This window comes from Pseudomonas sp. GZD-209, from assembly GCF_049310485.1.
Taxonomy (GTDB): domain Bacteria; phylum Pseudomonadota; class Gammaproteobacteria; order Pseudomonadales; family Pseudomonadaceae; genus Aquipseudomonas; species Aquipseudomonas sichuanensis.
In genome coordinates, this window is record NZ_JBMOWQ010000203.1 from 1 (window position 1) to 44,486 (window position 44,486).

Annotated in this window: 36 protein-coding genes; 5 read left to right on the forward strand and 31 right to left on the reverse strand. The window is 66.0% G+C overall.

Annotated features, from left to right (window positions below; translation table 11 throughout):
* The first annotated feature begins 107 nt into the window (after positions 1 to 107).
* On the forward strand, positions 108 to 455 hold the full coding sequence (locus ACO6VM_RS21325; protein WP_401055638.1) for a NirD/YgiW/YdeI family stress tolerance protein: 348 nt from the start codon (positions 108 to 110) through the stop codon (positions 453 to 455).
* A gap of 54 nt (positions 456 to 509) precedes the next feature.
* Here ACO6VM_RS21325 and ACO6VM_RS21330 read toward each other — a convergent pair whose 3' ends face one another.
* On the reverse strand, positions 510 to 1,751 hold the full coding sequence (locus tag ACO6VM_RS21330) for an MFS transporter (protein ID WP_401055636.1): 1,242 nt from the start codon (positions 1,749 to 1,751) through the stop codon (positions 510 to 512).
* A gap of 111 nt (positions 1,752 to 1,862) precedes the next feature.
* Between ACO6VM_RS21330 and ACO6VM_RS21335 the strand changes: the two genes are divergently transcribed.
* On the forward strand, positions 1,863 to 2,765 hold the full coding sequence (locus ACO6VM_RS21335) for a LysR family transcriptional regulator (RefSeq protein WP_401055634.1): 903 nt from the start codon (positions 1,863 to 1,865) through the stop codon (positions 2,763 to 2,765).
* Here ACO6VM_RS21335 and ACO6VM_RS21340 read toward each other — a convergent pair.
* The 19 genes from ACO6VM_RS21340 to ACO6VM_RS21430 all read right to left on the reverse strand — a co-directional run bounded on the left by ACO6VM_RS21340 (position 2,749) and on the right by ACO6VM_RS21430 (position 18,921).
* Complete coding sequence (locus tag ACO6VM_RS21340) at positions 2,749 to 3,183, reverse strand: hypothetical protein (RefSeq protein WP_401055633.1); 435 nt, start codon at positions 3,181 to 3,183, stop codon at positions 2,749 to 2,751. The genes ACO6VM_RS21335 and ACO6VM_RS21340 overlap by 17 nt on opposite strands.
* Positions 3,184 to 3,208: 25 nt before the next feature.
* Entirely contained in the window at positions 3,209 to 4,435 is a 1,227-nt protein-coding gene (locus tag ACO6VM_RS21345) for a beta-ketoacyl-ACP synthase (RefSeq protein ID WP_401055631.1), read from the reverse strand.
* Positions 4,435 to 5,163 carry a 3-oxoacyl-ACP reductase FabG gene (gene fabG / locus ACO6VM_RS21350; RefSeq protein WP_401055629.1) on the reverse strand — a complete coding sequence of 243 codons (729 nt, stop codon included), beginning with the start codon at positions 5,161 to 5,163 and terminating at the stop codon, positions 4,435 to 4,437. The genes ACO6VM_RS21345 and fabG overlap by 1 nt, the downstream gene beginning before the upstream one ends.
* Positions 5,156 to 5,626 (reverse strand): hotdog family protein, encoded by a 471-nt coding sequence (locus ACO6VM_RS21355; protein ID WP_401055627.1) that lies wholly within the window; start codon positions 5,624 to 5,626, stop codon positions 5,156 to 5,158. Before ACO6VM_RS21355 ends, fabG begins: the two co-directional genes overlap by 8 nt.
* Positions 5,623 to 6,816, reverse strand: coding sequence for a beta-ketoacyl-[acyl-carrier-protein] synthase family protein (locus ACO6VM_RS21360; protein WP_401055626.1), 1,194 nt, complete (start codon positions 6,814 to 6,816; stop codon positions 5,623 to 5,625). Before ACO6VM_RS21360 ends, ACO6VM_RS21355 begins: the two co-directional genes overlap by 4 nt.
* A complete protein-coding gene (locus tag ACO6VM_RS21365; protein ID WP_401055624.1) occupies positions 6,813 to 7,298 on the reverse strand; it encodes a hypothetical protein in 486 nt (161 codons plus the stop codon). Before ACO6VM_RS21365 ends, ACO6VM_RS21360 begins: the two co-directional genes overlap by 4 nt.
* Entirely contained in the window at positions 7,295 to 8,035 is a 741-nt protein-coding gene (locus ACO6VM_RS21370; RefSeq protein ID WP_401055622.1) for a class I SAM-dependent methyltransferase, read from the reverse strand. The genes ACO6VM_RS21365 and ACO6VM_RS21370 overlap by 4 nt, the downstream gene beginning before the upstream one ends.
* Positions 8,032 to 10,353, reverse strand: coding sequence for an MMPL family transporter (locus ACO6VM_RS21375; protein ID WP_401055621.1), 2,322 nt, complete (start codon positions 10,351 to 10,353; stop codon positions 8,032 to 8,034). Before ACO6VM_RS21375 ends, ACO6VM_RS21370 begins: the two co-directional genes overlap by 4 nt.
* Positions 10,343 to 10,999 carry an outer membrane lipoprotein carrier protein LolA gene (locus ACO6VM_RS21380; protein ID WP_422403791.1) on the reverse strand — a complete coding sequence of 219 codons (657 nt, stop codon included), beginning with the start codon at positions 10,997 to 10,999 and terminating at the stop codon, positions 10,343 to 10,345. Before ACO6VM_RS21380 ends, ACO6VM_RS21375 begins: the two co-directional genes overlap by 11 nt.
* Before the next feature lie 89 nt (positions 11,000 to 11,088).
* On the reverse strand, positions 11,089 to 11,514 hold the full coding sequence (locus tag ACO6VM_RS21385) for an acyl-CoA thioesterase (RefSeq protein WP_110995343.1): 426 nt from the start codon (positions 11,512 to 11,514) through the stop codon (positions 11,089 to 11,091).
* Positions 11,507 to 13,051, reverse strand: coding sequence for an HAL/PAL/TAL family ammonia-lyase (locus tag ACO6VM_RS21390; protein WP_401055617.1), 1,545 nt, complete (start codon positions 13,049 to 13,051; stop codon positions 11,507 to 11,509). The genes ACO6VM_RS21385 and ACO6VM_RS21390 overlap by 8 nt, the downstream gene beginning before the upstream one ends.
* Positions 13,032 to 13,964, reverse strand: a complete 933-nt coding sequence (locus ACO6VM_RS21395; protein ID WP_401055615.1) for a glycosyl transferase — start codon at positions 13,962 to 13,964, stop codon at positions 13,032 to 13,034. Before ACO6VM_RS21395 ends, ACO6VM_RS21390 begins: the two co-directional genes overlap by 20 nt.
* A complete protein-coding gene (locus ACO6VM_RS21400; RefSeq protein ID WP_401055613.1) occupies positions 13,961 to 14,695 on the reverse strand; it encodes a glycosyltransferase family 2 protein in 735 nt (244 codons plus the stop codon). The genes ACO6VM_RS21395 and ACO6VM_RS21400 overlap by 4 nt, the downstream gene beginning before the upstream one ends.
* Positions 14,688 to 16,367 carry an AMP-binding protein gene (locus ACO6VM_RS21405; protein WP_401055611.1) on the reverse strand — a complete coding sequence of 560 codons (1,680 nt, stop codon included), beginning with the start codon at positions 16,365 to 16,367 and terminating at the stop codon, positions 14,688 to 14,690. The genes ACO6VM_RS21400 and ACO6VM_RS21405 overlap by 8 nt, the downstream gene beginning before the upstream one ends.
* Positions 16,364 to 16,909, reverse strand: a complete 546-nt coding sequence (locus tag ACO6VM_RS21410) for a hypothetical protein (protein ID WP_390968221.1) — start codon at positions 16,907 to 16,909, stop codon at positions 16,364 to 16,366. Before ACO6VM_RS21410 ends, ACO6VM_RS21405 begins: the two co-directional genes overlap by 4 nt.
* Positions 16,906 to 17,160 carry an acyl carrier protein gene (locus tag ACO6VM_RS21415; protein WP_110995337.1) on the reverse strand — a complete coding sequence of 85 codons (255 nt, stop codon included), beginning with the start codon at positions 17,158 to 17,160 and terminating at the stop codon, positions 16,906 to 16,908. Before ACO6VM_RS21415 ends, ACO6VM_RS21410 begins: the two co-directional genes overlap by 4 nt.
* Positions 17,161 to 17,169: 9 nt before the next feature.
* On the reverse strand, positions 17,170 to 17,442 hold the full coding sequence (locus ACO6VM_RS21420) for a phosphopantetheine-binding protein (RefSeq protein WP_023632703.1): 273 nt from the start codon (positions 17,440 to 17,442) through the stop codon (positions 17,170 to 17,172).
* The gene (locus ACO6VM_RS21425) at positions 17,411 to 18,229 is read right to left on the reverse strand and encodes a lysophospholipid acyltransferase family protein (RefSeq protein WP_401055607.1); all 819 of its coding nucleotides are present in this window, start codon (positions 18,227 to 18,229) and stop codon (positions 17,411 to 17,413) included. The genes ACO6VM_RS21420 and ACO6VM_RS21425 overlap by 32 nt, the downstream gene beginning before the upstream one ends.
* A complete protein-coding gene (locus ACO6VM_RS21430) occupies positions 18,205 to 18,921 on the reverse strand; it encodes a beta-ketoacyl synthase chain length factor (protein ID WP_401055605.1) in 717 nt (238 codons plus the stop codon). Before ACO6VM_RS21430 ends, ACO6VM_RS21425 begins: the two co-directional genes overlap by 25 nt.
* Positions 18,922 to 19,235: 314 nt before the next feature.
* Between ACO6VM_RS21430 and ACO6VM_RS21435 the strand changes: the two genes are divergently transcribed.
* Entirely contained in the window at positions 19,236 to 20,009 is a 774-nt protein-coding gene (locus ACO6VM_RS21435; protein WP_110995334.1) for a ParA family protein, read from the forward strand.
* Between the two features lie 346 nt (positions 20,010 to 20,355).
* On the opposite strand, the gene trxC is transcribed toward ACO6VM_RS21435, so the two are convergent.
* The 7 genes from trxC to betI all read right to left on the reverse strand — a co-directional run bounded on the left by trxC (position 20,356) and on the right by betI (position 31,814).
* Positions 20,356 to 20,790 carry a thioredoxin TrxC gene (gene trxC / locus ACO6VM_RS21440; protein WP_401055604.1) on the reverse strand — a complete coding sequence of 145 codons (435 nt, stop codon included), beginning with the start codon at positions 20,788 to 20,790 and terminating at the stop codon, positions 20,356 to 20,358.
* Positions 20,791 to 20,925: 135 nt separating this feature from the next.
* A complete protein-coding gene (gene selO / locus ACO6VM_RS21445; protein ID WP_401055602.1) occupies positions 20,926 to 22,386 on the reverse strand; it encodes a protein adenylyltransferase SelO in 1,461 nt (486 codons plus the stop codon).
* A 68-nt stretch (positions 22,387 to 22,454) separates the two neighbouring features.
* Complete coding sequence (gene mscK, locus ACO6VM_RS21450; protein WP_401055600.1) at positions 22,455 to 25,763, reverse strand: mechanosensitive channel MscK; 3,309 nt, start codon at positions 25,761 to 25,763, stop codon at positions 22,455 to 22,457.
* Between the two features lie 35 nt (positions 25,764 to 25,798).
* Positions 25,799 to 27,541: a potassium/proton antiporter gene (locus ACO6VM_RS21455; RefSeq protein WP_110995330.1), complete on the reverse strand. Its 1,743-nt coding sequence runs from the start codon at positions 27,539 to 27,541 to the stop codon at positions 25,799 to 25,801.
* A 330-nt stretch (positions 27,542 to 27,871) separates the two neighbouring features.
* Complete coding sequence (betA, locus tag ACO6VM_RS21460) at positions 27,872 to 29,569, reverse strand: choline dehydrogenase (protein ID WP_401055598.1); 1,698 nt, start codon at positions 29,567 to 29,569, stop codon at positions 27,872 to 27,874.
* Positions 29,570 to 29,646: 77 nt separating this feature from the next.
* Complete coding sequence (gene betB, locus ACO6VM_RS21465; RefSeq protein ID WP_125465883.1) at positions 29,647 to 31,119, reverse strand: betaine-aldehyde dehydrogenase; 1,473 nt, start codon at positions 31,117 to 31,119, stop codon at positions 29,647 to 29,649.
* 38 nt (positions 31,120 to 31,157) lie between these two features.
* Positions 31,158 to 31,814 carry a transcriptional regulator BetI gene (betI, locus tag ACO6VM_RS21470; protein ID WP_232882916.1) on the reverse strand — a complete coding sequence of 219 codons (657 nt, stop codon included), beginning with the start codon at positions 31,812 to 31,814 and terminating at the stop codon, positions 31,158 to 31,160.
* A 476-nt stretch (positions 31,815 to 32,290) separates the two neighbouring features.
* Between betI and ACO6VM_RS21475 the strand changes: the two genes are divergently transcribed.
* A complete protein-coding gene (locus ACO6VM_RS21475) occupies positions 32,291 to 34,294 on the forward strand; it encodes a BCCT family transporter (RefSeq protein ID WP_422403792.1) in 2,004 nt (667 codons plus the stop codon).
* Between the two features lie 55 nt (positions 34,295 to 34,349).
* Here ACO6VM_RS21475 and ACO6VM_RS21480 read toward each other — a convergent pair whose 3' ends face one another.
* On the reverse strand, positions 34,350 to 35,828 hold the full coding sequence (locus ACO6VM_RS21480; protein ID WP_401055593.1) for a S1 family peptidase: 1,479 nt from the start codon (positions 35,826 to 35,828) through the stop codon (positions 34,350 to 34,352).
* Between the two features lie 193 nt (positions 35,829 to 36,021).
* Between ACO6VM_RS21480 and ACO6VM_RS21485 the strand changes: the two genes are divergently transcribed.
* Positions 36,022 to 40,770, forward strand: coding sequence for a hypothetical protein (locus tag ACO6VM_RS21485; protein WP_422403793.1), 4,749 nt, complete (start codon positions 36,022 to 36,024; stop codon positions 40,768 to 40,770).
* A gap of 23 nt (positions 40,771 to 40,793) precedes the next feature.
* On the opposite strand, the gene ACO6VM_RS21490 is transcribed toward ACO6VM_RS21485, so the two are convergent.
* The 3 genes from ACO6VM_RS21490 to ACO6VM_RS21500 all read right to left on the reverse strand — a co-directional run bounded on the left by ACO6VM_RS21490 (position 40,794) and on the right by ACO6VM_RS21500 (position 44,288).
* Entirely contained in the window at positions 40,794 to 41,558 is a 765-nt protein-coding gene (locus ACO6VM_RS21490; RefSeq protein ID WP_422403794.1) for a divergent polysaccharide deacetylase family protein, read from the reverse strand.
* Between the two features lie 8 nt (positions 41,559 to 41,566).
* Positions 41,567 to 42,901 carry a S41 family peptidase gene (locus ACO6VM_RS21495; protein WP_347150851.1) on the reverse strand — a complete coding sequence of 445 codons (1,335 nt, stop codon included), beginning with the start codon at positions 42,899 to 42,901 and terminating at the stop codon, positions 41,567 to 41,569.
* Between the two features lie 82 nt (positions 42,902 to 42,983).
* Entirely contained in the window at positions 42,984 to 44,288 is a 1,305-nt protein-coding gene (locus ACO6VM_RS21500; RefSeq protein WP_422403795.1) for a peptidoglycan DD-metalloendopeptidase family protein, read from the reverse strand.
* Positions 44,289 to 44,486: the final 198 nt, after the last annotated feature.

The window sequence follows — 44,486 nt, forward strand, 5'->3', positions numbered from 1 at the left end:
AAGTTGGCGTGGGAGCGGGCTTGCCCCGCGATTTTTTTGCATTAAGTTTCAATTCAGCGATCGTCGGTAATCTGGTCCCATCAAAACGCAAACAGGACCCGATCATCATGAAAGCCCGCTACCTGCCCCTGATCCTCGCCCCACTGTTCAGCACCGCTGCCCTGGCTGCCGGCTACACCGGCCCGGGTGCCCAGTCGGTCACCACCGTTGCCGCCGCCAAAGAAGCCGCCGATGACACCCCGGTAGTGCTGCAGGGCTTCGTGACCAAGAAGATCAACAACGACGACCGCTACGAATTCAAGGACAACACCGGCACCATCACCGTCGAGATCGACGACGAAGACCTGCCGCCGACGCCGTTCAACGACAAGACCAAGGTCAAGCTGACCGGCGAGGTGGAGAAGCACCTGATGAGCCGTGAAGTGGATGTGGATATCGTCGAGATCATCAACTGATCCGAAGCTCCATGCTTCAATTCGTGGGAGCGGGGCAAGCCCGCTCCCACGCTTTCAAGCTGTTTTCGGTGGCAACCGGCTCAAATGCACCGCCACCAGCAGCGCCACCGCCAACAGGCTGCCTATGAACAGCCCGATCCCATTCCAGCCCCACTGGTGCCAGAACACCCCACCCGCCGTCCCCGCCACGCTCGACCCCGCGTAGTAGCAGAACAGGTATAACGAAGACGCCTGCCCCTTGGCCTTCAGCGCCCGCCGGCCGATCCAGCTGCTGGCCACCGAATGCGCGCCGAAGAAACCGAAGGTGAACACCAGCATGCCGACGATGATCAGCGCCAGCGGGCTGGCCAGGGTCAGCAGCAGGCCACCGGCCATCACCAGGATGCTGGCCCAGAACACTTTGCGCCGGCCCAGTTTGTCGGCCAGCGCGCCGACCTGCGCCGAGCTGTAGATCCCCGACAGGTAGACCACCGAGAGCAAGCCGACCAGCGCCTGATTCATGTGATAAGGGCCGGCCAGCAGGCGGTAGCCGATGTAGTTGAACAGGGTGACGAAGGCGCCCATCAGCAGGAAGGCTTCGAGGAACAGCCAGGGCAGCCCGGCGTCCTTGAAATGCATGACGAAGCCGTCCAGCAGGCTGCGCGGGTTCATGGCCTGGGGGCGGAAGTTGCGCGACTCGGGCAGCACCTTCCAGAACACCACCGCCGCCACCAATGCCAGGCCACCGATCACCAGCATCGCCGTGTGCCAGCTGACGAAGTCGATCAGCACCCCGGTGATCAGCCGCCCGCTCATGCCACCAATGGCGTTGCCGCCGATGTACAGGCCCATGGCCAGGCCGATGTGCTGGGGGTGGATCTCCTCGCTCAGGTAGGTCATCGCCACCGCCGCCAGGCCACTTAGCGCCAGGCCCACCAGCGCGCGGCTGGCCAGCACCAGCTCCCAGCTCGGCATCACCGCGCTGGCGAGCGTCGCCAGGGCCGCGCAGAGCAGGGCGCAGACCATCACCGGCTTGCGCCCGATACGGTCGGAAATCGGCCCGGTCACCAGCAGCCCGACGGCCAGCATGGCGGTAGACACCGACAGCACCAGGCTGCTCTGCGCCGCGTTGATGGCGAACTCCTGGGACAGCAGCGGCATCATCGGCTGCACGCAATACAGCAGGGCAAAGGTGGCGAAGCCGCCGCTGAACAGCGCCAGCACGGTTTTCATGAAGGCGGGCGTGCCTTTCTCGATCCAGATGTCGTTGACGGCAGGTTCGGGCTCGACGGGCAGGGGGGCGACGGCGGATCTCACGGAGGGTACCTCGGGGCGTTGCGATGGAAAAATCATATAGCTGGCTAATGATTAGATCCAATATATTGTTCGACCTGTTTAAGACGTTTAACGACCTGTTCGGAGCCGATCATGGAGCTGCGTCACCTGCGTTATTTCATCGCCGTGGCCGAAGAGCTGCACTTCGGCCGCGCCGCCCAGCAACTGGGCATCTCGCAACCGCCGCTGAGCCAGCAGATCCAGGCCCTGGAACAGGAGTTGGGCGCGCGGCTGTTCGAACGCACCAACCGTCGGGTCGAGCTCAGCGAGGCCGGGCGGCTGTTCCTCGACGAAGCCCGCCAGGTGCTGGCCCAGGTGGAAAAGGCCGCCGACGTGGCCCGGCGTGCGCAACTGGGGGAACTGGGGGAGCTGAAGATCGGCTTCACCTCCTCGGCGCCCTTCACCTCGAAGCTGCCCAAGGCGCTGCACGCGTTCCGCCAGCAGTTCCCGGCGGTGCACCTGAACCTCAAGGAAATGAGCAGCCGCGATGTCGCCGAAGCGGTGCTCGACGAGTCCATCGAAGTCGGCCTGATGCGGCCGATGCCCTTGCCCCCGGGGCTGGAGGTCAACGAATTGCTGCGCGAGCCGTTGGTGGCGGTGATCAATGCCTCGCACCCACTCGCCGCAGGCAGCGAGCAGGGCCTGTACATGCAGGCCCTGGCCGACCAGCCGTTCGTGTTCTTCCCGCGCAGCTACGGCAGCGGCCTGCACGCGCAGCTGTTGAGCCTGGCGCGCCAGGCCGGCTTCAGCCCGCACTTCGCCCAGGAAGCGGGCGAGGCGATGACCATCATCGGCCTGGTGTCGGCGGGGTTGGGGGTGTCGGTGTTGCCGGCGTCGTTCCAGCGCATGCGCATCGACGGGGTGGTTTACAGGACCTTGCTGGATGAGGGCGCCGACACCGCCGTGTGGCTGGTGCGGCGTGTCGGCGATGGCTCGGCGATGGCGCGCGCCTTTGCCGAACTGCTGGGCGGGCAGCGGATCACGCCCCCTGGTTGACCATGCCCGGGCCGTGGACCGTCTTGATGGGCGGGTTGTTCGACAGCTCCTTGAGCACGTTGTCGCGCAGCAGGTTGATCCAGCGGTTGTAGTTGCGGTGGATCTGGCCGTCCTTGTAGTCCAGCCCCCAGCTGCTGCGGTAGACGATCTGGAACTCGCTGGGTGTATAGGGGATGTCGACCTCGGCGTGGTGGCGGCCGCGCACGGTGATGGCCGCCTTGACCATGCCCGGGCGCACCGACTGGACGATCCACTGGCGGTCGTTGAGCGCGGTGACGATCGCCCGTTTCATCTGGTCGTCGCTGAAGTTCTGGCTGCTGGCGAAGTCTTCCTTGGCGTTGTACACCGGCTTGCTGGTGCACCCGCTGAAGACCAGGGCCATGGCCAGCAAGGCGAGGGTGCGGTGGATCCGAGTCATTCCTTTCACTCCGTGGTTTTGCGGGTCAGCGCCAGCGGCGGAAGATCAACGAGGTGTTGACGCCGCCGAAGGCGAAGTTGTTGTTCATCACGTATTCGTGGCTCATGGCGCGGAAGGCGCCTTGCAGGTAGTCGAGTTCGCCGCACTGCGGGTCGACATTGTCGAGGTTGAGCGTGGGGGCGTACTGCTCGCGGTTCATCATCTCGATGCTGAACCACGATTCCAGGGCGCCGCAGGCACCCAGGGTGTGGCCCAGGTAGCTCTTCTGCGAGCTGATCGGCATGTGCGGCCCGAACAGGCTGCTGGTGGCCAGGGTCTCGGCGATATCGCCTTGCTCGGTGGCGGTGCCATGGCCATTCACATAACCGATCGCCTCGGGCGCCAGGCCCGCGTCTTCCAGCGCCAGTTCCATGGCCCGGCGCATGGTCACTTGCTCTGGCCGGGTGATGTGCTGGCCGTCGGCATTGCTGCCAAAGCCCACCACTTCGGCGTGGATCCGCGCGCCACGGGCCAAGGCATGTTCCAGCTCTTCGAGCACCAGCATGCCGCCGCCCTCGCCGATCACCAGGCCGTCGCGGTCCAGGTCGTAGGGGCGGGGGCTCAGCTGTGGGGTGTCGTTCTTCAGGCTGGTGGCATAGAGCGCGTCGAACACCATGGCCTCGGTGGGGCACAGCTCTTCGGCACCACCGGCGAGCATCAGCGGCAGGCGCCCGAACTTGATCGCTTCATAGGCGTAGCCGACGCCCTGGCTGCCGCTGGTGCAGGCGCTGGACGTGGGGATCAGGCGCCCGGTCAGGCCGAAGTAGATGCTGATGTTGGCCGCTGTGGTGTGCGGCATCATGCGCACGTAGGAGTTGGCGTTGAGGCCTTCCGAGGTGGAGTTGAGCAGCATGTTGCCGAAGGTCTTGATCTCGTCGGTGCTGCCGGTGGACGAACCGCAGGCTACGCCCATGCGCCCATCACGGATGCTCGGGTCGTCGAGCAGCCCGGCGTCGGCCAGTGCCCGCTCGGCGGCGGCCACCGCCAGGCGCGATACCCGGCCCATGCTGCGCAATTGCTTGCGGGTCCAGTGCGCGGGCACCTGGAAGTCGTCGATGGGCCCAGCCAGGCGGGTGTTGAGTTCGCTGTAGCGGTCCCATTCGTCCATGCGCCGAATGCCGCTGCGCCCGGCGGCGAAATGCGCGGCGATGCTGGCCCAGTCGTTGCCCAGGGCGGTAATGCCGGCCATGCCGGTGACCACGACGCGGCGCATCAGCACAGCCCTCCGTTGACCGCCAGCACCTGGCGGGTGATGTAGGCCGCCTCGGGCGACATCAGGAAATTCACCGCGCCGGCCACTTCTTCCGGGGTGCCCATGCGCCCGGCCGGGATCATCTTCAGCAGTTCATCGACCGGCACGTTTTCGTCGAGCATGGCCGTGTCGATCAGGCCGGGGGCCACGCAGTTGACCGTGATGCGGCGCTTGCCCAGCTCGATCGCCAGGGCCTTCGCGGCACCGATCAGGCCGGCCTTGGAGGCGCTGTAGTTGACCTGGCCACGGTTGCCGATCAGCCCCGATACCGAGGTGATGCAGACGATACGCCCCGGCGCGCGGCGGCGGATCATCGGCATCGTCAGCGGGTGCAGGACGTTGTAAAAACCGTCGAGGTTGGTGCGCATCACCTGGTCCCAGTCGTCGTCGCTCAGCGCCGGGAAGGCGCCGTCGCGGGTCAGCCCGGCATTGCACACCACGCCGTAGTAGGCGCCGTGGGCTTCGACATCGGCTTCCAGCACCGCCTTGCAGCTGGCGCGGTCGGCCACGTCGAACTGCAGCACCCGGGCCTGTTGGCCGAGTGCGTGCACTTCGGCGGCCACGGCGTCGGCCTCGGCACGGCCGCTGCGGCAGTGCAGCACCAGGTCGAAGCCGGCCTGCGCCAGGCGCAGGGCAACGGCCCGACCGATGCCACGGCTGGAGCCGGTAACGAGAATGCTGTCAGTCATGCTGGGGTTCCTCTGGGCCGGCTTCGGCCAGGTAGCGGTCGGGCTGTGGCGGGCGGTACACATTCAGGCGGGCCGTGGCATGGATGCCGGGGCCGCGCAGGTGGCATTCGAACACGCCCATGCCGTTGTCGTCTTCCAGCGAGCGCTGCGCGTGGATCAACAGTTCGGCGCCGACGGGGAAGTGCTCGACGGCGCATTCGAACTTGCGCGTGCCCAGCAGAAACCCCAGCTCCACCGGCAGGCCTTGGCGACGGGCGCGGCAGCCGGCGAAGGCGGCCACGCTCTGGGCCATCAGCTCCAGGCCCAGCCAGGCCGGCAGGCTGCCGTCGGCGCGGTTGAACAGGCCGCCTGGACGCACCGTGGTGCGGGTGTGGATCTGCTCGTCGTCGCAGCTGTCGATCTGCTCGATGAGGATCATGTCACCGGCATGGGGCAGCAGCTCGGCCAGGGGCCAGGGGATCATGGGGCGTCTCCGAGAATCAGGCTGACATTGTTGCCGCCAAAGGCGAACGAGTTGCTCATCAGGTACCGCGGGTGTTGCGCGGTCAGCCGCTGGCTGCCATCGACCAACGCCAGGGCCGGCAATGCCGGGTCCTGCTGGCCATCCCAGGCATGTGGCGGCAGCAGGCCCTGCGGGTTGTGCCCGCTCAGGGCCAGCCAGCAGAACGCCGCTTCCAGCGCGCCGGCGGCGCCCAGGGTGTGGCCGGTCATGGGCTTGCTCGACGAGCAGGGCAGGCCGGCGCCGAACAGGCTGTGCACGGCCAGGGCTTCCATGGCGTCGTTGTGCACGGTGGCGGTGCCGTGCAGGTTCAGGTAGCCGATCTGCGCGGGCGCAAGGCCGGCATTGTCCAAGGCTTTGCCCATGGCCTGCAAGGCGCCTTTGCCGGTGGGCTCCGGCGCCGAGATATGGTGGGCGTCGGAGCTGGCGCCGGCGCCCAGCAGGGCGATGCGCGGGCCTTGTGGGTTGGCCTCGCGGGTCATCAGCAGCAACGCCGCGCCTTCGCCGATGTTGATCCCGGCGCGGTTGCGCGAGAACGGGTTGCAGCGGGCGTCGCTGACCGCCTCCAGGGCACTGAAACCGTTGAGGGTCAGGCCGCACAGGCTGTCGACGCCGCCGCACAGCACGGCGTCGCACAGCCCCAGGTCGAGCAGGCGGCGCGCGCTCATCAGCGCCCGGGCGCTGGAGGTGCAGGCGGTGGAAATCACATAGGCCGGGCCGCTCAGTTGCAGCCAGTCGGCGAGGAAGTTGGCCGGGGCGCTGAGCTCTTGCTGGGCGTACTGGTAGCCCTCGGGAAAGCGCTGCTCACGCAGGTAGTGGGCGATGCCGTCGCTGGCCTCGGCGATCCCCGAGGTGCTGGTGCCCAGCACCACGCCGAGCCGATGGGCGCCGTGACGATCGATCGCTTCACGGATGGCCGGCTCGATCTGCAGCGCGGCGCTGTACAGCAGCTGGTTGTTGCGGCTGTGGTGCTCGGGCAGCGGCAGCTCGGGCAGCGGGGTGGTGACGGCGCCCACCGGCAGGCTGCGCTCGGGCACCCAGCCCGCTTGCGCCAGCATGCCCGAACAGTCGCCGGCAAACAGCCGGCGGGCGATGTCGGCCTGGCCGTGGCCGAGGGCACAGACCAGGCCCAGGGCATTGAGATAGGCGCTCATGGGGTGTTCTCGTCGGGCAAGGGGCTGACGTGATAACGCAGCCCTTGGCCCAGGTTCAAGGTAAAGGTATCGGCGCCCTGGTAGCGCACCTGCCAGCGCTCGCCGAGCCAGCGACGGTCATCCTGCTGGTGGGCCTGGGGGTAAGCCTGTGGCAGTTGCTGCGCCGGGGTCAGGGCGAACAGCACGGCGGCGAACAGTTCGCGCGCCGCCGGGTTCGGCGGCAGCAGCCCGTCGGCCTGCCACTGCTGGCCATCGAGTAACTGGCGGGCCTGGGGGATGCCCAGCAGATCCAGCAGTGACCAGCGCAGGCGGGTGTCTTCGCGCTGGATCACCAGCAGCCAGTCCTGGCGTTGCCCGGCCTGCTCCCGTTCGACGTGCAACTGGCGTGGCAGTTCCAGCGCGGGCGCTTGCTCAGGCAAGGGCGGCCGCGCGGCGCAGGCGCCGAGCAGCAGGCAGCAGAGCATGGCCAGCAAGGCTTTCATGGGGTCTCCAGCGCTTTGCGCGCGACCACGTTGAGCAAGGTCTCTTCGCGTTGCCCGACCGGCGGCGGGTTACGCAGCCCGAAGCGTTCGAGCAGGCCGAAGTCCTTGGCGCGGCTCCACCACAGATACGGGTACGAGACATGCCGTGGCGCAAACTCGAAGCCTTGGGCGCTGAGCATCTGCAGATAGCCCTCGGCGCTCTTCTGCACGTGCATCGGGTGGCGGAACAGCCAGCGGATCACCCAGGTATCGATATACGCCTCGGTGGACTCGGCGAACAGCAGGTAGCCGCCCGGCTTGAGCACCCGATGGAATTGGGCCAAGGCTTTTTCCTGCTCCACCAGGTGGTGGAAGGTCTGGTGGCAGAACAGGATATCGACACTGGCGTCGGCGTAGGGCAGCGCGGCGCAGTCGCTGCCATGCAGTTCCACCGTGATGCCCAGGCGTTCGGCCTCGGCGGCGCTGAGCGCCAGGCTGTGCGGGTCGGCGTCGGTGCCCAGCAGGCGCGAAGGGGCGAACACCTGGTGCAGGTGACGGAACGACTTGCCCTGGCCGCAGCCGACATCCAGCAGCACCGGCGCGGCCGGCGGGTTGCCGTCGAACAGCCGGCGCAGGTCGTTGATCGCCACCCGCAGCACATGGTGCTGCCAGGTGTGGCTGCGCAGGAACCAGAAGCCGAAACGGGTTTCCTCGACATAGGTGTCGCTGAAAAAAGCCTTGGGCGTGCTGCTGTTCATGGCGGTGGATGCGCTCCTTCGCGGGTGGCGGCCCAGGGGGCCAGCAGGAAACTGAAAGCCAGGCCCAGGCTTACCGCCAGGCCGAAGTTGCTGACTGCCGGGGTGCTCGACAACGCCAGCAGGCCGAAGGACAGCCAGGTGGTCACCGCCGCCAGCAGGGTGCCCAGCAGGCTCACGGCGGCGCCGCCGATGCGCTCGTGCATGAGGATGGCGTAGTCGACGCTGATGGCCGTCACCAGCAGCAGGCCGAACAGGCTGAACAGGGTCAGTGGCTGGCCCAGCCAGCCGAGGCTGGCCAGGCTGCACAGCGCCGCCAGCAGCGGCAGGGCGACGATGCGCAGGGCACCGCGCAGGCCGAACGGCAGCACCAGCAGCACCACGATCAGCAGGCACGACAGCAGCTTGAGTTCGGCGGCGCTGAGCTGGGTGGCGGCGAACAGCTGGTTCAGCTCGCCGAGGCGATCGACCAGTTGCACGCCGGGCAGGTCATCGGTCTGCAGGCGCAGCAAGGCGGTGTCGCCCAGGCCTTGCAGGCTGACGATGGCGGCCACGCCGTCGCCGTCCGGGCCCAGCCACAAGGGCCGCCAGGCTTCGCCCAGCGGGCCGGCCAGCACTGCGTCGATGCTTTGCGGCGCCAGCTGTTGCAGGTGCTGCAGCTCGCCTGTCAGCGCGGCCTCGGGCACGCCCAGTGCCAGCAAGGGTTGCCAATGGGCCGGCAACTGGCCGAGGGCCTGTTGCAGCCGGGCCTGTTGCGCAGGGCTGGCGACCAGCTGGCTGAGGCTCATGTAGCCCTTGAGCTTGCCCAGCTCGACCAGTTCGCCCAGCTTGCCGCTCAGCGCCTGCAGGCGTTCGAGCAGTTGCTGCGGGTCGTTGCCGCGCACCAGGTAGAACTGGCTGGTGGGCTGGTAGCCGGTGATGCGCGCCACGGCCTGGGCCTCTTGCAGCAACTGCGGCGGGCTGCCGACCCACTGGCGGATGTCGTTGCGGCTGTCCAGGCGCCACAGGCCGGCGGCGCAGAACAGCAGCACGAGGATCAGCAGCACCCCGCTCGGCACCTTGGCCAGCAGGCGTTCACGCAGCGTGGTCAGGGTTTGCGCGATGCGCAGCGGCCACTGCGCCGGGCGCAACTCGACGCCGGCAAGCAGCGCGGGCAGCAGGCACACTGCGCTGAGGTAGGCGCCCAGCAGCCCGGCGGCGGAAAACGCGGCGATCTGGGTCAGCGCCGGGAACGGCGTGAACGCCAGGGCCAGGTAGCCGATGGCGCTGGTCGCCAGGCTCAGGCTCAGCCCCGGCAGGGTCAGGCGCAGGGCCGGCCAGCTGTGCCAGGGCTTGAGGCTCCAGCTCTTGGACAGGTAGTGCAGCGGGTAGTCCACCGCCACGCCGATCAGGCTCGAACCCAGCACCAGGGTCATCACGTGCATCTGCCCGAACAGCGCCACGCACACCACCGCGCCGAACAGCATGCCCACCAGCACCGGCACGAAGGCCAGCAGCACGCGCCAGCGGCGGAAGGCCAACAGCAACAGCAGCAGGATGCCCAGCGTGGCGCCACCGCCGACCCAGGTGATCTCGCGGCTGGCCTGCTGCTGGCCGGCGGCGGCGTACAGCAGGCCGCTGGCCGCCAGCAGCCGGGCGCCGTGCTGGTCGGCGTCGAGGCGGCTGGCGGCGAGCAGCTCGGCCACCTGCAACGGCAGGTGCATGTCGAAGGCGTTGCCCTGGGTGCGGGCCCGCAGCAGCACCCACTGCTGGCCGTCGGCCTCGGCGATCAGCGCACCGCTGGCGGTGTCCAGGTGCACGTTGACCGGCATCGGCTGGCTGTTCTGGATGCGCCCGGTCAGGCCCAGCCAGTCGTCCTGGCTGGGCACCAGGCTGAAACCGGCGAAGGGGTCGAACAGGCTTTGCACGCGCTGTTCGATGAAGGCCTGCGGCTGGGTGATCAATTGTTCGCGGTCGTTCGCCGAGAGCAGCGCCAGGCGGCCTTGCAGCAGTTGTGCGCGCAACGCCGACAGGTCGGTCTGCAGGCTCCACTGGACCTTTTCGAACAGGCCACTGCCTTGCCAGCGCGTGGCCAGGCGCTCGGCCAGCGCCAGTGCCTGTTCACGCTCGGGGTGGCCGACCAGCACCAGCATTTCGCGGTTGAGCGGCTCCTGCATGCGCTGCTCGGCCCGCAAGACCTGCGGGTCCTGGGTGGCGCCGGGCACCAGGGTCATCAAGTCGGCCGACAGCGGCGCACCGCGGTGCCACTGCCAGCCGGCAATGGCCAGCATCACCAGTAACAGCCCGAGGAACAGGCGCGGCAGCAGGCGTTCAGTCGGCAAAATCGCTGCGCTCCGTGTCGCTCAAGGCCGCTGCCGCCGTGCTGGCCGGCATGCGCAGCACGGTGCTGTCGCCCTGGGTTTCGCTCAGCTCGATGCGCTCCACGTACTGCCCGCCGGCGATGTCGATGCGCGTGAACACCTGCTTGAGCAGTAGCGAACGCGGCGTCAGGCGCAGTTGCCAGTGCCCGGCGTCGCCGGACAGGGCCAGTTCGAAATCACGTTGCAGGCCACTGCTGTCGCCCTGCAGCACGGCGAAGAACAGGCGGTTCTGCTCGGCCCCGGCGCTGCGGCTGGGCAGGGTTTGCCAGCCGTTCGGGTCGCGCCGGGCGATGCCTTGGGCGTCGATGCGGTAATCCTGGCGCAGCGGGGTGTCCAGCAGCCACAGCAGGCCGTGGTCACGGGCGAGGACGAAGCGGCCTTTGCTCAGCAGCGGTTGGGGCAGGGCGCGCAGGTGCTTTTCCTGGATGAACGGGCCCTTGACCACGGCGGGCTGGCTGAGCTGCTTTTGCAGGTCGTCGAGGCTGAAGGCCAGGGTCAGGGGGCTGGCGAGCAGCAATGCAAATGCAGCCAGCACGCGGGCTGTGCTTTTGGGGGAGCGGCTTTGTGCCGCGAAAGGGCCGCAGAGCGGCCCCAGCAATCTGTGCATCACTGCCGAAAACCTGGGGCCGCTGCGCGACCCTTTCGCGGCACAAGGCCGCTCCCACAACAGCCTGCGCAGGCTCAAGAAAGGGCGACTCATGGCAACACCTTGGCAACCGCATCGAGCATCACCTGTGGCGAGGCCAGTTGCATCTCGCCGCTGTCGATATGCACGGCTACCTGCACGGTGCTGGCACGGGTCATGCGCTCGCCGGTTTCGGCATCGCTGATCAGGTAATGGATCTTCAAGCGGTTCTCCCACTCCACCAGGCTGGCACGTACGCTCAGCCGCTGGCCGAAGGTGGCACCGCGGATGTAGCGCAGCTGCAGGTCGATTACCGGCCAGTGGTAACCGGAGGCCTGCATGCCTCGGTAATCGTGCTGCAGGCGCTCGAGCAAGGCGCAGCGGGCGACTTCCAGGTACTTGACGTAATGCCCGTGCCAGACGATGTGCATGCTGTCCACGTCGAAGAACGGCACGACGATTTCGCTGTCGACGTGAAACACCCCGGGGTTACGCATGCAGCCTCCAGTGGCGCTGGCCGATACGGGTCAGGCACAGGCGCAGGTCGTGTTCCAGGGCGCGATCCTCGATGACCGGGGCGAAGTCGGCCAGCAGCAGCTGGTGCATCTGTTCGAGCGCTGGCGGCAACGGCCGGGCGTCGGCCTGACGGGCACGCAGCCAGACGCCCTGGTTGGCCGCCAGCAAGGTGGCGGCGGCGACCTGCTCGGTCAGCTCCAGCACCCGCAGGGCGTCGCGGGCGGCAATGGTGCCCATGCTCACCTTGTCCTGGTTGTGGCATTCGGTGGAGCGCGAGAACACGCTGGCCGGCATGGTCTGCTTGAGGGCTTCGGCGGTCCAGGCGCTGGCGCCGATCTGCACGGCCTTGAAACCGTGGTTGAGCATGGCCCGCTCGGCCTCGGCGCCGGACAGGTTGCTTGGCAGGCCGTGGTTGTAGCGCACGTCCACCAGCAGTGCGAGCTGGCGGTCGAGCAGGTCGGCGACGTTGGCCACCAGGGTTTTCAGGCTGTCCATGGCGAAGGCGATATGCCCGCCGTAGAAGTGCCCGCCGTGCAGCACGCGCTCGGCGTCGCCGTCGATGATCGGGTTGTCGTTGGCGCTGTTCAGCTCGGTTTCGATGAAACCGCGCAGCCAGCCCAGGCTGTCGGCCAGCACGCCGAGCACATGGGGCGCGCAGCGCAGCGAGTAGCGGTCCTGCAGGCGGTGCAGCGACGGCAGCGGCGCGTCGATGGCCAGGTCCTGGCGCAGCCAGGCGGCCACCTGGGTCTGGCCCGGGTGCGGCTTGGCGGCGAACAGGCGTTCGTCGAAGTGCTCCGGGTTGCCCTGCAGGGCGATCACGTTGAGCGCGGTGATGCGCGTGGCCAGTTGCAGCAGGTAGTCGGCGCGGGCGAAGGCCAGGCAGGCCAGGCCGGTCATCACCGCGGTGCCGTTCATCAGTGCCAGCGCTTCCTTGGGTCGCAGCACCAGCGGCTGCCAGCCCAGCTCGCGGTGCACCTCGGCACTGCTGCGGCGCTCGCCCCGGTACAGCACCTCGCGCTCGCCGGAGAGGGTGGCGGCCACGTAGGACAGCGGCGTCAGGTCGCCGCTGGCGCCCACCGAGCCCTCTTCGGGAATCAGCGGCAGGATGTCGTGTTCGAGGAACAGTTGCAGGCGCTCCAGCAGCTCCATGCGCACCCCCGACACGCCGTGGCTCAGCGAGCGCAGGCGCGCCGCCAGCACCGCGCGGGTGCTCGGTGCATCGAGCAGGCGGCCCAGGCCGCAGCCGTGGAAGGTGTACAGGTGACGCGGCAGGCTTTCGACATGCTCCAGCGGCACGGCCACCACGCAGGAGTCGCCGTAACCGGTGGTGACCCCGTAGATCACCCCTTCCTGGTCGAGCAGGGTGTCGAGAAAGCGCGCGCCACGGGCGATGCGTTCGCGGTACTCGGCGTCGTCCTGCAGGCGGCTGGCGGCACGGCGCTCGGCCACTGCCAGCACGTCCTCGATGGCCAGCGGCGCTTCGCCGAAGGTGACAGGCTCATGGGGTTGCATCGTCATCGCTCTTCCAGAAAGGGTAGAAATTGAACCACTGCAGGGGCGCCTGGCGGCAGTAATGGGCCAGGCGCTCGGCGTAGCGGGCCGTCCATTGCTGGATCACCTGGTCACGCTCGGCACGCCGCCATTGCAGCTGTTCGGCGAAAGGTTCCAGGGTGATTTGATAGCGGCCGTCGAGCTTGAGGCAGAACAGCAGGTTGACCGGGCAACCGAGCAGCCCGGCCAGCAGCCACGGGCCTTGCGGGAACGCGGCCGGCTGGCCGAGAAAGTCCACGGTGGCGGTGCGCGCGCCATGCAGCGGCACGCGGTCGCCGGCAATCGCCAGCCACTCGCCGCGCTCCAGGCGTTGCGAGAGCTGCAGCATGATCGCCGGGTCCAGCTCGCTGACCTGGATCAGCCGCAGGTGGGTGGCCCCGGCCTCGCCGAGCAGGCGGTTGAACTGTTCGGCATGGCGGGTGTGCACCAGCACGTTCATGGTCACCTGCTCGCCCAGTTCGGCCAACGCCCGGCATACCTCCAGGTTGCCCAGGTGGGCGCCCACCAGCAGTTGCCCGCGCTTGCCGCGCAGTTGCCCGCGCAATCCGGCCGGGTCGACGATATCGATGTCTTCAAGGCGCAGGCGGCCGTTCCACACGTCGAGCTTGTCCAGCAGGGCGTCGGCGAAGGCCATGAACTGGCGAAACACCTGCCACTGGCTGGGCGCTGGCGTCTGCCCGGCGCTGTACCGGTGCAGGCGCTGCTGGTACTGCCAGGCGCTGCGCCGGGCGCGCCGGCCAAACAGGAAGAAGTAGGCGACGATCACATGGATCAGCGGGCTGAGCAGCCGGCGCCCGAGCAGGCGTGCCAGCAGCGCGGTCAGTTGCATCAGCCGAAAGCTGCCGCGCTCGCGTTGCGCGGCCCAGTGCTGCTCGCTCATCGCCGCCACCGCCGCCAGAGAATCAGTGGGCTGCGCAGGAGCATGCCGAAGAACAGCTTGGCGTGCATTTTCGAGATCAGCGCGTTGTCGTGCACCAGGCGAAAGTGCGACAGGCCGTCCTGCGGGTAGTGCACCCGGGTCGGCAGCCAGCGCATCGGCTGGTTGCGCCAGGCCAGGCGCACCAGGATCTCGGGGTCGAAGTCCATGCGCCGGCCCAGCTTGACGCTGTCGATCAGCGCCAGGGTGGGCGGCAGCGGGTAGACGCGAAAACCGCACATGGAGTCGGGGATGGCCAGTGACAGGCTGTTGATCCACACCCACACGTGGGTGAGGTAGCGGGCATACAGGCGGCCCTTGGGCACGCTGTCGTCGTACTGGGGATAACCGCACACCAGCGCCTGTGGATAAACCTGCGACTGGGCCAGGAAATGGCCGACATCGGCCAGGTCGTGCTGGCCGTCGGCGTCCACCTGCAGGGCGTGGCTGAAGCCCAGCCGCGCGGCCTCGCGCAGGCCGGCCATCACCGCGCCGCCCTTGCCCTGGTTGACCGCCAGTTGCACCAGGTGCACGTCCGCGCGCTTGGCCAGCTGGCGCAGCACCTCGGCGCACGGGGCATGGCTGGCGTCATCCACCAGCACACAGGGCAGGCCGGCGCGCAGCAGGTCGTCGACCACCTTGGGCACGGCCTGTTCGTGGTTGTACACCGGGATCACCGCGCAGGGTTTATGCACTGGCGGCCTCCAGCAGGATGCGGCCGCTGGCGCAGGCTTGGCCGGCGCGGGTGTAGCTGAAGTACAGCTTGCCGCGCTCCGGCTCGAAGCGCAGGTCCAGCTGCAGCGCGTCGCCGGGGCGCACCAGTTGCTGGAACTTGAGCACTTCCATGCCGGCGAAGCGCAGGTTGGCGGCCAGCAGCGGCGCAGCGAGGGCGATGGCCCAGTCGAGCTGGACCACGCCGGGCAATACCGGGGTCTGCGGGAAATGGCCGGTGAAGCAGGGCAAGTCCAGTGGCACGGCCAGGCGCAGTTGCAGCTGGTTGTCTTCACGGGCCTGTGCCAGCACCTCGGGGGCCTGGCTGCGAGCGGCCAGCAGCAACGCCGTGACCTCGGCCTGGGGCAGCTTGCCCTGGGCGTTGCACGGCAGCTGGCGCAGCAGGCGCCAGCGCCGGGGCAGGGCGATGGCCTCGCAGTGTTCGGCCAGGTGCGCACGCAGACCCTCCAGCAGTGCGCGGCGCCCCTGGTTGCGCAGCGCATGCAGGCCTTCGGCGCTTGGCACCAGCAGGGCACCGAGGAAGGCGCGGCCTTCTTCGATCACCCCCAGGCGCGCCTCGGCGACCCAGGCGTGGGCGCACAGGGCCTGTTCGAGCATGGGCAGGGAGATGCGTTTTTCTTCCAGCTTGACGGTGCGGTCGAGGCGGCCGAGCAGGCGGAAGCGCCCGTCGCTGGCGAACTCGGCGGCATCGGCGCTTTGCTCGACGTGGCCGACGGGCAGGTAGGGCGAGGCGATGCGCAGGGCGCCGTCGGCATCCTGGCTGAGTACCACGTCGGCGAACGGCTGCCACAGGGCTTCACCCTGGCGCCAGGCGATGCCGCCGGTTTCGGAGCTGCCGAGGATTTCCGTCGGCCACTGGCCGAGGCGCTGGTGCAGGCGTTCGGCGGCTTCGGCGGGCAGTTCGCCGCCGGAGGAAAATACCCGCCGCACCGCGCTCAGCCCGGGCCAGTCGAGGTTGTCGCCCATGCGCTTGAGCAGCGCCGGGCTGGCCACCCAGGCGAACGCCGGGTGTTCGCGGCTGGCGCGTTGCAGGTCTTCGGGGAACGGCTGGGCACTGCGGGCGAAGCCGCGCCCGGCGCACAGCGGCCACAGCACACGGAACAGCAGGCCGTAGATGTGCTGGGTGGCGACGCTGCCGAGGATGTGCGCATCGCCCAACGATGGGCCCCACAACTGCTCCAGGGCGATGACTTCGTTGCCCAGTTGGCGCAGGCATTTGTCGATGCGCTTGGGCTCGCCGCTGGAGCCCGAGGTGCACAGGCTGATGCGGCACTGGTCGGGGTCGAGGTCGGCGCTGGCCAGTGGTTCGCCCAGCAGGTCTTCGAGCTGTGGGTCGCCCGGCTGGTCGCTGAGCCATAGGTCGACCTGGGCCTGCCAGCGGGCGCGGGTCTGCGCTTGCAGGTCGGCGGTCAGCAGCACCTGCGCCCCGGCGCGCCAGGCGCCGAGCAGGGCGATGGCCAGCGTCGCGGCGTCGTCCACATGCACCGCCAGGCGGCGTACGCCGCGGGCTTGCAGGCCGCCGGCCAGGCGCAGGGCTTGGCGGCACAGCGCGGCATGGTCCAGGGCCGGCGCCTCGGTCACCGGGCGTACAGTGGCCAGCGGGCGCAACAGGTGTTCGAGGTTGATCCAGTTCATGAGCGTCCTCGCACACGTTGACGTATCAGCCATTCCACGGCGAACAGCAGGCCCATCGCGGCGTAGGCGATCAGGCCGTTGTACAGGGTCCACCAGGCCAGCGGCGCCCACAGGGTCAGGCCGGCGGCGATCAGGCCGTTGACCAGGAAGAACAGGCACCAGGCCTGGGTCACTCGCCGTGTGTAGCGCACCGCTGCCGGTGGCAGTTCGGGTTCGCGCAGCCGCGCCAGGCGCTCGGCCATGGGCATGCCCTGCATCAGGCTGGTGCCGAACAGGCCGAGCATGAAGCTGCTGATCAGCACCGGGTACCAGCGCAGCAGTTGCGCGCTGTCGGACAGCGCCAGCAGCGCGCAGAAACCCAGTGCCGCCAGTGCCATCCACAGGCCGCCGGGGCGTTGTGGGGCACTCAGTGCGCGGGCCAGCCACAGGCCGCCGAGCAGCAAGGCGAACTGCCACGGGGCGAAGTGGCCCAGGCCGTAGTGCACGGCAAACGGATACAGCACGCCGGCCAGCAGCAGGCCAAGGCCGACCAGGCGTTTCATGCCGCGCTGTTTACCAGGCGATGAACCGCTTCGACCACATCGTTGACGGTGCGTACCGACTTGAAGTCCTCGGCGCTGATCTTCTTGCCGGTCTTGCGCTTGATGTGGTCGAGCAGGTCGATGGCGTCGATGCTGTCGATTTCCAGGTCCTGGTACAGGTGCGATTGCAGGCTGATGCGTTCGGGCTCGAGCTCGAACAGCTCGACCAGGGCGTCACGGAGGGTGTTGAAGATGTCTTCGCGGGTTTGCATGGTGCGGTCTCAGGCGGCCTGGCGGGCGGTGATGAACGCCGCGAGGGTGGCGACGTTGGTGAAATGGCTGCGGGTGTCCTTGGCATCGGCGTCGATCTTGATGCCGTAGCGCTTCTGGATCGCCAGGCCCAGTTCGAGGGCGTCCACCGAGTCCAGGCCCAGGCCTTCGCCGAACAGTGTCTGCGCGTCGTCGATGTCCTGCACGCTGATGTCTTCCAGGCCCAGGGCGTCGATGATCAGTTGCTTGATGTCACGGTTCAGGTCGTGTTGTGCATCGCTCATCGGTGGCGAGCTCCTTGTTGTAGTACTGGTGCAGGTAATCATTGAGTTTGCGCGACGCCAGGGGCGGTGGGCCAAGGCTGGCGAAGGCCTGGGGGTCGATGTCGGCGCCGACGCGCAGGCTGAAGTGCACGCGCCGCCGGGGGATGCGGTACCAGGGCTCGTGCTTGGTCAGGGTGGTGGGGCTGACCTGGATGATCACCGGTGTGATGATTTTCGCACCGCGCAGGGCGATCGCGGCGGCGCCACGATGGAAGGCCGGGGCCTGGCCGGGCGGGGTGCGGGTGCCTTCGGGGAAGATCACCAGCGGCTGGCCCTGCTGCAGCGAGGCGGCGGCGCTGTCGAGCATGTCCAGGCTGCCGTCGTTGCCGATGTACTGCGCCTCGCGCACCGGCCCACGGGTGAAGGGGTTGCCGAACAGGCTGTGCTTGACCACGCAGTTGGCGTCGCGCACCTGCCCGAGCAGGAACACCACGTCGATCAATGAAGGGTGGTTGGCGATGATCATCTGCCCGCGCCGGCCCAGGCGTTCGGCGCCGCTGATCTCGAAGGTGAGCACACCGAGGCCGCGCATGATCAGGATGAACCGCCAGAACAGCCAGCCGATGGTGCGCCGGGCGCGTTGGCGATGCTGTTCGCCATTGCCCGGCAGGCAGGCCAGCAGCGGGAACACCAGCAGGCGCAGGCACAGCCCGCCCAGGCCGAACAGCAGGAAGCTCAGGGCGGTGGCCGCCAGGCGCCACAGGTAGGCGTCGCGGGGGCGGTTCATGGCTGACGTTGCCAGTTCCATGTGCGACGGCTCCAGGTGTGGGAAAAGGCGTTCTGGCCGTTGAGCGAGGCGCGTAGCCAGGCCAGGGCATGGGGCAGCTCGGCGGCTGGCGCCGTGTGTGCCGGCCCGAGGGACAACTGCCATTGCTGGCCGGGGGTGAGCAGCAGCGCCACGGCGTAGGCGAACGGCACATCGCTGATGCAGGGCGCGTAGGCGGCCGGGGGTTGTTCTTCGGTGACGATCAGCAGCACCGCCGGTGCGCCTTCGGCGAGCAGCGCGGCGGCTTCCACGGCGCCTTGCTCGAAGCCGTCGCCGGCGGCGGCCAGGGCGGTCATCTCGCAGGTTTGCCCGCGCATGATCGACCACAGGCCGATCATCGCGTTGTGCACCGACAGGCTGAACTGGGTCGGCGACAAGGGCTGCTGGCTGGCCAGTTCGCTGAGGATCGAGAAGGTGCGTGGGGTTTCACCATGCCGCGAGACGAACACCAGCGGCAGGTTGGCGTGACCTTCGGCCAGGGGCCAGCCGACGGCAAAGGCCATGCGCGCCATATGGCTCAGGCGGCGGCGCTGCAACGCCGGCAGGAACGCCACGTCCGGCGCCTGCTCGGCACAGGGCTCGGGTTCGGCGCCGTCCGCCCAGGCCTGCCAGTCGGCAGCGCTCTGCAGGCCTGGGGCCCAGGCACGCCATTGGCTGATGTCGAAGGTGATCATGATGAGTGTGACGTTTCCGCCCTGAGGGAGTTCCTGTCCGTGGGAATGACTCGGAGCACGCGCCGTGCGGGCTTGGCGCACGGGAAGGTGGCGCGCATTATCCCGGTGCACGGGACCTGTATCAATCCACATGATGGCTATCGGACAACATCCACACGCATATGCGTCATGTCCTCTTGCATGGCTGCACAGTTTCCGACAGTCGGTTACGCGCTGATTGTCGGGCTGCCTGCCGTCCACTTGAGCGAACAACGCTGGCCAATGGCGCAGTGTCGCCACATACTCGGGCATTCGTTGATACACGGAGGTCTGACATGCGGCGCGTGGTGTTCAATCAGAAAGGTGGCGTGGGCAAATCGAGCATTGCCTGCAATCTCGCGGCCGTGAGTGCCAGCGAAGGCTACCGGACCCTGCTGATCGACCTGGATGCCCAGGCCAACTCGACCCAGTACCTGACCGGCCTGACCGGCGACGACATCCCCATGGGCATCGCCGACTTCTTCAAGCAGTCGTTGTCCAGCGGCCCGTTCGCCAAGAAGAACAAGGTCGATATCTACGAAACACCGTTCGACAACCTGCATGTGGTCACTGCCACGGCAGAGCTGGCCGATCTGCAGCCCAAGCTCGAGGCCAAGCACAAGATCAACAAGCTGCGCAAACTGCTCGAAGAGCTGGACGAAGACTACGAGCGGATCTACATCGATACCCCGCCAGCGCTCAATTTTTACGCGGTTTCCGCGTTGATCGCCGCTGATCGCGTATTGATCCCCTTTGACTGCGACAGCTTCTCGCGCCAGGCCCTGTACGGCCTGCTGGCTGAGATCGACGATTTGAAGGAAGACCACAACGACGAGCTGGTGGTCGAAGGCATCGTGGTCAACCAGTTCCAGTCACGCGCCAGCCTGCCGCAGCAGATGCTCGACGAACTGCTGGCCGAGGGGCTGCCGGTGCTGCCGGTGTATTTGAGCAGCTCGGTGAAGATGCGTGAGTCTCACCATGCCAGCTTGCCGCTGATCCACCTGGAGCCACGGCATAAGCTGACTCAGCAGTTTGTTGAGTTGCATGATCTGTTGGAGCGGAGTGCGTGAAGGCTTTCAGGGGTTCGCCGAAAGCTCTTCAGCGCCTATGAGATCGAGCGCCGCCCGCGCGGCGCATCGCGGGACAAGCCCGCTCCCACATTTGTTTCGGGCCAGTTTTTCCTGTGCCATTACCTGGTCCGCCTTGTTGGTACGACGCGGTTTTGGCGTGGTCGCTGATGCTGCTCCACATGACTCAAGGCATGCACCAAGGCGGCAGCGGTACTTGCACAGGACTCATTGGCCCGAAACAGATGTGGGAGCGGGCTTGTCCCGCGATGCGCCGCGCGGGCGGCGCTCGATCTCAAGAGCGCTGCATATCTATCGGCGAACCCCTGTCAGCCCTGACGCAATCCCCTCAAACCCCCTGCCCGCGCAACCATTCCAGCAACGACTGCAACGGAAACGCCCCCGCCTGGCGCGCCACTTCGCGCCCATTCCTGAACAGAATCAGACTGGGGATCGAGCGAATGCCCAATTGCCCGGCAAGGTTGCGGTTGGCTTCGCTGTCCAGCTTTGCCAGGCGGCAACGGCCAGCCAGCTGGCGGGCGGCCTGTTCGAAGGTAGGGGCGAAGCTCTTGCACGGCCCACACCAGTCGGCCCAGACATCCAGCAGCAGCGGCAGGTCGCCCTTGATCTGGGCGGCGTAATTGCTTTCGCTCAGCTCGAACGGGGTGCTCAACAGCACCTCCTGTTTGCAGCGGCCGCATTTCGGGCTGTCGCCCAGGCGGTCGGCGGGTATGCGGTTGAGGCCGTTGCAGTGGGGGCAGGGGATAACCAGGGGTGCAGTCATGAATAGCTCCAAAGGGGCATTGTGGGAGCGGGCCTGCCCCGCGATGACGTCAGATCAGGCAGTGTTGTTGCAGCGGCTGACGCTATCGCGGGGCAAGCCCGCTCCCACGGGTCATCTTTCAAAATGGGGAGATGTTCAGGAAGAACAGCTGATCTCCAGGTGCTTGCCCCACTCTGGTGGGCGCTCGGCATAAGCCTGCATTCCGGCCTGTTCCTCGAACGGCGTGCTCAACACCTGATGCAGCCGCCGCACCTCACTGTAGTCACCCGCCTCAGCCGCTTCGATGGCCCTCTGCGCCAGGTAATTGCGCAGCACATACAGCGGATTGACCGCATGCATCCGCTCACGCCGCCCCTCGGCGTTACCCGGCTCGCGCTGGCAGCGCGCCAGGTACTCGGCGCCCCAGGCATCGAAACCGGCCAGGTCGATGAAGTCGTCGCGCACCACCTGCAGCGCTTCGGCCACTGGCCGCTCGCCGAGCTTGCGGAAGAACAACGTGTAGTCCACGCCACCGCTCTGCATGCGCTGCAGCAGGCGTTCGACCAGCGCCATGTCGTCATCTTCGGCCGTGGTCAGGCCCAGGCGGCGGCGCATCAGGTCGAGGTAATGGGCCTGGTACAGCGGCAGGAACAGCGCCAGCACTTCCTTGAGCGGCTCGACCTCGATCACCGTGGTCAGGGCCTGGGCCAGGGCGCTGAGGTTCCAGTGGGCAATCGGTACCTGGTTGGCGTAGCTGTAGCGGCCACGGTCGTCGGAGTGGTTGCAGATGAAGTTGGCGTCGAAGTCGTCGAGGAAGGCGTAAGGGCCGAAGTCGAAGGTGATGCCGAGGATCGACATGTTGTCGGTGTTCATCACCCCATGGCAGAAGCCATAGGCCTGCCAGCGGGCGATCAGCTCGGCGTTGCGCTCGACGATGGTGCGGAACATGGCCAGGTAGGGCTGCTCGGCGTCGCGGCATTCGGGGTAGTGCTGCTCCAGTACATGGTCGATCAGCACCCGCTGCTGCTCGGGCTGCTTGGTGTAGTAGAAGTATTCGAAGTGGCCGAAGCGCACGTGGCTCTGGGCCAGGCGCAGGAGCATGGCGGCACTTTCGCGGGTTTCACGCCACACCGGGGTGCTCGAGCCGATCACGCACAGTGCGCGGCTGCTGGGGATGCCCAGGGCGTGCAGGGCTTCGGAAGCGAGGAATTCACGGATCGACGAGCGCAGCACCGCGCGGCCGTCGCCCATGCGCGAGTAGGGGGTCTGGCCGGCGCCCTTGAGGTGCAGGTCCCAGTGCTCGCCGGCGTCGTTGCGTACTTCGCCCAGCAGCAGGCCGCGGCCATCGCCCAGGCGCGGGTTGTACGAGCCGAACTGGTGGCCGGAATAGACCATCGCCCGCGGGTCGGCCTCCTCCCACAGCTTGTGGCCGCCGAACAGCTCGGCGAACACCGGCAGTTCGGCCTGGGCCGGGTCGAGGTCGAGCAGGGCCATGGCCGATGTGCTGGCGACGACCAGGCGCGGCTCGGCAATCGGCTCGGGCAGGACCTGGGTGGAGAAGGCGTCGCCGAGCTGGGCGAAGCGGTTGTCGAAGACGAGTTGATCGAGGGCTTTCACGGGCTTGCCCCGCGATGCGATCATGAATCCTGTGCATCATTTTCAAGGGCGCGGCGCTTGGCGTCCACTCAACTGGGCGCGGTGCCATCCGTCTTTGGATTTTCCATCGGAATCAACTGCTGCTTGCCGCCTTTGGTATCCATCACGAACACCTCCACCTGGCGTACCGAGATCTTGATGTCGTGCGCCTTGAATTCGCGATTGATGTAGCGGTTGAGCTCATCCAGCGTCGGGTTGCGGTCGCCCAGGTCGCGCACATGCATGCGCAGTTCATGGTCCAGCGAACTCTCGCCGAAGTTGAGGAAGTACACGATCGGCTCCGGGTCCTTGAGCACCCGTGGGTTCTCGTGGGCGCCCTTGAGCAGGATATCGCGCACCAGGTCCAGGTCCGAGCCGTAGTCGATGCCCAGTTTCAGTGTCACCCTGGTGACCGTGTCGGTCAGCGACCAGTTGATCAGCTGGCCGGTGATGAAGGTCTTGTTGGGGACGATGATGTCCTTGCGGTCGAAGTCGGTAATGGTGGTGGCGCGGATGCGGATCTTGCTCACCGTGCCGGACAGGTTGCCGATGGTGATGGTGTCGCCGATCCGTACCGGGCGCTCGAAGAGGATCATGATGCCGGAGATGAAGTTGGCGAAGATCTCCTGCATGCCGAAGCCCAGGCCCACCGACAGCGCTGCCACCAGCCATTGCAGCTTGTCCCAGCTGACCCCGAGGGTCGACAGGGTACTGACGATGCCGACCCCGACGATGATATACGACAGCAGCGTGGTGGTGGCGTAGGCGCTGCCCTGGGCCAGGTTCAGCCGCGACAGCACCAGCACTTCGAGCAGGCCCGGCAAGTTGCCGGCCAGGGCGAAGGTGATGCCGACGATCACCAGCGCCCCCAGCAGGTCGCCGAGGCTGATCGGCACCATGCTGGCGGCGGCGCCAGTGCCGCTGGTGTATTCGTAGAGGGTGAAGTTGTTGAGGTAGGAGAACACCGAAATCAGGTCTGCCCACACCCAGTACAAGCCGGCGATGAAACCACCCAGCAGGGCCAGGCGGATCAGGCGCAGGGACTGCTGGTTGACCTGCTCGATGTCCAGGGTCGGCTCTTCGATCGGTACTTCGCCGTCCAGTCCTTCCTTGACCGCCTGGCGTTTGCTCAGGGCGCGCTGGTAGGCCAGGCGCCGCGCCGCCACCGACAGGCCACGCACGAACGCGGCCTCGATCACCAGCCAGAACAGCAGCAGATAGAGGGTGTAGATCAGGCGGTCGGTGAGCTTGAGCGCGGTGTAGTAGTAGCCGAAGCACACCGCCACGAACAGGGCGATGGGCAGGGCGGTGAAGGCCACCCCGACCGCGCGGCGGAACAGCGAGGTGTCGCGGTGCGCCGGGCTGCTCAGCAGCAGGCGGCTGAGCAGCCAGGCCATCAGCGCATAGCAGGCCAGCACCACGCCGATGCCCAGCACGTCGTCGGCCAGTGCCGAGGGCTGGTGCTCGGCCACCGCCACCACGCCCACCAGGGCCAGCACCACGGTGCCCAGGCGGCGCACCCAGCCACGCAGGAATTCGACCTGCGGCTTGTGCCAGCGGAAGTGGATCTCGGCCACGCCGCCCGGGGCGAGGATGCGGTAGGCGGTGTAGAACACCAGCCAGGCCTGGGCCAGTTGCCAGAGTGCGGCGCCGAGGTTGGCGTTCTGCCCGCGGGCGTCGATCTGCAGGGCGTAGCTGCCCAGCGCCAGGGCCAGGGCCACCGGCATGGCCAGGAGGATGTTGATCAGGATCGCCTGGGGCGTGTGCCACTGGCTGTCACGCTTGAAGTGGCCGATGTCCTGGTGAACCTTGCCCAGGCGTTGGTACAGGTACTTGCGTCGCCACAGCAGGGCGCCGATCACCAGCAGCAGCGGCAGGAACAGCAGCGGGCGCTGGCTGAGGCCGTCGGCCAGCTCCTTGATCCCCGAGCCCCAGGGCAGGCTGGCGACCTGCTCGGCCAGGCGCTCCGGCACGAAGCGCAGCCACTCCCAGTCCAGCGGCTTGTTGCTGGGGATCCAGAACATCTGCTCATCCAGGGTGGTGCGCAGGTTCTGGGCGGTGCTGAGCAGTTGCTTCTGGTTCAGTTGCAGGGTGATCGATTCGTTGAGCAGCGCGGAGAGTTCGCGGTTCAGGCGTTCGAGCAGGTCGCCACGGGTGATTGCCACTTCCAGCAGGGCCTTGCGCAACTGCGGTGTGGCGTCCTCCTGCGGCTGGTTGGCCAGCAGCTTGTCCACGTAGCTGGACGGGCTGCTCATCTGCTCGCGTTGCTGGTTGATCTCGAACTGGTACAGGCGGATATCGGCGATCTGGTCGGCCAGGTCGCGGTCGACTTTCAGGTGCGGCAGGGCCTGTTTCTGTTTGTAGAGGATCTTCGACAGCAGCAGGCTGCCCTTGAGCACGTTGATCTGCTCGTCCAGCGCCTGGTCGGCCTGGGTCAGGCTGTCCAGCTGCTGCTTGGTCCTGAGGTTCTGCTGGGTCAGCTCGTTCAGGCGGTCGGTGCTTTTGAGCAGGTAATCCGAGAGTTTGAGGTTGGCGGTGCTCTCGTTGGCCAGCACGGTGCTGCCGCCGGCCTTCTGCGCTTCGATCGACTGCTGGGTGACGGCTTGCTGGGATTGGGCCAGGCGCTTGTCGTTGATCAGCGTCTGCAGGTCCTGGATCTCTTGCTCCAGCCGCGCGGCACGGGCGATCAGCAGGTCGTGACGGGCGTTGCCCAGGTCTTGCAGCTGGCTGTTGGCGGCCAGTTCCTGACGGCGCAGCAGGGTCAGGGCGTTGAGCGAGGCCAACTCGGCGTTGAGCTGGTTGCGCAGGTCGCTGGTCAGCGCCTTGCCGCCGTCCTTGCCGCTCTTGAGGCTGTTGTTGATCTGCTGGGCGCGGGTCTGGTTGCTGCTGATCTCGGCCTGGGCCCGTTCGGGCCGGGTCTGCGAGTTGATAATCAGGCTGTTGGCTTCGGACAGGGCTTTCTGCAGCTCGCCCTGCTGGGTGCTGCGCTCGCTGAGCATCTGTTCGAGCTGCGGCACCGTAAGGTTGGCGTAGCGTTGGGCCACGGGTATGGCGCTGGCGCCCTTGAGCTTGATCAGCTCGCGCTGGCTGTCGCGGGTTTCCTGGGGGGCGGTGGCCAGTTGCTGCTTGAGGGCTTCGAGCTTCTGCTCGCTGTCTTCCTTGCTGGCCAGCAGCGCCAGGGTCTGCTCCAGCACTTGCTGCACGGCTTTCTGTTCGGCTTCGGGCAGCTTGCGCTCGGCGATCTTGTCGAGGCTGTTCTGGATGCCCGAGGTGGTCGGGACTTCCGCCGCGGTGGCCGCGAACGAGAGGGTCAGGCACAGCCCCAGCAGGGCTGCGCGGCAGTAATGGCGCAGGGACATAGGCAGGATTCTTGTGCTACGAGGCAAATCGGAGTTTAGAGGAACAAGCCGGGGCCAGGCCGGGTACCTTCGGGGAATCTGACGCCGACTTTCTGGATCTTGTTCCCGTCCATGACCGCGACGGTCCAGATCGTGCCGTGCCATTCGATCTGGTCGCCTACTACTGGAGCGCCTCCGACCTTCTGTCGGATGAACTGCGCCAGCGGCATTTTCGCGTCCAGGCCGTCGAGTTTCAGGCCATAAAGTGCGGCCACCGCGCCCAGTTCGGCATCGCCTTCGAGGACGAAGTCGCCGAAGAAGCGCAGGTCCAGGCCACGTTGCGGTGCCTGGCTGAACAGCTTGCCCAGCGCCGGGAGGTTGTGTTCGTGGCCGATCACGCAGAGCATGTCGCCAACTTCCAGCACGGTACTGCCCGAGGGGTGCAGCAGTTGTTCGCTGCGAAACAGCGCGGCGATGCGCGTGCCCTCGGGCATCTTCAGCTCGCGCAGGGCGGCGCCGATGCACCATTTCTCGGCACCCAGGCGGTAGACGAACAGCTCCCACTCGCTGGTGATGTGCACTTCCAGCGCCGAGCGCGAAATCGGTGCCGGGTCTGGCGGTACCGTGACCTTGAGCAGCTTGGCCATCCACGGCAGGCTGGTGCCTTGCACCAGCAGCGACACCAGCACGATGAAGAACGCCAGGTTGAAGAACAGCTGCGCGTCCGGCAGGCCGGCCATCAGCGGGAACACCGCGAGGATGATCGGTACCGCGCCGCGCAGGCCGACCCAGCTGATGAAGCCCTTTTCACGGCCATGGAAGGCCTTGAACGGCAGCAGCGCGGCGACCACCGACAGCGGCCTGGCAACCACGATCATCCACAGCGCCAGGCCCAGTGCCGGCAGGGCGATGGGCAGCAGGTCGTGGGGCGTGACCAACAGGCCCAGCACCAGGAACATGCCGATCTGCGCAAGCCAAGCCATGCCGTCGAGCATGTGCAGGATGCCGTGGCGGCTGCGCACCGGCTTGTTGCCCAGCACCAGGCCGCACAGGTAGACGGCGAGGAAGCCGCTGCCGTGCAGGGCGTTGGTCAGCGAGAACACCGCAAGGCCGCCGGCTATCACCAGGATCGGGTACAGGCCGCCGGCCAGGTTGATGCGGTTGACCAGTTGCAGCATCAGCCAGCCGCCGCCCAGGCCCAGCAGCGTACCGATGCCGAATTCGCGCAGCAGGTGGGTGAGCAGGCTCCAGTGCAGGCCGGTCTGGCCGCTGGCGATCATGTCGATCAGGGTGACGGTGAGGAACACCGCCATCGGGTCGTTGCTGCCCGACTCGATTTCCAGGGTGGCCGTGACCCGTTCGTTGAGGCCCTTGCCGCCAAGCAGCGAGAACACTGCCGCGGCATCGGTGGAGCCGACGATGGCGCCGATCAGCAGGCCCTGGATCATGCTCAGGTTGAACAGCCAGGCGGCGACCATGCCGGTCAGCGCGGTGGTGATCATCACGCCCACCGTGGCCAGCGACAGCGCCGGCCACAAGGCCACGCGGAAGCTGGCTACCCGGGTGCGCAGGCCGCCGTCGAGCAGGATCACCGCCAGCGCCAGGTTGCCCACCAGGTAGGCGGTCGGATAGTTGTTGAAGATGATGCCGCCGCCATCCACGCCAGCGACCATGCCGACGGCGAGGATGATGACCAGGATCGGGATGCCCAGGCGCGATGACAGCGAGCTGACCAGGATACTTGCACCCACCAGCAATGCGCCGATCAAGAACAGGCTGTTGATGGTGCTTGCATCCAAAGGCAGGTACTCCGGGACAGCGGGGGAATGAGGGACGTGCAGCCGTGAACTAGCAGGTCGCGTGCCAATCGATTCTAACCTGATGAATTGGCAGGCTGTAAAGCGTTTCCGCATATGAAAAAAGGCACCTCGAGAGGTGCCTTTTCTTGTGTTGCGTGAAGCTGTGGGAGCGGGGGGGGGGGGGGGGGGGGGGGGGGGGGGGGGGGGAGGGGGAAGAAGGGGAGGGGGGGGGGGGGGGGGGAAAGCTTGCCCCGCGATGGCGCCCGTCAGGACAGCGGCGTCGCCAGATCCTACGCTATCGCGGGGCAAGCCCGCTCCCACAAAGGCCAATCAAGCCTGCTTCACTTCACGCATCGGCTTGCCCTTCACCGGTGCATCACCCGCCACGTAGTACTTGGCGGTGCTGCGCGGCAGTGGCTTGCGGCCACGGATCTTGTCGGAGATTTTCTCGGCGATCATGATCGTGGTGGCGTTGAGGTTGCCGGTGATGATCAGCGGCATGATCGACGCGTCGACCACACGCAGGCCCTGCATGCCATGCACGCGGCCTTCGCCATCCACTACCGCCATGTCGTCGGTGCCCATCTTGCACGAGCAGGACGGGTGGAAGGCGGTTTCGGCGTGCTCGCGGATGAACTTGTCCAGCTGCTCGTCGGTTTGCACGTCGGCGCCTGGGCTGATTTCGCGGCCGCGGTACGGGTCCAGCGCCGGCTGGGCCATGATTTCGCGGGTCAGGCGGATGCCGTCGCGGAACTCCTGCCAGTCCTGCTCGGTGGCCATGTAGTTGAACAGGATGCTCGGGTGCTGGCGCGGGTTCTTCGACTTGGCCTGGATGCGACCACGGGCGGGCGAGCGCATGGAGCCCATGTGCGCCTGGAAACCGTGCTCTTTCACGCCGTTCGAGCCGTTGTAGTTAATCGCTACCGGCAGGAAGTGGTACTGGATGTTCGGCCACTTGAACTCAGGGCGAGTACGGATGAAACCACCGGCCTCGAACTGGTTGCTGGCGCCGATGCCGGTGCCGTTGAACATCCACTCGGCGCCAATGGCCGGCTGGTTCCACCACAGCAGCGATGGGTACAGCGACACCGGCTGGGTGCAGGCGTACTGCAGGTACAGCTCCAGGTGGTCCTGCAGGTTCTCGCCGACGCCCGGCAGGTCGTGGACCACCGGGATGTCGAGGCTTTCCAGCAGGGCGCGCGGGCCGACGCCGGAACGCTGCAGCAGCTGCGGCGAGGCGATGGCGCCGGAGCTGACGATGACTTCCTTGCGCGCACGGGCTTCGACGCGCTCTTCGCTGTCGCCGACCAGGTAGGTCACGCCAACGGCGCGCTTGCCGTCGAACAGCACGCGGTCGCTCAGGGCGTGGGTGACGATGGTCAGGTTCGGGCGCTTCTTGGCCTGGTCCAGGTAACCACGGGCGGTGCTGGAGCGACGGCCGTTCTTGGTTACCGAACGGTCCATCGGGCCGAAGCCTTCCTGCTGGTAGCCGTTCAGGTCTTCGGTGCGCGGGTAGCCGGCTTGCACGCCGGCTTCGACCATGGCGTGGAACAGCGGGTTGTTGCCGGCTTTAGGCGTGGCAACGCTGACCGGGCCTTCGCCGCCGTGGTAGTCGTTGGGGCCGATGTCGCGGGTTTCCGCCTTGCGGAAGTACGGCAGGCAGTCCAGGTAGGTCCAGTCTTCCAGGCCTGGCAGTTCAGCCCAGCCGTCGAAGTCCATGGCGTTGCCGCGGATGTAGCACATGCCGTTGATCAGCGAAGAACCACCCAGGCCCTTGCCACGGCCACATTCCATGCGGCGGCCGTCCATGTGCGGCTCTGGGTCGGTCTCGTAGGCCCAGTTGTAGCGGCGGCCCTGCAGCGGGAAGGCCAGGGCGGCCGGCATCTGGGTGCGGAAGTCGAAGCGGTAGTCGGGGCCGCCGGCTTCCAGCAGCAGGACGGTGACGCTGGCGTCTTCGGTCAGGCGGGTGGCCAGGGTGTTACCGGCCGAGCCGGCACCGACGATGATGTAATCGAATTCATGGGACATGAAAGTACCCTCGTTTGGCGGTGATCAGGGAGCGGAAACGCCCGTGCGCAAGGGCACGGGCGTGGCTGGACAGGGCCTTAGAAGACCGAGTTGTAGCCGCCCAGCTCGACCTGGACCGACTTGATGCGGGTGTATTGAGCCAGCGAGCTGACGCCGTTCTCACGGCCGACGCCCGACTGCTTGTAGCCGCCAACCGGCATCTCTGCCGGCGACTCGCCCCAGGCGTTGATCCAGCAGATGCCGGCTTCCAGCTGGTGGATGATGCGGTGGGCGCGGCTGATGTCGTTGGTGCACACGCCGGCGGCCAGGCCGTACTCGGTATCGTTGGCACGGCGGATGACTTCTTCCTCGGTCTCGTAGCTGAGGATGCTCATCACTGGGCCGAAGATCTCTTCCTTGACGATGGTCATGTCGTCGGTGCAGTCGGTGAACACGGTCGGGGCAACGAACGCGCCCTTGGCGAAATCACCCTCGGTCAGACGCTCGCCGCCGCACAGCACGCGGGCACCTTCTTCTTTGCCCTTGGCGATGTAGCCCAGCACGCTTTCCATGTGGGCGAAGCTGACCAGTGGGCCGAAGTTGGTGTTCTCGTCTTCCGGGTTGCCGACACGGATGCGGGCAACGCGCTCGGCGATCTTGGCTTCGAAGGCCGCTTTCATCGAGGCAGGGATGAACACGCGGGTGCCGTTGGTGCAGACCTGACCGGAGCTGTAGAAGTTGGCCATCATGGCGATGTCGGCGGCCTTGTCCAGGTCGGCGTCGGCGCAGATGATCAGCGGCGACTTGCCGCCCAGTTCCATGGTGACTTCCTTGAGCGTCGAGCTCGAGGCGCTGGCCATGACTTTCTTGCCGGTGGTGGTGCCGCCGGTGAACGAGACTTTCTCGATGCGCGGGTGCTCGGTCAGCCAGGTGCCGACTTCACGGCCGCTGCCGGTCAGGACGTTGAACACGCCGTTCGGCAGGCCGGCTTCGGTGTAGATCTCGGCCAGTTTCAGGGTGGTCAGCGAGGTGACTTCCGATGGCTTGAAGATCATCGCGTTGCCGGCGGCCAGGGCCGGGGCGGATTTCCACAGGGCGATCTGGATCGGGTAGTTCCACGCGCCGATACCGGCGGTCACGCCCAGCGGCTCGCGGCGGGTGTAGACGAAGGACGATTCGCGCAGCGGGATCTGCTCGCCTTCGATGGCCGGTACCAGGCCTGCGTAGTACTCCAGCACGTCGGCGCCGGTGACGATGTCGACGTAGCGGGTTTCGGAGTACGACTTGCCGGTGTCCAGGGTTTCCAGCTGGGCCAGCTCGTCGTTGCGCTCGCGCAGGATGTCGACGGCGCGGCGCAGGATGCGCGAACGCTGCATGGCAGTCATGGCTGCCCAGACTTTCTGGCCGCGTTCGGCGCTTTCGACGGCCTTCTCGACGTCCGCCTGGGTGGCGCGCTGCACGTGGGCGAGGACTTCGCCGGTGGCCGGGTTGATGGCCTCGAAGGTGGCATCGCTGCCAGCGTCGACGTAAGCGCCATCAATGTAGAGTTTTTGCGTTCCGAAACGGGCCATAGTGTCCTCGCAAGTGCAGTGTGTGGTTGGCTGCCGCGTCACGCTCCTGCCGGTTGGCCAGTGGCTGTGCGCGGTGGTTCAGCGGCCTGGTCGTTAGTGCCCAGGGTGTGCTGTTTAGCCAGTTGTAGATCCATGTATTCGTAAGCAATCCGTATCGCCTGGTCGGTGTCGAATGCGTCACCCGACAAGGCGCCACGCAACCAGAGACCGTCGATCAGGGCCGCCAGCCCGCGGGCAGCCTTGCGCGCATGGTAGAGCGGCAGGGCGCGGCGGAACTGGCAGCACAGGTTGGAATACAGGCGGTGATCGTTGATCCGCTGCAACCTGTGCAAAGACGGCTGGTGCATGCTGGAGGCCCAGAAGGCCAGCCAGGTTTTCATTGCCGGGCCGTTCACCTGGCTCGCATCGAAGTTGCCTTCGATGATCACCTTCAGGTGAGCGCGCGGGCTGTCGTCCGTCAGGGCCTGGCGACGTGCGGCCACGCCCTCGTTGAGCATGCTCATGATGTAGCCCATCGTCGCTGCGATCAGGCCGTTCTTGTCCTGAAAGTAGTGACTGATGATGCCGTTCGACACGCCGGCCAAACGGGCAATCAGCGCAATGCTGGCGTCCCCCAGTCCGACCTGATCGACCGCCTGCAGGGTGGCTTCGATCAACTGCTGGCGGCGGATGGGTTGCATACCGACCTTGGGCATCTTGCTATCTCCTCAGGCCTGCGAGCAGACGACGGGCGGCTGACTCGGCGAAGGCCAGTCTATTTTGTTTTGATTGAACGTTCAATCAATAAAGAATAAGCTCTGCGACAATTTGTGCCATTGACAGTTTTCAAGCGGTCAACGGGACACGGATTGACACCCCAGGAAATCGCGTAACCCCCGGAATACAAGGCGTTGACGGGCATGAGCGATGCAAAGACAGATTCTGCCGAGCGGTCACAGGCTGCGCGGTCGGCCCTTGGAGCGGGCCTGGTGGCTGTGGCGAATGCGCACACTCCTCAAAGGAGATGCGGATCGGCGACAGGTCACCCGTCTGTTTTCTTGCAACGTTTCTAATCGGGATCACGGTTTCCAGGGTGCCTTTTATAACACCTGACGCTGTAGGGCTATTGCACCAATTGCGTCGGACATAACTGTTTAGCCTCCACTGCCGCACTGCCCGGAGCATTCGAGCAATGAGTTCTGCTTCCCTAACCAACCCCCCTGCCGAGCGGGTACGGGTCAACCGCGTGGTGTTCTACACCTCGGCGCTGCTGATCCTCGTTCTGACGGCCTTGCTGATCGCTGTACCCGAAACTGCCGGCCAGGTGCTCGGTGTCGCCCAGAAATGGCTGACCCGTACCTTCGGTTGGTACTACATGCTGGTAATCTGCGGTTACCTGCTGTTCGTCGTTTACCTGGCCTTCTCCGACTACGGCAAGCTCAAGCTGGGCGGCAAGGACGACACCCCCGATTTCAGCTACGGCGCCTGGGCCGGCATGCTGTTCTCCTCCGGTATCGGTATCTCGCTGCTGTACTTCGGCGCGTCCGAGCCGCTGGACCACTACTTCAACCCACCGGAAGGCACGCCTGCCAGCCTCGAGGCCGCGCGCCAGGGCCTGCAACTGACCTTCCTGCACTGGGGCCTGCACGGCTGGGCGATCTACGCCCTGGTGGGCCTGGCCGTGGGTTACTTCGCCTACCGCCACAACCAGCCGCTGGCGCTGCGCTCGGCACTGTACCCGCTGGTCGGTGAGCGTTGGGTCAAGGGCGGCGCGGGCCATGCCGTGGACATCTTCGGCATGTTCGTCACCCTGCTGGGCCTGGTGACCAACTTAGGGATTGGTTCGATGCAGGTGGCCTCGGGCCTCGAGTACCTGTTCGGCATGGACCACAGCAAGACCAACCTGCTGGCGGTGATCCTGACCATGGCCGGCGTGGCCACCATCGCTGCGGTGTCGGGCGTGGAAAATGGCATTCGCCGTTTGTCCAACCTGAACATCCTGCTGTTCAGCGGCCTGCTGATCTTCGTGCTGCTGGCCGGCAACACCCTGTACCTGTTCAACGGCTTCGTGCAGAACATCGGCGACTACCTCAACGGTATCGTGCTGAAGACCTTCGACCTTTATGTGTACGAAGGCGCGGGTGACAAGTCCGAGCGCTGGCTGGGCCTGTGGACCGTGTTCTACTGGGCCTGGTGGATCTCCTGGGGCCCGTTCGTCGGCATGTTCATCGCCCGTATTTCCAAGGGCCGTACCGTGCGCCAGCTGGTCAGCGGCGTGCTGCTGATCCCGCTGGGCTTCACCCTGGCCTGGCTGTCGATCTTCGGCAACACCGCGCTGGACCTGGTGATCAACCAGGGCGCCGTGGAGCTCGGCAAGACCGCGCTCGAACAGCCGTCAATGTCGATCTACCAGTTACTCGAATACTTCCCAGCGTCGAAAATCGTCATCGGTGTGGCGGTGTTCGTCGGCTTCGTGCTGTTCCTCACCCCGGCCGACTCGGGCGCGGTGATGATGGCCAACCTGTCGTGCAAAGGCGGCAAGGTGGACGAAGACGCCCCGCACTGGATGGTGGTGTTCTGGTCGGTGGTGATCACCCTGGTGACCATCGGCCTGCTGTTCGCCGGTAACTTCGAAGCCATGCAGACCATGGTGGTGTTGGCTGGCCTGCCGTTCTCGGTGGTGCTGGTGCTGTTCATGTTCGGCCTGATGAAGGCGATGAAGCAGGACGTCGCCGTCGAGAACGAGCGCGCAGAACTGGCCGCCCGTGGCCGTCGCGGCTTCAGTGAGCGCCTGAGCCAGCTGGACCTGCAGCCGACCCAGGCCGTGGTGCAGCGCTTCATGGACAAGCAGGTCAGCCCGGCGCTCAAGGAAGCCGCCGAACAGCTGCGCACCCTGGGCTTCGAGGTCGAGACCCGTGTTGGCCAGTCGCGCAACATGATGGGCCTGCGGGTGATGATGGAAGAGGGCAACCCCTTCGTCTATGAAGCCAGCCTGGACGGTTACCTGGCCGCGCCGAGCGAGGCGCCGGTCGAAGGCGAGCCAGAGGTGCAGCAGCGCTTCTACCGCGCCGAGGTGTACCTGCACAGTGGCAGCCAGGAATACGACCTGATGGGCTTCACCCGCGAGCAGATCGTGCGTGACGTGCTGGATCAGTTCGAAAGCCACCGCCAGTTGCTGGGGCGTGTGTACAGCTGAGTCTGAGCTGATCTGAAGCAGAGGCCCGGTTCGCGAGAACCGGGCCTTTTGCGTTTCAGGATGGCTTGGGCAGGAGCAGGTCGGTGCGTGGCGGTGAGCCTTGCTTCAGCAGGTCGAAGGCCATGGTGCAGACGGTCATCGGCAACTGCGCGGCAGGTATGCGATGGTCGAGCCTGGGCAGCGCGCGAAAGCCCGCGGGGTCGTTGCAGTCGATCTTGTCGGGGGCACCCCGTTTGACCCGGTACCGGGTCAGGTTCGGCAGGTCGAGGTGCCAGGTGATATCGATGTCGCCGTCGGCCGTATAGCGGGTGGTCAGTGAAGGCTCCGGCAGACCCGCCGGCAGCAGCAGGGTGGCGATGCTCAGGCTGTTGGCCATCAGCGCGGACGAAGGCCGGTGCTCAGGCGAATCGACGCCGATCAGGCACAGGTAATGCCAGCCGGGTTCAGGGCCGATCGGGTCATCGATGCGGTTTTCGCTGGCGGCGATGGTGCCGCTGTAGCCCAGTGGGTCCTCGCAGGCAAGCGCATCGCGGGTGGCCTTGTAGCGATAGCGCGGGGTGTCGAGGGTGAAGGCCAGGCCCCAGGAGGGCAAGCTTTCCAGGCCGTCGGCTGCGCTGGCGATCTTGGTCACGGCGGGGGGGCTGGTCTGTTGTTCGAGCCTGAAACCCGGTGTCAGGTGACAGTCTGGCTGCGCCAGGTCCACGCGCCCCTCGCGCCAGCACCCGAGCAGGCGTTGCACCGGCATGCTGAAGTTGCGCGGGGCCTGTGCTGCGGGCGCCGTTTCATCCGCCCGGCAAGGGTTGTCCGCCGAGCAGTGCGCGGCGCCGATACTGTTGACCACACCAACCAGCTTGCCGCTGGCAGGTTCGATCACCGGGCTGCCCGATGCGCCTTCGGCCAGCCCCAGGCAGTCGTTGCCCCTGGCATGGCGCCAGACCCACGGCCGCCTCATGACCACGCCAGCGCTCTGCTCGGTGCAGGTGAGCAGACGCAGGCCGAGGTCGGGCCTGCTGGGTTCGCCCAGCACCGTTACCTGGCTGCCCGAGGCGAGTGCTGGCCCGATGGGCAACGGCACGATGCCTTGCGCCCTGGCCTGCTCCAGGGTGACGTCAAGCTCCAGCAATGCCAGGTCGATGCCTTGCATGCTGCTCCAGACAATCCGTTTGACCGATAGCTGCTTGCGTTCATCGGGGGTGTCGACGAAGTAGTTGAAGCTGACACTGGCGCTCAGTGGCTGGTCCTGGACGATCACGCCATGGCGCTGGGCGACGCAGTGGCCGCTGGTGACGACATAGGCTGGGGCGTCGGCGGCATGCGGGCCCTCGCCAGGTTCGAGCAGGGTAGCGATGCACTGCTTGTTGCCGGGTAGGGAAAGGCGGCCGACGCCGGTCCATTGCTGGCTTTGCGCCGAGGCGTTGGTCAGTGTCAGGGCAGGCTGCGGCCCCTGTTGGTTGGCCTGCTGGGCGACGGTCGGTGTGCTGCAGGCAAGGCTGCACAGTATGGCCGCGTGGATGCTGCGGTTGATGGTCGTCATGGTGAAACCTCCGGTGGATATCAAGCGGACACTGTCGCGTCGCAGGCTGGAGGTGGTGTGTTAGATAGTGCTCGCACCGACAGGTTGACCAGGTGGGCGTCACGGGGATGTGCCCGGCCCCGAGCTTTATGTAGTGCCGTGCCGACCAGCCGTGCTCGCATCCTGTGGGCTTCTATGGAACAGGAGCCAACCTATGCCGACCTCATCCACCCCGGTCTATAACCTCAGGCAAGCGTGTGCGAGGCAGTTCGCCGAGCGACCTACGCTGCGCCAGGTGGCGAGCCAGCAGATCCTCAAGCTGCTGCTGGCCGAGCTGCCCTGGCTCGCTGCGGTGCAGCCGGCACTTGCCGATGCGGATCCTTTAACGCTCGACAGCCCAGATCCCGACACGGCGTATTGGACCACCGCACCCTTGGTTGACGTGGTGCTGCAGGCGCTGGTGCATGGCACGCAGTTGAACCTCGAGCCGCTCGGTGCGCGCACTTACAACCTGGGGCTGAACAGCCCCTATCGCTTCGCAGGTTCAAGCAGCGAGTTCGACACGCGAAGCCTGAATGCCGTAAGCGACGCCTTCAACGAGCTGCTACAGGCGCTGCCCGCGCACTTCTGCCAGGCGCAGGTCGACTACTGGAACGCGGTCCCGTGCATCGCCCCTGGTGACTGCGGCGTCAGCCGTCATCGTTGGATGCAGCAAGCCCTGCGCAGCGCATTGCTCAGTGGCATCCAGTCCCAGTCACTGGCTGGCGACGCCAGTGAATGTCTCCATGAACTGCTGGCCGGCCGCACGGCGGCGATGCAGGTCAATGCCATCGAGCTGACCCTGCAGGGGGGCGGGGTCGAGCGCAGGGTGATGCTGGCGGACCTGTTGGTAATGCTGGAGCGCGACGAGCGCCGTCTGCTGCTGTGGTGCCCGCCGTCGGGCATGCCGCTTGCGTTCACTTCCCTCGAAGAGTTCTCCCTTGCACTGCGAGACCGCGAAGCGGCGCGTCACGGCTTCGACAAGTTGTCCTGGAGCCTCTACGAGCTGCAGGGCAACCCATTCCTGCAGCAGTCCGCTTTACTGCTCGACTGGATGCTCGAGCGCCTGCAGCACCTGCCCTGGCAGTCGATCGATTCGGTCGCGAAGCTGGAAGCCTGGTACGCAGGGTTGAGCGATCCGTGCTCGATGTTTCTCGATGGCGCTGGCTTCGCTACGCAGGAGGAGACCCCGGCGCTGCCTGACTGGCTGGAGCAGGCCAGCAGCCAGGATCGCTTCGAATACCAGGTGGCGACGCTTGACCTGGCCGTCGAGCAGGCGCTTTCGCAAGGCAAAGGTTCGCTCGACGGCGTTCTCGATCTGCTCAGCTATACAAGGCAGGGTCTGCGTAAACAATTACTGGCCGACCACCCGCAAGACGCCAACTATTTTCCAGATGATCTGATGCTGACGGTAAAGACGGCACAGGGGGTGCCTGGTGGGGCGGCCACGGGCACCGGGGACGGTGTGGTGAGCTGGCGTGTGATGACACTGACCGAGTTCGCCATCGGTAATCTGAGTGCCCTGGGGCATGGCATCATCGATTCGATCAGCCACCGTGAAAAACAGTTGATCATGGACTGGATGGACGCCAGCTACCTCAAGGCACTGGTTGAGAAGGTGGATATTGGCGGGCACTACCCTGTTTATGTTGCAACCACCTTGAACGACCCGGCTACCCGTGATGAGCGGGTCAGGTGTTTTGCCAGGGAGTGGCGCAGCCAGCTCCTGTTCGATGCACTGAAACTCAAGATCGATGGCGGCCTGGATCTCGCCGTCTGGGAAGGGCTGGCCGAATTCTGTCGCAGTGGCCTGGATCTGAAGCTCAACGTCGATATCGCCCCCTTGGCATTCCGAGCCCCGGATTACAGGGCCGGGGACACTGTCACCTGCATGTACGTCATGCGCCTGTATCGACCGCAAGCGTGGCTGCTCTACCGTCCGCTTCACCGCGACGCGCCCTTGCTTTGCTACGCAGATCGCCATGCCTTGATGGCGGCGATTCGGCAAGACGACGAGTTGCAGCAAAGTGTATTGGAATGGCTGGCTGACGAGCCAAGAGAGGTCTACCAGGACGGTGGCTTCGAGCAGCCTCACAGGCTCACCGGATGGGCGGGGCAGGCCACCGAGCAGTTGGTGCCGGCCAGCAGCCTTGCGAGCGGCGCCATTGCCCAGCCCGCGGAGCTTGCGTTCAAACCCTGGCTGGCCGATGTCGATGCCCATCTGTTCGCTGGCAAGCTGCGGGCCTTGACCGAACTGGCCGACCGGCAAACGGTATCCAGCGCCGAGAGCCGATGGAGTCGGATGATGGAGGCCAGCTGGTTGCTGTTCAACGTGGTGGCACCCGTGCTGCGTGGGCCAGTCGCCCTGGTGGCCTGGCTGGTGTCCTCGATCAACGCGCTGGAGAGTGATGTGCAGGCGCTGAGCGAGGAGGATGACGCCGAGAAATCCCTGGCCATCATGGACATCCTCAGCAACCTTTCGATGGTGATCGCCCATTCCCGTATGCCCCAGGCTAGCGCTGTCGCCGAGGTTTCGACAGGGGCTGTCGGCAACGAAGCGTTGAGGATGCCCACGCCGGCGTTGGCACCGGTCGAAATGGGCAAGGCCCATCTACCTGGTGCGTTGCAGACGCTGGACAGCGGATCGGTGACCCTCGCGACCGGTTGGGGCCCGGAGCCTGCCGCCCAGCTCAAGGCGCTGCTGGGGCTGGTGAGCACTGTGGATCTCGAAGGGGTTGTGGAGGCGGACGGTTTTTATCAGCAGGCGGGTGAACGCTACGTCGAGCTGTATGGCGAGCATTTCAAGGTCGAGCAGTTCGGTGCCGATGTGCGCGTCGTGAGCCCGGAGGGGCAGCTCGGCCCGTGGCTGTGGCGTGGCGAACAGTGGAAGGTGCGCACGGGGTTCTTTGGCGGCATGCCCCCGACCAAGGGCGTTCTTCCCAGGCGGCAGGCACAGTTCGACAAGATCGACCGGGAAATGACGGCGACGATGGGGGATGCGGCGAAACTGCGCCAGCTGATCAATGAAGAGTCGATGTCGGTCATCAACCTGGATGAGGAGCTGACGTCGCATGAAGCGCGTCTGGAGCAACTGACCCAGGGTGTTGTGACCGGGTTGACGCAGGAGCAGATCGATGAGAACGCGGAGGATGCCCGCAAGAAAATCGCTCAGCAGGCCCCGGAACTCAGGCGGTTGCGCGAAGGCGTCATCAACAACCTGTTGGCCGTCATTGGCTATGACAAGGTCATTCTGCGATCGATGTCCCAGCTCCTGGAACTGCAGCGCTTTGGTACCCGCAGAGGGTACGTCGTCGAGGAAGCCAACCGCTTGATAACGAGGACCCGCAATACCCTGGTGCTCAGCAGTTGGAACGTCTTCGACGAGTTGAGGCGCATGGCTGACTATCCCGAGCTGCAGCGCCTGTCGGGCATTCTGGATGGCCGCCTGATCGCCGAGGTTCGCCCTGAATACCATGCACTCAAGACACAATTGCGCAGCGTCGTGCGAAGCCAGGCGCAGATGATCCAGGCCAGTATCGACCTGGACACCTATCTGCCAGAGATCGTGCCGAAGACGGTGTTGAATCCCCCCCTCGAGCTGCCGTCGAGTGCGTTGGGTACGGCGTCGCAGGCAGATCCGCAAGCTCCTGACCAGCCGCTGTTCATACCAGTCACCGCGAAAATGGTGGTGTCGTTCCGCCCGATGACCACCGTCCAGCTACGGTTTCACCAGGCGATGAACTACACCGACCTTGCCCTGGATCTGAGCCGCCGGGGGCAGGCACGCAAGCAGTCACGCTACCGGCATCAACTGGCCAGCGATGCGTTGAAAAGTGCTGCCAGTGCCCACTCGGCATTGAGCACCAGCGTTCTCTCGCCGGCCGACCGGATCGAGATTCTGCAAAATGCCTGGGACGAGTACTCCGCAGCGATCATCAACAGTTTCGATATTGTTCGCGAGGGTGGCACCCTGGTTGAGGTCGACATGCTCGTGCGCTACGTGGACGAGTTGAAGGCGCTCAAAGCAATGATTGGCGTGCAGCTGGAGGAGGCGATTGCCGAGCAGGACGGGGTCGTGCTGCCCAAGCGTCATCCGGCCTACAGGATTGATCAGTCGAAGCAGCAGCTGGTTCGTACGCGCAAGGGTGAGTTGCTGGTGGGCCGCCCCGTGCGCGCAGACGGTGCCGACAGGCTGGAAGTGCGTGATCCCTTCACCAATGAGCTGCTGCACCGCTTTGAGTCGAATGGCCTGGGCGGCTGGGTGGAAGCCGACGAGTCAGAAGCGCCACAGGTGTCCAAGGACGGCAGTGACATGATGGCGCTGGAGCAGTTTGCCGAACTGCTGCTCAAGGAGGGCGCGCAGGTAGAGCGCAAGGTGCAGGAGTACATCGAGGCTGAGGTGCGTGGCCACCAGCTGACGGACTTGATCGATGGCCATGTGCAGGAATTGCGCAACACCGTGCAACGCATGGCAGGTAGCGCCGGCACCGCGGCCCTGGCGGCCCGCCTCGAAGCGCAGGTCGAGCACTGGACGAAGCGCCGGAACGACTCGCTCATCAAGCTCTATGAAAATACCCATTATCCCGATGCCGACGCGCTGGCCTACATGCACGCCCAGGGGCTGATAGAGGTCGTGTATCAGGGCTCGCGGCAGCAACTGGCTGACGGCACTGCGATGGATGAGTACTTGATCAAGCGTCGTGTCCCCGGCGGCAAGAAGAAGATGTCGACCCTGTGGGTGGCACATTTCCACTTCGCGCAGTTGGCGGATGATCCCACCCAGTTCGTCCGCGGACACCTGAAAACATGGCAGCAGCGCTTCTACGGTACCAACGATGCACGCCAGCTGGCGTTGATGGGGCAGCGTATCCACCGAGGACCACTAACCTACGACCAGGTAAAGAACATCATGCCTTTCCACTGAGTTCGCCCGTCGGCCGAGCAGGCTCAACGGTTCTGGTAGCGCCCGGCCTTGCCATGGCCGGGCATGGCCTGGTTACCACGCTCGGCGATCATCTGACGCAATGAAATCAGTTCGATACCCTGGCTCTTGAGCCGGGGTATCTCACGTTCCAGTACTTGCAGGGTTTGCGGGTAGGGGTGGCCGATCAGTACGGCGGAGCCCTGCTTGTGGGCCAGTCTCACGCCTTGCTGCAACTGCGCCGTGATCGCCTCGGGCGTGCGCACGTCGTCCAGGAACACATCCCGCGAGACATGCGCCAAGCCGATGCGTTGGGCCTCGGCGGCGGCCACCGTGGCGGCGCTGGTGCGGCTGTCGACGAAGAACAGGTGACGGCCCTGCAGCTCGCCCATCAGCCAGGCCATCGGCTCACGCTGGGCCGTCATGCGGCTGCCCATGTGATTGTTGATGCCGGCGGCATACGGCACTTTCGTCAGTGCGGCGTTCAGCCGTGCGGCCAGCTCCGGCAGCGGCGTGCCGGGGTGCCAGGCGTAAGGGCCGGTGGCAGGATCCATGGGCATGTGCAGGATCACCGTGCGCCCGGCCTTGTGGGCCTGGCGGGCGAACTCGGTGGCGTGGGGGGTGTCGGGCATGATCGCCATCGTGACCGGGCCGGGCAGGGCCAGGGTGCGGCTGTCGCGCTCGGCGCTCTGGCCGAGGTCATCGATGATGATGCTCATGTAGGCCATGGCCGGCGCCGCTTGGGCGACGCCGGCCATGAGGCAGAACAGCAGGAACAGCAGACAACGCATGGGGACGGTCATTCACCCTTGGTGATGTTCAGGCCCTTGAGCAGGCTGAGGGCCTGGCTGAGCTGGAAGTCGTTGTCCTGCGGGCGCTCCTTGCGCTTGGCGCTGCCGGTCGGGCGATCGGCGCCGCCGTTGCCGTTGCCCAGGTGGCCCTGCAGGTCGGCTTCCTTGAAGTTCTCGGTGTCGGTTTCGGCGGTGAGCTTGGCCGGGCGCACTTCGATGTCCGGGACGATGCCCTGAGCCTGGATCGAGCGGCCGTTGGGGGTGAAGTACAGCGCGGTGGTGAGCTTGAGCGCGCGGTCGTTGGCCAGCGGCAGCACGGTCTGCACCGAGCCCTTGCCGAAGCTGTCGGTGCCCATCAGCACGGCGCGTTTCTGATCCTGCAGGGCACCGGCGACGATCTCCGAAGCCGAGGCGCTGCCGCCGTTGATCAGGACCACCAGCGGTACGCCCTCGCTGGCGTCGGCCGGGTCGGCCGAGAAGCGCAGTTCGGAGTTGGCGATGCGGCCTTTGGTGTAGACGATCAGGCCTTTGGTGAGGAAGTGGTCGGCCACTTCCACCGCGGCTTGCAGCACGCCGCCGGGGTTGTTGCGCAGGTCGAGCACCACGCCGCGCAGCTTCTTGCCGTTGTCCTTGCGCAGTTTGGCCAGGGCCTTGCCCACCTCTTCGCCAGTCTTGACCTGGAACTGGGTGATGCGGATGTAGCCGTAGTCGTTCTCCAGCAGCTGGCTCTTCACGCTCTTGACCTGGATCACCGCGCGGGTGAGGGTCACGTCGAACGGCGTGCCGCCGTCGCGCACCAGCGTGAGGACGATCTTCTCACCGACCTTGCCGCGCATCTTGTCGACGGCTTCGGTCATGGTCTGGCCACGGGTCGGGGCGCCGTTGATCTTGACGATCAGGTCACCGGCCTGCACGCCGGCGCGGGAGGCCGGGGTGTCGTCGATCGGCGACACGACCTTGATGAAGCCGTCTTCCTGGCCGACTTCGATCCCCAAACCACCGAATTCGCCGCTGGTGCTTTCCTGCAGCTCCTGGAAGTCTTCAGGGCCGAGGTAGGCCGAGTGCGGGTCGAGGTTGCTGAGCATGCCCTTGATGGCGTTTTCCAGCAGGGTCTTGTCGTCGACGGGCTCTACATACGCGGCCTTGATGCGGTCCATGACCTCGGCGAAGGTGCGCAGCTCCTCCAGCGGCAGTGGCGCCTTGGCGGTCACCTCGGTGGCCGGCACCGTGGCCGGCTTGGCGGCAACGGCAGGCTTGGCCGGCTCGGCGGCGAGCGCCAGGGGCGCGCCGATGACCAGGGCAATGGTCAGGGCCAGCTGGGTGAGGCGAGGCGAGTGCAGCATGTCGAACGAACTCCTGATCCTGTAGGTGCCCCTTGCTGGAGCATCGGCCCGGCGTTTTCACGCGCCGCGCCGTAAAAGTAGTTTAGCCTCGGCACCATTGCGCAGGGTCGGTGGGCCGGCCCTGCTGGCGAATCGCGAAGTACAAACCGGCGCTGTCCTGGCCGCCACTGTCGCCGACGGTGGAGATGGCTTCGCCGGCCTTGACGATGTCACCGGCGCTCTTGAGCAGGCTCTGGTTGTGGCCGTACAGGCTCAGGTAACCATTGCCGTGGTCGAGAATGACCAGAAGCCCGGCGCCGCGCAACCAGTCGGCGAATACCACGCGCCCGCCGTGTACGGCGCGTACCTGGGTACCGGCGCTGGCGCTGATCATCACGCCGTCCCACTTGGCCCGGGCATCGCTGCCGCGCATGTCACCGAAGCGTGCCAGCAGTCGACCATTGACTGGCCATGGAAGTTTTCCCCGGGCTGCGGAAAATGCACCGCCGTAGCTGGCGCTGTCGCTGGAAACCACCGGGCCAAGCGTGGTGCGGGCCTTTTTCGGGGGCTCTTCCGGTTCTGCTTGCTGGTTGCGGGCGGCGGCGGCCAGGGCCTGTTCCTTGCGGCGCTTTTCTTCTTCCTGCTTGGCGAGCAGGGCGCGCTGGCGCGCTTCTTCCGCCTCGCGGGCCTGGCGTGCGAGGGTTTCCTCGATGGTCTTGAGCACTTTGCCCAGGTCGGCCTGGTCCTGCTCGCGGGACTGCAGCTTCTGGTCGCGCTCTTTCATGTCGCTGTTGAGCTTGGCCAGTACCTGCTGGCGTTTGTCGCGTTCGCCGACCAGCGCCTGGCGGCGGCTGTCGAGGTCGGCGCGCTGGGTGAGCAGTTGCTCCTGCTGGCGGCCGATGTCCTGTTCGACGTTGGCCAGCTGGCGCAAGGTCTCGTTGAAGGTGCGCAGTTGCTCGGTGCGCGCCTTGCTCAGGTAGTCGTAGTAGGTGAGGGTGCGGGCGAATTTCTCGGGGTTCTGCTGGTTGAGCAGCAGCTTGAGGTATTCCTCGCGGCCGTTGTTCTGGTAGGCCGAACGGGCCTGGACGGCAATCAGGCGTTGTTGCTCAACGCGGGCGCTCTGGAGTTTTTTTTTCTCGTGATCAAGGCGCTCCAGCTCGCCCTCGGTCTTTTTTAGTTCTTGCTGCAGTGCCTCCACCTGTTTTTCCAGGTTGCCGATGTCGGTCTCGGTGGACTTGAGGTCTTTCTGCACGCCGGACTTCTCCTCCTGGAGCTTGCCCAGCATCTTCTTCAGCTCGGCGATGTCCTGGCGGGTGGCGTCCAGCTGTTGCTGGGTCTGTGCGCGCTCGTCGGCGAAGGCCGGGGCGAGCAGGCATGACAGGGCGAGTAGGAACAGGGCGCGGAGCATGGGGTTGGGCGTACCAAGGATGGAGACTGGCCTAGTATGCCCGCGCGGGCTTGCAAAAAAAACGCCTCGCGGCATGTGCGGCGAGGCGTTTGTCTGGAATTCATCTGCAAAAAGCAGTTAATGCCTTCGTGGGGGGGGGGGGGGGGGGGGGGGGGGAGAGGGGAGGGGGGGGGGGGGGCGGGCGGAGCATACCCAGAA

Coding starts and splice junctions, on each gene's coding strand:
- ACO6VM_RS21360 (WP_401055626.1), bottom strand. CDS start 6,816: ATGAGCGCCTATCTCAATGCCCTGGGCCTGGTCTGTGCCCTCGGCCAC.
- ACO6VM_RS21355 (WP_401055627.1), bottom strand. CDS start 5,626: ATGATCCCCTGGCCCCTGGCCGAGCTGCTGCCCCATGCCGGTGACATG.
- ACO6VM_RS21480 (WP_401055593.1), bottom strand. CDS start 35,828: ATGACGACCATCAACCGCAGCATCCACGCGGCCATACTGTGCAGCCTT.
- betB (WP_125465883.1), bottom strand. CDS start 31,119: ATGGCCCGTTTCGGAACGCAAAAACTCTACATTGATGGCGCTTACGTC.
- ACO6VM_RS21475 (WP_422403792.1), top strand. CDS start 32,291: ATGAGTTCTGCTTCCCTAACCAACCCCCCTGCCGAGCGGGTACGGGTC.
- ACO6VM_RS21365 (WP_401055624.1), bottom strand. CDS start 7,298: ATGAAAGCCTTGCTGGCCATGCTCTGCTGCCTGCTGCTCGGCGCCTGC.
- ACO6VM_RS21435 (WP_110995334.1), top strand. CDS start 19,236: ATGCGGCGCGTGGTGTTCAATCAGAAAGGTGGCGTGGGCAAATCGAGC.
- ACO6VM_RS21405 (WP_401055611.1), bottom strand. CDS start 16,367: ATGAACTGGATCAACCTCGAACACCTGTTGCGCCCGCTGGCCACTGTA.
- ACO6VM_RS21420 (WP_023632703.1), bottom strand. CDS start 17,442: ATGAGCGATGCACAACACGACCTGAACCGTGACATCAAGCAACTGATC.
- ACO6VM_RS21485 (WP_422403793.1), top strand. CDS start 36,022: ATGCCGACCTCATCCACCCCGGTCTATAACCTCAGGCAAGCGTGTGCG.
- ACO6VM_RS21380 (WP_422403791.1), bottom strand. CDS start 10,999: ATGCACAGATTGCTGGGGCCGCTCTGCGGCCCTTTCGCGGCACAAAGC.
- ACO6VM_RS21495 (WP_347150851.1), bottom strand. CDS start 42,901: ATGCTGCACTCGCCTCGCCTCACCCAGCTGGCCCTGACCATTGCCCTG.
- ACO6VM_RS21430 (WP_401055605.1), bottom strand. CDS start 18,921: ATGATCACCTTCGACATCAGCCAATGGCGTGCCTGGGCCCCAGGCCTG.
- ACO6VM_RS21340 (WP_401055633.1), bottom strand. CDS start 3,183: ATGACTCGGATCCACCGCACCCTCGCCTTGCTGGCCATGGCCCTGGTC.
- ACO6VM_RS21410 (WP_390968221.1), bottom strand. CDS start 16,909: ATGAAACGCCTGGTCGGCCTTGGCCTGCTGCTGGCCGGCGTGCTGTAT.
- trxC (WP_401055604.1), bottom strand. CDS start 20,790: ATGACTGCACCCCTGGTTATCCCCTGCCCCCACTGCAACGGCCTCAAC.
- ACO6VM_RS21370 (WP_401055622.1), bottom strand. CDS start 8,035: ATGAACAGCAGCACGCCCAAGGCTTTTTTCAGCGACACCTATGTCGAG.
- ACO6VM_RS21385 (WP_110995343.1), bottom strand. CDS start 11,514: ATGCGTAACCCCGGGGTGTTTCACGTCGACAGCGAAATCGTCGTGCCG.
- ACO6VM_RS21500 (WP_422403795.1), bottom strand. CDS start 44,288: ATGCTCCGCGCCCTGTTCCTACTCGCCCTGTCATGCCTGCTCGCCCCG.
- fabG (WP_401055629.1), bottom strand. CDS start 5,163: ATGACTGACAGCATTCTCGTTACCGGCTCCAGCCGTGGCATCGGTCGG.
- ACO6VM_RS21335 (WP_401055634.1), top strand. CDS start 1,863: ATGGAGCTGCGTCACCTGCGTTATTTCATCGCCGTGGCCGAAGAGCTG.
- betI (WP_232882916.1), bottom strand. CDS start 31,814: ATGCCCAAGGTCGGTATGCAACCCATCCGCCGCCAGCAGTTGATCGAA.
- ACO6VM_RS21490 (WP_422403794.1), bottom strand. CDS start 41,558: ATGCGTTGTCTGCTGTTCCTGCTGTTCTGCCTCATGGCCGGCGTCGCC.
- mscK (WP_401055600.1), bottom strand. CDS start 25,763: ATGTCCCTGCGCCATTACTGCCGCGCAGCCCTGCTGGGGCTGTGCCTG.
- betA (WP_401055598.1), bottom strand. CDS start 29,569: ATGTCCCATGAATTCGATTACATCATCGTCGGTGCCGGCTCGGCCGGT.
- ACO6VM_RS21415 (WP_110995337.1), bottom strand. CDS start 17,160: ATGCAAACCCGCGAAGACATCTTCAACACCCTCCGTGACGCCCTGGTC.
- ACO6VM_RS21325 (WP_401055638.1), top strand. CDS start 108: ATGAAAGCCCGCTACCTGCCCCTGATCCTCGCCCCACTGTTCAGCACC.
- ACO6VM_RS21395 (WP_401055615.1), bottom strand. CDS start 13,964: ATGAGCGAGCAGCACTGGGCCGCGCAACGCGAGCGCGGCAGCTTTCGG.
- ACO6VM_RS21345 (WP_401055631.1), bottom strand. CDS start 4,435: ATGCGCCGCGTCGTGGTCACCGGCATGGCCGGCATTACCGCCCTGGGC.
- ACO6VM_RS21390 (WP_401055617.1), bottom strand. CDS start 13,051: ATGACGATGCAACCCCATGAGCCTGTCACCTTCGGCGAAGCGCCGCTG.
- ACO6VM_RS21425 (WP_401055607.1), bottom strand. CDS start 18,229: ATGGAACTGGCAACGTCAGCCATGAACCGCCCCCGCGACGCCTACCTG.